Origin of the sequence: Pseudomonas sp. CFBP 13710 (assembly GCF_014842235.1) — a bacterium.
Classification (GTDB): Bacteria; Pseudomonadota; Gammaproteobacteria; order Pseudomonadales; family Pseudomonadaceae; genus Aquipseudomonas; species Aquipseudomonas baltica.
In genome coordinates, this window is the sequence record NZ_JACYVJ010000013.1 from 56,988 (window position 1) to 103,900 (window position 46,913).

A 46,913-nucleotide genomic window follows, 5' to 3' on the forward strand; every position below is an offset into this window, starting at 1 on the left:
AGGTCGGCACCGCAGATCGGCTTGATGCCGGCGCCCATGGCCGCCTTGTAGAACTTCACCAGCGAACACATGTTGTTCTGGTCGGTCACCGCCACCGCCGGCATGTTCATGCCGGCCAGCGCCTTGACCAGCGGCTTGATCCGCACCAGGCCGTCGACCAGCGAGTATTCGGTGTGCAGGCGAAGATGAACGAAGGAAACCGACATGTTGATCCTATGGGTTGCGGTAGAACGACAAGGCCCGGATTGTACCGGGCCTTGATCAAAACATCAGCCTGCTAGACCCAGGCGGGCGCTTGATCGCTGCTTTCACGCGCCTGCCATGCGGCACGAACCGGTGCGAACGATCGCCGGTGAATAGGCGTCGGGCCCAGTCGGGCCAAGGCTTCCAGGTGCACCGGTGTAGGGTAGCCCTTGTGCCCGCCCATGCCATAGCCGGGGTAGATCAATTCGAACGCGGACATTTCCCGGTCGCGGCTGACCTTGGCCAGGATCGAAGCGGCGGCGATCGCCGGGACCTTGGCATCACCCTGGATCACCGGAGCGCTGGGCACGTCCAGTTGCGGACAGCGATTGCCGTCGATCAGTGCAAGCCTTGGCGTGATGCTCAGGCCCTGCACCGCCCGCTGCATGGCGAGCATGGTTGCGTGCAGAATGTTCAGGCGGTCGATCTCTTCGACTTCGGCGCGCGCGATGCACCAGGCCAGGGCTTTCTCGCAGATCTCTTCGTAAAGCAGTTCACGACGCGCTTCGGTGAGCTTTTTCGAATCGTTGAGCCCGAGGATCGGCCGTCGCGGATCGAGAATCACCGCTGCCGTCACCACCGCGCCGCACAGCGGCCCGCGGCCGACTTCGTCGACACCGGCAACCAGCTCTTCGACCAGATCGAAATCCAGCCCCATCTGCAGTTGCCTGCTTGTCTGTGGAGGCTTAGCCATCGTTCCTGCCTATCAGTTGCAACACGGCCTCGGCCGCCTGGTTGGACGCATCACGGCGCAGCGTGCGGTGAATAGCATCGAAGCCGCTGGTCTGTTCTTCACCGCTCGCCAGCAGGGGCAGCAGCCGGTCGGCCAGGGCCTGGGGCGTGGCCTCATCCTGCAGCAGCTCGGGGACCAGCATGCGCTGGGCCAGCAGGTTGGGCAACGACACGTAGGGGCTTTTGACCATACGCTTGAGAATCCAGTACGTCAGGGGCGCCAGCCGGTAGGCGACTACCATCGGGCGCTTGTACAACAAGGCTTCGAGGGTGGCCGTGCCGGAGGCGATGAGTACCGCATCACAGGCGGCCAGCGCGGTGTGCGAGTCACCGTCGAGCAAGGTCACCGGCAACGTCCGCCCGACGAGCATCTGCTCCAGTTGCGCGCGGCGCTGTGGGTTGGCGCAGGGAATGACGAAACGCATCTGCGGGTGCGCCTGCAACAGCAACTGGGCGCTGTCGAGGAACAACTCGCCCAGGCGACCGACTTCGCCGCCGCGGCTGCCCGGCATCAGCGCCACGACCGGAAAATCACCCGCCAGGCCCAGCTGTGCGCGGGCCTGACCGCGATCGGCGTGCAGCGCAATGGTGTCGGCCAAGGGATGGCCAACGAAGCGCACCGGCACGCCCTGCTCCTCGTAGAACCTGGCCTCGAAGGGCAGCAGCGTCAGCATCAGGTCGCAGCCCTGGCGAATCTTCAGCACCCGCTTCTGCCGCCACGCCCACACCGAAGGGCTGACGTAGTGCACGGTCTTGATCCCGGCCTGGCGCAGCTTGAGCTCGATGTTGAGGGTAAAGTCAGGAGCGTCGATGCCGATGAACACGTCCGGCTTGCACGCGATCAGCTCGGCAACCAGCTGCTTGCGCCGGGCCAGCAGTTCGCGCAGGCGACCCAGCACCTCGACCAGGCCCATGACCGACAGACGCTCCATGGGGAAGCGACTGACCAGCCCTTGGGCTTCCATCAGCGGACCCCCGACGCCGATGAACTGGATGTGCGGATGGCGTGCCTTGAGCGCGCGCATCAGCCCCGAACCCAGGATATCGCCGCTGGCTTCACCTGCCACCAATGCCACGGTCAGCGCTGCGGGGTGAGACATCAGCGGGTGATGCCGCGGGTCGAGGACTGGATCGACTTGAGGAAGACGTCGACCTCGGGGTACAGACGCGCTGGCTCGGCCAGATCGAGCAATGCCTGCTCGACGGTCAAGCCTCGGCGATAGACCGTCTTGTAGGCACGGCGCAGGGCGTGGATGGCGTCGTCGCTGAAGCCGCGGCGGCGCATGCCTTCGAAATTCATGCTGCGGGCTTCGGCCGGGTTGCCGAACACCGTGACATAGGCCGGCACGTCCTTGCCGATGGCCGTGCCCATGCCCGAAAAGCTGTGGGCACCGATGTGGCAATACTGGTGCACCAGGGTAAAGCCGGAAAGGATCGCCCAGTCGTGCACGTGCACATGGCCGGCCAGTGCCGTGTTGTTGACCAGGATGCAGTGGTTGCCGATCACGCTGTCGTGCCCGATGTGGGCGTACGCCATGATCAGGTTGGAATCGCCCAGCGTGGTTTCGGCGCGGTCCTGCACGGTGCCACGGTGAATGGTCACGCCTTCGCGGATGACGTTGTGGTCACCGATGACCAGGCGGGTTTCTTCGCCCTTGTACTTGAGGTCCGGCGTGTCTTCCCCGATCGAGGAAAACTGGTAGATGCGGTTGTGCCTGCCGATGCGGGTCGGCCCCTTGAGGATGACATGGGGACCGATCACGGTGCCCTCGCCGATTTCCACGCCCGCACCAACGATCGACCAAGGGCCGACTTCGACGCCATCTGCCAGAACGGCGGACGGGTCGATGATGGCGCGAGGGTCAATCAAACTCATAGCTTGCGTTCCGCACAGATGATCTCGGCCGAGCAGACCGGCTTGCCGTCGACCGAAGCCTTGCAGTCGAACTTCCAGATCTGCCGCTTGCAGCTGATGAACTTGGCTTCCAGGATCAGTTGGTCGCCGGGCAGCACGGGCTGGCGGAAACGCAGCTTGTCCGAACCCACGAAGTAGTAGAGCGTACCGTCGGCCGGTTTGACATCGAGCATCTTGAAACCAAGGATGCCGGCGGCCTGGGCCATGGCTTCGATGATCAACACGCCCGGCATGATCGGGTGCGCGGGAAAGTGACCATTGAAGAACGGCTCGTTGATGCTGACATTCTTGTAGGCGCGAATGCTCTGGCTTTCGACGTCCAGCTCCACTACGCGATCCACCAGCAGAAAGGGATAGCGGTGCGGCAGGTATTCGCGAATCTCGTTGATGTCCATCATTTCGGGGGGAAGCCTGTAGTAAAGATAGGGAGCGCGCGGCTGACGCGCGACACTCCTATTGCAAATCAAGGGGCAGTCTAGCGGCTGGGCACACTTGATATGGAAAGGGTATCAGCCATCAGATGACGCTTTACCGCCTTGGGTCACTGCCTCGACACGCTTTTCCACCTGCTTGAGGCGGCGCGCCATGTCGTCCAACTGCCGCAGTCGCGCGGCGCTCTTGCGCCACTCGGCCGCTGGCTGCATCGCCGTACCCGAGGAATAGGCACCGGGTTCGGTGATCGAATGGGTCACCATGGTCATGCCGGTGATGAATACCCCATCGCAGATCTCGATGTGCCCGACCAGGCCTACACCGCCTGCGAGCATGCAATTCTTGCCGATCTTGCTGCTTCCCGAAATACCGACACAGGCGGCCATGGCGGTGTTGTCGCCAATCTGCACGTTGTGGGCAATCTGGATCTGGTTGTCGAGCTTCACACCGTTGCCGATCAGGGTATCGGCCAACGCGCCGCGGTCCACGGCAGTGTTCACGCCGATCTCGCAGTCGTCACCGATGCTGACCCCGCCGATCTGGGCGATCTTCTGCCAGACGCCCTTCTCGTTGGCGAAACCAAAGCCCTCGCCACCCAGCACCGCACCGGACTGTATGACCACGCGCTTGCCGATGCGCACGTCGTGATAGAGGGTCACGCGCGGCGCCAACCAGCCACCTTCACCGATCTCGCAGCGCGCACCGATGAAGCAATGCGCGCCGACGGTCACCCCGGCAGCGATCCTGGCACCGCTTTCGATCACGGCGAACGGCCCGACACTGGCGGCGGCATCGACCTGGGCGTCGTCTGCAATGACGGCCGTCGGATGAACACCGGCGCTGGCGCGGGGCTTGGGATCGAACAGGTGGGAGATGCGCGCATAGGCAAGGTAGGGATCGGGGACGATCAGTGCATCGCCCTGAAAGCCTTCGGCATCGGCGGCCTTGAGCAGTACGGCGCCGGCATGGCTGTCGGGGAGAAACTTGCGGTACTGCGGGTTGGCCAGAAAGCTCAGCTGAGCTGGGCCGGCCTCCTGCAAGGTGGCCAGCCCAGTGATGATCTTCTCCGGGTCGCCACTGACCGTGGCCCCCAGGAACTCGGCCAACTGGCCGAGCTTCATGGTCGCTGTCATATCAGCGCGACTGATTCATGCGCTCGATGACCTGGCGCGTGATGTCGAACTGAGGCTTGACATCAATCACCGCACCGCGCTCCAGAACCAGGTCGAAGGCGCCCTTCTTGATGACTTCTTCAACGGCGCCGTCGAGCTTGGGCTTGAGCTGCTTGAGCATTTCGCGGTCGGCAACGGCCTTGGCTTCGTTCAGTTCCTTGGACTGGAACTGGAAGTCACGCGCTTTCTGCTTGAATTCAAGCTCCAGACGCTCGCGCTCGGGCTGGGCCATTTTGTCGCCACCGGCAACCAGACGGTCCTGAATGCTCTTGGCGCTGCTTTCCAGGGTTTTCAGCTTGCTCAACTGCGGGCCGAATTTCTTCTCGGCGTCTACCGCGTATTTCTTGGCGGCGTCGGACTCGAGCAAGGCCATCTGATAGTTCAGAACGGCGATTTTCATGTCGGCGAAGGCCGGAGCAGCACCCAACGAGGCGGCGAGCGTCGCTGCCAGAACAACCATTTGAGTCAACTTGCGCACGATAAACTCCTACAAAATCCGTTGTTGTTGCCAAGGAGCAGACCTTAGAAGGTCTGGCCCAGAGAGAATTGGAAGACTTGGGTTTCGGCATTGTCAGGCTTCTTGACCGGCATCGCCAGGCTGAAGCTCAACGGGCCCAGGGCGGTGATCCAGGTCACGCCCAAGCCTGCGGAAACGGCCATGTTGGCGATGTCGATGTCGTTGCAGCGAACCTTTTCACCAGCTTCCGTGGTCGTGTCATTACAGTTGGTGTCGAACACGTTACCTACGTCAACGAACAAGGAAGTCCGCAGCGAGCGCTGGTCCTTAACGAACGGCAGCGGAAACAGAACTTCTGCACCACCAGTAATCTGCACGTTGCCACCGAATGCCAAAGGATCTTGATCCGGATCCTCAAGAGTGCCTGGACGCTTGCCTCTGCTCGGTGTACTACGCGGACCTAGCGTACTGTCTTTGAAACCGCGTACCGAGTTGAAGCCACCGGCGTAGTAATTCTCGTAGAACGGCAAGCCGTCGGTAGAGCCATAGCCGTCACCGTAACCCAGCTCGGTGTGGAAGCGCATGGTGTAGTTTTCAGTGATCGGCACGAATGCCTGGTTGCGGTAGTCGACCTTGAAGAACGATAGATCGCTGCCCGGAATGGTCACTTCGCCGGTCAAGCTTTGCGAAGCGCCACGGGTTGGCAGCACGCCCTTGTTCAAGGTAGACGAAGACCAACCTGCCGAAGCCTTGAAGTTGGTGAAGTTCTCGCCTTCCTTCTCGATGAAATCGAAGATCTCTTCAACGGTGTATTTACCAGTCTTGATCTTGTCATTCTGCACGCTCAAGCCGAAGGTCAAACGCGAGGTTTCGCTGATCGGGTAGCCGAAGTTCATACCGGCACCCAGACTGTCCACGGCATAGCTGGCTACGTCGACGTCGAGGTCGTCGTAGTCGGTGGAGCGGTAGAAAGCGTTGTAGCCCAGGCTGACGCCGTCCGGCGTGTAGTAAGGGTCGGTGTAGCTGAAGTTGTAGCGGCTCTGGTACTCGCTGCGGGTCAGGCCGATGGACACACGGTTACCGGTACCCAGGAAGTTGTTCTGGCTGATCGAACCACCGAGGATCAGGCCGGCGCTCTGGGCAAAGCCGACGCTGGCGGTGATCGAACCGGAGGCCTGCTCTTCCACGGCGTAGTTGACGTCGACCTGGTCGTCGGTGCCTGGCACGGCCGGCGTCTCGACGTTCACTTCCTTGAAGAAGCCAAGGCGCTCGAGGCGGGTCTTGGATTGGTCGATCAGGTAGGTCGAGGCCCAGCCGCCTTCCATCTGGCGCATTTCGCGACGCAGCACTTCGTCTTCCGACTTGGTGTTGCCACGGAAGTTGATGCGGTTGACGTAGGCACGCTTGCCCGGATCGACCACGAAGGTGATATCGACCGTGTGGTCCTCGTCGTGCGGCTGAGGCACGCCGTTGACGTTGGCAAAGGTGTAGCCGTCGTTACCCAGGCGGCGGGTGATCAGCTCGGACGTGGAGGTCATGACCTTGCGCGAGAACACCTGGCCCTTCTTCACCAGCATCAGCTGCTGGACCTGATCTTCGGGGACCTTGAGGTCGCCGCTGAGCTTGACGTCGCGAACCGTGTACTTTTCGCCTTCGTTGACGTTGACGGTGATGTAGACGTGCTTCTTGTCCGGGGTGATCGACACCTGGGTGGACGCGATGTCCATGTTGATGTAGCCGCGGTCCAGGTAGTAGGAACGCAGACGCTCCAGGTCACCGGACAGCTTTTCCCGTGCGTACTTGTCATCGTTGCGGAAGAACGACAGCCAGTTGGACGTCTTGAGTTCGAACAGGTCGGTCAGGTCTTCTTCGGGGAATACCGAGTTGCCCACCACGTTGATGTGCTGGATGGCCGCAACCGTACCTTCGTTGATGTTGATCTTCAGGGCCACGCGGTTGCGTGGCTGGGTGACCACTTCGGTATCGACCGACGCCGAATAGCGACCCTGAGCCACGTACTGGCGCTGCAGTTCGTTGCGCACGCCTTCGAGGGTGGCACGCTGGAAGATCTCGCCTTCGGCCAGGCCGGACTGCTTGAGGCCCTTCATCAGGTCTTCGGTGGAGATGGCCTTGTTGCCTTCGATGTCGATACTGGCCACCGAGGGTCGTTCGACCACGGTGATCACCAGGACGTTACCGTCCCGGCCCAGCTGGATATCCTGGAAGAACCCGGTTTTAAAGAGTGCACGGGTCGATTCCACCAGGCGACCGTCGTCGGCCTGGTCACCTACGTTCAACGGCAACGCGCCAAACACGCTGCCGGCGGAAACCCGCTGCAGCCCGTTGACACGGATATCGGAGATGGTGAAGGACGCGGCGTGAACTTCAGCGATCATCAGTACGGCAAGAACCGCAGTTAGCAGCAGACGTTTCATGAAGTCCTTTCTTATTCCAACTGGCAATAAACAAACTGCCGCAGAAGCGGCAGGTTCGCAAACGAGCGAAGCGTTACAGTCGACCCAGATCGTTTATCAGGGCAAGCAGCATGACCCCAACCACCAGACTGATGCCGATCTGGATTCCCCAACCCTGTACCCGATCGGAGACTGGGCGACCACGCACCCACTCGATCAGGTAGAACAACAGATGCCCCCCATCCAGTACTGGAATGGGCAGCAAATTGAGAACTCCGAGGCTTATGCTCAGGTAGGCGAGGAAATTCAGGAAATCCCCAAAACCCGACTGGGCCGAAGCGCCCGCCACTTTAGCAATGGTTATCGGTCCACTCAAGTTTTTTACCGAGAGCTCGCCGAACAGCATTTTCTTCAGGGAATCAAGGGTCAGCACGCTCATGGTCCAGGTACGCCTGGCGCCCTCGACCACGGCATCGAGCGGCCCGTAGCTGACTTCACGCAGCATCTGCGGTGGCCACTCGACCGGTTTCACCCCGGCGCCGAGGTACCCGGCGGCCTTGCCTTCACCTTTGGAAACCAAGTTGACCGGGACATCCAGTGGCGCGTTGTCGCGCTCCACGCGCAGCACGATTCGGCTGTCCGGACGCTCGCGGACCAGGTCCACGACCTGCTGCCAATCGCCCAGGGGCTGGCCGTCCAGCGCCAGCAGACGGTCCCCGGTACGCAAACCGGCGGCCTGAGCCGGACCGTTGGGATCAAGCTCGGCGAGTATCGGCGCCAGCGCCGGACGCCATGGCCGAATGCCCAGCGAGCGAATCGGATCAGGCTCGTCGGAACCTTGCAACCACTGGTTCAGGGCCAGCGAGCGAGTGGCTTCGTTGCTGGAGCCAGGTTCGCGCACGGTCAATTGCAAGGCACCGGTTTCGCCCAGGCGCCGTACCATTTGCAGGTTCACCGCAGCCCAACCGGCGGTGCTTTCGCCATCCACCGCAACGATTTCCTCACCTGCCATCAGACCGGCGGTTGCCGCGATGCTGCCCGGCTCGACCGAACCGACCACCGGCTTGAGCTGCTGGGTGCCCAGCATCGCCAGCAGCCAGAAGAACACCAGGGCCAGCAGAAAGTTGGCCGCAGGCCCGGCGGCGACGATGGCGATGCGCTGACGCACACTCTTGCGATTGAACGACTGCTCGACCTGATCGGCCGGCACGTCGCCCTCGCGCTCGTCGAGCATCTTGACGTAGCCACCCAGCGGAATCGCCGCCACCACGAACTCCGTGCCCTGACGGTCATGCCAGCGCAACAGGGGCGTGCCGAAGCCCACGGAAAAACGCAGCACCTTGACGCCACAACGCCGTGCGACCCAGAAATGGCCGAACTCGTGAAAGGTAACCAGCACACCCAATGCCACCAGGGTGCCGATAATCATGTAGAGCGCACTCATAACTCTCTCCGAACTACGGCCATGCAGGGGTCAGCACCCGTGCTGGTTCAACCATTGCTGGGCCAGGTCCCGCGCGCGAGTATCCGCGGCGAAGACCGTGTCGAGCGTATCCAGCGCCACCACCGGTTCCCGATTGAGGACGTCCTCGATCATACGCGGGATCTGCGGGTAGCGTATGCGACGCTCGAGGAACGCCGCTACCGCGATTTCGTTCGCCGCGTTGAGCATGGCCGGGGCGCTGTCGCCCGCCTCCGCGGCCTGCCGAGCCAGGCGCAGGCAAGGAAAGCGTTGTTCATCGGGCGCTTCGAAATCGAGCCGCGCAATGGCGAACAGGTCCAGGGGTGCCACACCCGAATCGACACGCTGCGGCCAGGCCATGGCATGGGCGATCGGCGTGCGCATATCGGGGTTGCCCAGCTGAGCCAGCACCGAGCCGTCGACATAGTCGACCAGGGAATGGATCACGCTCTGCGGATGCACGACCACTTCGATCTGCGCGGGTCGCGCGTCGAACAGCCAGCACGCCTCGATCAGCTCCAGGCCCTTGTTCATCATGCTGGCCGAGTCGACGGAAATCTTGCGCCCCATCGACCAGTTGGGATGAGCGCACGCCTGCTCCGGCGTGACCTGTTCCAACGCTTCCAGCGGTGTCTGCCGAAACGGACCACCCGATGCAGTCAGCAATATGCGCCGCACGCCGACATTGCCCAGGCCGCGCTCGAAATCACCGGGCATGCACTGGAAAATCGCGTTGTGTTCGCTGTCGATAGGCAGCACCACGGCCCCGCTGTCGCGCACGGCCTGCATGAACAGTGCCCCGGACATGACCAGCGCTTCCTTGTTGGCCAGCAGCACTTTCTTGCCGGCATGGACCGCGGCCAAGGTAGGGCGCAGCCCGGCTGCGCCGACGATGGCCGCCATCACCGCATCCACTTCCGGCGCAGCGGCCACCTGGCACAGCCCTTCTTCACCCACCAGCACTTCGGTGCGCGAGCCGGCCTGGCGCAATGCCTGCTGCAAGGCGGTGGCACGCTCCTGGCTGGGCACCACGGCAAACACCGGGCGATGCACAAGGCACAGTGCCAACAGCTCGTCCATGCGCGAGAAGCCGCTCAGGGCAAATGCGCTGTAGCGGTCCGGATGCCGGGCGATGACGTCGAGTGTGCTCAGGCCGATAGAGCCGGTCGCGCCCAGCACGGTAATGCGCTGCACGCCGCTCACATCACGCCCCAGCCGGCAGCCCACAGCAGCACGGCAAACACCGGTACCGCCGCGGTCAGACTGTCGATGCGATCGAGCACACCGCCATGGCCCGGCAACAGATTGCTGCTGTCCTTGATGCCGGAGCGACGCTTGAACATGCTTTCGGTCAGGTCACCGACGACCGAGAGGGCCACCACGATCGCCGCGCCGATCAGGCCCGCGAGCATCTGGCCGATTCCCCAGTCGCGCACCAGGCCGATCGCCAGGGTGATCAGCAGGCTGGTCACCAGCCCGCCGTAGAAACCTTCCCAGCTCTTGCCGGGGCTGACCTGGGGCGCCAGCTTGCGCTTGCCCAGGGCCTTGCCGGTGAAGTAGGCGCCGATGTCGGCACCCCATACCAGCACCATGACGGTCATGATCAGCCAGTTGCCCAGCGGCCAGCCCTTGAGCAGCACCAGCCCTTGCCAGGCCGGCAGCAGGATCAGCAGGCCAATGAGCAGCTTGCAGGCAAGGCTGGCCCAATGTTCGCTGGTGCGCGGGTAGGTCAGCACCAGGAACGTGGCCAGGCACCACCACAGCACCGCCGCGCCGAGCACGAACGGCGCCAGGCCCGGCGTCAGGTAGAGGAAGAACAACAGACCCGCTACCACGGCGGCGAAGGCAATGCGCGCCGACTGTTTTTCGAAGCCGGCCAGCCGCGCCCACTCCCACGCGCCCAAGGTAACCACCAAGCCGATGAACAGGGCGAACCCTGCGCCTTCGAGCAGGAAGAAACCGCACAGGGCAATCGGCAGGAGAATCAGCGCAGTGATGATGCGTTGTTTAAGCATTAAGCACGGGCTCCGGCTTCGACCTGCTCGCTCGTTTTACCGAACCGGCGCTGGCGCGAAGCGAAATCGGCCAGCGCCGTGCGCATGGCCTCGTGTTTGAAATCCGGCCAGAACAGGTCGGAAAAATACAGCTCGGCGTAGGCCAGTTGCCACAGCAGGAAGTTGCTGATGCGATGCTCGCCGCCGGTTCGGATGCACAGATCCGGCAAGGGCAGGTCACCGGTGGCCAGGCAGGTCTGCAGCAGATCGGGAGTGATCTCCTCCGGCTTGAGGTGACCGGCCTGGACTTCCCGGGCAAGACGCTGCGCCGCCTGGGCAATGTCCCACTGGCCACCGTAGTTGGCGGCGATTTGCAGCACAAAACGGTCGTTACCGGCGGTGGCCGCTTCGGCTTCGCGCATGGCGGCCTGCAGGTCGGGGTGGAACCGCGAGCGATCACCGATGATCCGCAGGCTGATGCGGTTGTCGTTCAGCCGCCGCGCCTCGCGGCGCAGTGCACTGAAGAACAGCTCCATCAACGCCCCGACCTCGTCGGCCGGGCGCTGCCAGTTCTCGCTGGAAAAGGCGAACAAGGTCAGTACCTCGACCTTGGCCTCGGCACACACCTCGATGACCGCGCGCACAGCATCCACACCGGCCTTGTGCCCAGCGACACCGGGCAGCAAACGTTTCTTGGCCCAGCGATTGTTGCCATCCATGATGATCGCAACATGCCGCGGTACCGTGGAAGGTACAGCCAACTTGGTCTTTTCCATGAGACGGACTAATTCCTTAAACGGCCATCAGGTCCGCTTCTTTCTGCTTCACGGCCGTTTCGATGTCCGCGACGAACTTGTCGGTCAGCTTCTGGATGTCATCGGCGGCGCGACGTTCTTCGTCTTCGCTGATTTCCTTTTCCTTGACCAGGTCCTTGTACTGACTCAGCGCATCACGGCGAATGTTGCGCACGGCCACACGGGCGTCTTCGGCAGCGTCACGCGCCTGCTTGGTGAAGCCCTTGCGGGTTTCTTCGGTCAGCGCAGGCATGGAGATCAGCAGCAACTCGCCCAGGTTGGTCGGGTTGAGGTTGAGGCCGGCGGCACCGATGGCCTTGTCGACCGCGCCGAGCATGTTGCGCTCGAACGCGACAACCTGCAGGGTGCGCGAATCTTTCACGCTGATGCTGGCGACCTGGTTGATAGGGGTGTCGGCACCGTAGTAAGGGACCTGAACGCCTTCCAGAATGCTGGGGTGCGCCTTGCCGGTACGGATACGACCGAACGCGTGCTGCAGCGACTCCAGGGATTTCTGCATGCGCGCCTGCGCATCCTTCTTGATTTCGTTGATCATACTTCGCCTTCCTCGATCAGAGTTCCTTCGGCGCCGCCCACTACGATGTTCAGCAGAGCGCCAGGCTTGTTCATGTTGAATACCCGCAACGGCATCTTGTGATCACGGCACAGGCAGATGGCGGTCAGGTCCATCACGCCCAGCTTGCGATCCAGTACTTCATCGTACGTCAGGCGGTCGAATTTCTCAGCATGGGGATCCTTGAACGGATCGGCCGTGTAGACACCGTCGACCTTGGTCGCCTTGAGCACCACGTCGGCATCGATCTCGATGGCGCGCAGGCAGGCTGCGGAGTCGGTGGTGAAGAACGGGTTGCCGGTGCCGGCGGCGAAAATTACCACATCGCCGGAATTGAGGTGACGAATACCCTTGCGGCGATCGTAATGGTCGGTCACGCCGACCATCGAGATGGCCGACATGACGATGGCGGCGATGTTGGAGCGCTCCAGCGCATCGCGCATGGCCAGGGCGTTCATCACGGTTGCCAGCATGCCCATGTGGTCGCCGGTGACACGGTCCATGCCGGCTGCGCTCAGGGCGGCACCGCGGAACAGGTTGCCACCGCCGATGACCAGGCCCACCTGGACGCCGATGCCTACCAACTGGCCCACTTCGAGGGCCATGCGGTCCAGCACTTTCGGGTCGATCCCGAAATCTTCGGACCCCATCAGGGCCTCGCCGCTAAGTTTGAGCAAAATGCGTTTATAGCGAGGTTGACGACCACTCACCTGCTGAGCCATTGCGTGTCTCTCCTGCGGCGTTTAATAAATTCTGGACGGGCCGGTGTACGGCGCGCCTAACTCTAGCTTGCGGCACTGCGACAGTACCACCGGACCTGCGCCTTGTAAGCGGCTAAATCCGGGCACCAACTTTGAAAAAGAGGCTGCGCGCGTAAGCGGGCAGCCTCTTTGGGGCAACAGGACGAATCCGTCTTATTGCTTGCTGGCAGCGGCCACTTGTGCGGCAACTTCGTCAGCGAAGTTGTCGACAGGCTTCTCGATGCCTTCGCCTACCTTGAAGTAGGTGAACGAAACGATTTCAGCACCGGCTTTCTTGGCCAGGTCACCGACCTTGACTTCAGGGTTCTTGACGAACGCCTGCTCGACCAGGCTGGCTTCGGCAAGGAACTTGCTGATGCGACCGGCAACCATCTTCTCGACGATCTCGGCTGGCTTGCCCTTGATCTTGTCTTCGTTGAGGCTCATGAAGACGCCCTTCTCGCGCTCGATGGCCTCGGCCGAAACCTGCGATGGCAGCAGGAATTCCGGGTTGCTGGCTGCAACGTGCATGGCGATGTCGCGAGCCAGTTCGGCGTTGCCGCCGTTCAGGGCAACGATGACACCGATCTTGTTGCCGTGCAGGTAGGCATCGACAACGTCGCCTTCCACACGCACCAGGCGGCGGATGTTGACGTTTTCGCCAACCTTGCCGACCAGGGCTTCACGCGCTGGCTCTTGAGCGGCGATCAGCGGAGCGGCGTCGGTCAGCTGGTCGGCGAAAGCCTTTTCCACGCTGGCGGCGACGAAGTTCTTGAAGTCGTCCTGCAGAGCCAGGAAGTCGGTCTGCGAGTTGACTTCCAGGATGACTGCGGACTTGTTGTCGGCAGCAACCTTGACGGCGATGGCGCCTTCGGCAGCAACGTTGCCTGCTTTCTTGGCGGCCTTGATGGCGCCGGAAGCACGCATGTCGTCGATGGCTTTTTCGATGTCGCCGCCGGCCTTGGTCAAGGCCTTTTTGCAATCCATCATGCCTTCGCCGGTACGCTCGCGCAGTTCTTTGACCAACGCTGCAGTAATCTCTGCCATTTCAAATTCCTCTTGGATAGGTGTCTAACCATTCCACCCGTTAACGGGCGCTCAATTCTTGACCTTGCCAGCGGCTCTTTACAATTGGAGCGGTGACGATGCCGGCAATGGTTCTCGAGGTGGCAAAAAGGGGGCCTAGCCCCCTTTTTGCGTACCGAGTAAACGCTGGGCGTCTAGACTCAGCCTTCTACCGCTGCGGCAGGTGCGTCCTGAACGTATTCTTCAGTACCGCCAGCCACGTGGTTGCGACCACGGATGACCGCGTCGGCCATCGAACCCATGTACAGCTGGATGGCGCGAATGGCGTCATCGTTGCCTGGGATGATGTAGTCGACGCCTTCAGGGCTGCTGTTGGTGTCGACGACGCCGATGACCGGGATACCCAGCTTGTTGGCTTCGGTGATCGCGATGCGCTCGTGGTCGACGTCGATGACGAACAGTGCGTCAGGCAGGCCGCCCATGTCCTTGATACCACCCAGGCTGCGATCCAGTTTTTCCAGATCACGGGTGCGCATCAGCGCTTCTTTCTTGGTCAGCTTGGTGAACGTGCCATCTTCGGCCTGGGTTTCCAGGTCACGCAGACGCTTGATCGAAGCGCGGATGGTCTTGAAGTTGGTCAGCATGCCGCCCAACCAGCGATGGTCGACGTACGGCGAGCCGCAACGTGCTGCTTCCTCGGCCACGATCTTGCCGGCGGAACGCTTGGTGCCGACGAACAGGATCTTGTTCTTGCCCTGGGCCAGGCGCTCTACGAAGGTCAGTGCTTCGTTGAACATCGGCAGGGTTTTTTCGAGGTTGATGATGTGGATCTTGTTACGCGCGCCGAAAATGTACTTACCCATTTTCGGATTCCAGTAACGGGTTTGGTGACCGAAGTGCACACCGGCCTTCAGCATATCGCGCATGTTGACTTGGGACATGATAGTTCCTTGATAAGTCGGGTTAAGCCTCCACGTATCCCAATGACCAACCGGCGGCATAACCTCCGGCACCCAGGTCATCGTGTCGACACGTGTGTGGGTTTGGTTGCTTCCAGGGCATCCCCGGAAAGCGGCGCATTTTATACCATAGCCGCCCCGATATAGAAACCTGAAATAGCGTCGATGCACAACGGCTTTTGCGCCGCTGCCTGATTCGCGCGACAATGCACGCCATCACCTCTTATATAGAGGCGCCGCCAGCGCCGCGCGGCAGTCCGCGGCGGCTCTGGTAGAATCGCCTCGATTTCCAGCCTGCGAACGCGCGCAAGCGCTCAGAGAGCCCCGAATGACCGTTACCATCAAGACCCCCGAAGACATCGAGAAGATGCGAATTGCCGGCCGCCTGGCGGCCGAGGTGCTGGAGATGATCGCGCCTCACGTCAAGCCCGGTGTCACTACCGAAGAGCTCGACCGCCTGTGCCACGACTACATCGTCAACGAGCAACAGGCCATCCCTGCCCCGCTCAACTACAAGGGTTACCCCAAGTCGATCTGCACCTCGATCAACCATGTGGTCTGCCACGGCATTCCCAACGACAAGCCGCTGAAGAATGGCGACGTGCTGAACATCGACGTCACCGTGATCAAGGACGGCTACCACGGCGACACCAGCCGCATGTTCCACGTCGGCAGCGTGCCGGTGTGGGCCGAGCGCCTGTCGCAGGTGACCCAGGAATGCCTGTACAAGGCCATCGAGCTGGTCAAGCCCGGATGCCGCCTGGGCGACATCGGCGAAGTCATCCAGAAGCACGCCGAGAAGAACGGTTTTTCCGTGGTACGCGAATTCTGCGGCCACGGCATCGGCAAGGTGTTTCACGAAGAACCGCAGGTGCTGCACTACGGGCGTGCCGGCACTGGCATGGAGCTCAAGGAAGGCATGACCTTCACCATCGAGCCGATGATCAACCAGGGCAAGGCCGACACCAAGGTGCTGGGCGATGGCTGGACGGCCATTACCAAGGACCGCAAGCTGTCCGCGCAGTGGGAGCACACCCTGGTGGTGACCGCCAGCGGCTACGAAATCTTCACCTTGCGCAGCGACGACACCATTCCCCGCGTCTCGGCGTGAAGCCACGCGTGCGGGCAACCCGTTCAGGCCACTAATCTCTTCAGGAATACGACATGCCGCAGGTGGATCCGGAGTTGTTCGATCGCGGCCAGTTCCAGGCCGAACTGGCGCTCAAGGCCAGCCCTATCGCAGCCTTCAAGAAGGCGATTCGCCAGGCACACGATGTGCTCGACGAGCGTTTTCGCAACGGCCGTGACATTCGCCGGCTGATCGAAGACCGTGCCTGGTTCGTCGACAACATTCTGGAGCGGGCGTGGAGCCAGTTCGACTGGGACGAGGATGCCGACATCGCCCTGGTCGCCGTGGGCGGCTACGGTCGCGGCGAACTGCACCCCTACTCCGACATCGACCTGATGATCCTGCTCGAGAGCGCCGACTACGAGGTGTTCCGCGATTCGATCGAGCGCTTTCTCACGCTGCTGTGGGACATCGGCCTGGAAGTGGGCCAGAGCGTGCGCTCCATAGATGAATGCGCCGAGCAGGCGCGCGCCGACATCACGGTCATCACCAACCTGATGGAAAGCCGCACCATCGCCGGCCCGGAACGGCTGCGCAAGCGCATGCTCGAGGTCACCAGCACCGAGCGGATGTGGCCAAGCCGCGAGTTCTTCCTGGCCAAGCGCGCCGAGCAGAACGCCCGCCACCACAAGTACAACGACACCGAGTACAACCTGGAACCCAACGTCAAGGGCTCGCCCGGTGGCCTGCGCGATATCCAGACCCTGCTGTGGGTGGCGCGCCGCCAGTTCGGCACGCTGAACCTGCACGCGCTGGCCGGGGAAGGCTTCCTGGTAGAGAGCGAGAACAACCTGCTGGCCTCTTCCCAGGAATTCCTCTGGAAGGTGCGCTATGCCCTGCACATGCTTGCCGGGCGTGCGGAAGATCGCCTGCTGTTCGATCACCAACGCTCCATCGCCGGCTTGCTGGGCTACAAGGACAGCGATGCGAAACTGGCCATCGAGCGGTTCATGCAGAAGTACTACCGCGTGGTGATGAGCATCGCCGAACTCAGCGACCTGATCATCCAGCATTTCGAGGAAGTGATTCTCGGCGACCCCGAAGCCGGCTCCACGGTGCCGATCAATTCGCGCTTCCAGCTGCACGATGGCTACATCGAGGCCACCCACACCCAGGTCTTCAAGCGCACACCGTTCGCCATGCTGGAAATCTTCGTGCTGATGGCGCAGAACCCGGAGATCAAGGGCGTGCGCGCGGACACCATCCGCCTGCTGCGCGAGCATCGCCACCTGATCGACGACAGCTTCCGCAACGATATCCGCAACACCAGCCTGTTCATCGAGCTGTTCAAGTGCGAAGTCGGCATTCACCGCAACCTGCGCCGCATGAATCGCTACGGCATCCTGGGCCGCTACCTGCCCGAGTTCGGCGATATCATCGGCCAGATGCAACACGACCTGTTCCACATCTATACAGTGGATGCGCACACGCTCAACCTGATCAAGCACCTGCGCAAGCTGCAGTACACCCAGGTTTCGGAGAAATTCCCGCTGGCCAGCAAGGTCATGGAGCGCCTGCCCAAGCCGGAGCTGATCTACCTCGCCGGGCTGTACCATGACATCGGCAAAGGCCGCAACGGCGACCATTCCGAGCTTGGCGCAGTGGATGCCGCGCAGTTCTGCCAGCGCCACCAGTTGCCCGCCTGGGACAGCCGCCTGATCGTCTGGCTGGTGCAGAACCATCTGGTGATGTCGACCACCGCGCAGCGCAAGGACCTGTCCGACCCGCAGGTCATCCATGACTTCGCCCAGCAGGTGGGCGACGAGGTGCACCTGGACTACCTCTACGTGCTCACCGTGGCCGACATCAACGCGACCAATCCCAGCCTGTGGAACTCCTGGCGTGCCAGCTTGCTGCGCCAGTTGTACACCGAAACCAAGCGCGCCTTGCGTCGCGGCCTGGAGAACCCGCTGGATCGCGAAGAGCAGATCCGCCGCACGCAGAGCGCGGCGCTGGAGATACTGGTACGCGGCGGCACCGATCAGGACGACATCGAGCAGCTCTGGTCGCAGCTGGGCGACGACTATTTTCTGCGCCACAACGCCGGCGACGTGGCCTGGCATACCGATGCCATCCTGCAGCAGCCCGCCAATGGCGATCCGCTGGTGCTGATCAAGGAAACCACCCAGCGCGACTTCGAGGGCGGCACGCAGATCTTCATCTACGCGCCCGACCAGCACGATTTCTTCGCGGTGACGGTGGCGGCCATGGACCAGCTCAACCTGAACATCCACGACGCCCGCATCATCACCTCCAGCAGCCAGTTCACGCTCGATACCTACATCGTGCTGGACAACGACGGCGGCTCGATCGGCAACGACCCGCGCCGCATCGCGCAGATTCGCCAGGGCCTCAGCGATGCGCTGCGCAACCCCGATGACTACCCCAACATCATTCATCGCCGCGTGCCGCGTCAGCTCAAGCATTTCGCGTTCCCCCCGCAGGTCACCATCCAGAACGATGCCCAGCGTCCGGTCACCATCCTGGAGCTGAGCGCGCCCGACAGGCCCGGCCTGCTGGCACGCATCGGCAAGATCTTCCTGGAGTTCGACCTGTCGTTGCAGAACGCCAAGGTTTCCACGCTGGGCGAACGCGTGGAAGACGTGTTCTTCATTACCGATGCGAACAATCTGCCCCTGTCCGACCCGCAACTGTGCAGTCGGCTGCAGGCCACCATCATCGACCAACTCAGTGTCAGCCAGGCGCCCGGCGTCGAGCTGTCCCGTTTGAGCATTTGATATGAACCACGCGTTGAACCAGCTGCAGCCCTACCCTTTCGAGAAATTGCGCGCCTTGCTGGCGGGCGTCACGGCCGCTGCGGACAAACGTCCGATCGCCCTGTCCATTGGCGAACCCAAGCACGCCTCGCCAGCCTTCGTGAAGCAGGCACTGGCCGACAACCTCGACCAGATGGCGGTGTACCCGACCACCCAGGGCATTCCAGCACTGCGCGAAGCCATCGCCGCGTGGTGCGAACGACGCTTCCAGGTCCCGGCGGGCTGGCTGGATCCGGCGCGCCACGTATTGCCGGTCAACGGCACCCGCGAAGCGCTGTTTGCCTTCACCCAGACCGTTGCACAGCGTGACGTCGACGGGCTGGTGGTCAGCCCCAACCCGTTCTACCAGATCTACGAAGGCGCCGCCCTGCTCGCCGGTACCACACCGCACTACCTGCCTTGCCTGGACCAGAACGGCTTCAACCCGGATTTCGACGCGGTACCGGCCGAGGTCTGGCAGCGCTGCCAGATCCTGTTCCTGTGCTCGCCCGGCAATCCAACCGGTGCCCTGGTACCGATGCCGACCTTGAAGAAACTCATCGCCCTGGCCGACGAGCATGACTTCGTGATCGCTGCGGACGAGTGCTACAGCGAGTTGTACTTCGACGAAGACGCGCCACCGCCCGGCCTGCTGACCGCCTGTGCCGAGCTGGGGCGCAGCGATTTCAAGCGGTGCGTGGTGTTCCACAGCCTGTCCAAGCGCTCCAACCTGCCGGGTTTGCGCTCGGGCTTCGTGGCCGGCGACGCCGACATTCTCAAGGCCTTCCTGCTGTACCGCACCTATCACGGCTGTGCGATGCCCGTGCAGACCCAACTGGCCAGCATCGCCGCCTGGGAAGACGAGGCCCACGTACTGGCCAACCGCGACCTGTACCGGGAGAAATTCGATGCCGTGCTGGATATCCTCACGCCGGTAATGGACGTCAAGCGCCCCGACGGCAGCTTCTACCTGTGGGCCAAGGTGCCCATGGACGACGCGCAGTTCTGCCGCGAGCTGTTCGAGCAGGAGCACGTCACCGTGGTGCCCGGCTCCTACCTGTCGCGCGACGTCGATGGGCTCAACCCAGGCGCCGGCCGCGTGCGCATGGCGCTGGTCGCACCACTGAGCGAGTGTGTCGAAGCCGCCCAGCGCATCCGGCGCTTTCTCGAGCGTCGATAACACATAGCTACGCTTTTGCATGGCGTTTGAACGACATCATCGGTGGCTCTTTTCAAGGAGTCATCGATGATGTGCAATCCCCTGTTCTGCAAGACCCTTCCTGAACTGGATGTCGAGGCATCACGCCGCGTCGCCATGGCCGAACGCCCGACCAATGCGCTGAGTGCCTCGGCGAACGGACGCTCAAAGCGCGCCCTGGGCCAGTTCTCGAAATTCTGGGCGCCCGGCCGCACGCTGACCATTGGTTTCTTCAACGACACCCCTATTGCGCACAAGGCGGCCATCGAGAAAGTGGCGCGGCAGTGGCTGCGGTCGGCCAACCTGAAATTCGATTTCGTCGACGGCATGCTTGCCGATATCCGTATCTATACCGACGGCGACGACAACTACAGTCAGGTCGGCACCGATGCGCTGCTGGCCAGCCCAATGGATGCAACCATGGCCCTGGGCGTCAAACCGGACGATCCGTTGTTCGGGCGTACCGTGTTGCACGAGTTCGGCCACGTGCTGGGGCTGCTGCACGAGCATCAGCACCCCAAGGCAAACATCCCATGGGACATCCCCAAGCTGTATGCGTACTTCGCCGCCAAGGGCGTTGATCAACAGACCGTCGACATCAACCTGCTGGACAAGACCGACAAGGCGCTGGCCAAGGGCACGGCCTATGATCGCGCGTCGATCATGCATTACTCGGTGCTGCAGGAGCAGACGGTGGGCGACTGGGAAGTGGGGATCAACCATACCTTGAGCCGCCGCGACCGGATGTTCGCTCGGCGCATCTACCCCAAGGTCATGGCCTAGCGTGCGTGGCCGAGGCTGGCTTGGTTGATGTCGAACTCGGCCAGCGCCTCATTCATGGCCGCACTGTCCATCAGCCGATGTCGACGCACTACCGGGCGCACCGTATAACGCGGTAGATGCGCGAACTCCTCTTGCGCCCACGCCTGCTGGTGGCCGGTGCGCTGGAAATCGGGCCACTCGCCAATCACCAGAAAAACCACCTGCGGTACCAGCGCGATAGCCAGCAGGGTATTGAAGTCAACCAGGCCCAGCCCGCCCAGCGCCGAGCCAACGACCACGGGTACAGCGCTACCAACGGCAGTCCACAGTTTGGATAATCGGCGCATGGGATGTGACCTCGCATGAGTTACTGTATGCATATACAGTACACAGAACCGGCCGCGTGTTCAATCCCTGAAAGCGCATCGATAACCCGTCCAACGCCTGCATCAGATCAAGCGAACGCCCCAAACATGTCCGCCACCGCCTGCTCGCCCAGAGCCGGTCCGACGCTCATGCCCACTCCGCTGTGCATCAGCGTCGCACTCAAGCCTGGCGCGATGTTCAAGCGGGAAAACGGCTGGGGCCCCTTGGCACCATAGACACCTTGCCAGCGCTCTATTACCTGAATGTTGCAACCCAGGGTGTCCTGTGCCAGCTCCAGCATCCACTGATCGACCTGCTCGGCATTGAACGGCGAAGCGTCCACACCGTATTCATGGGAATCGCCGATGATCAGGTCACCGTAGGGTGTCGGACTGATCAGCAAGTGAATGCCGTGCGTTTCGAGGTGCGGACTGTCGCGCTCGATCTCGCGACGGATGGCAGCCGCTTCGGGCAGATCGGCGAAAGCCCCGTAGTGAACGCAACTCAAACCGGTAAGTACCGAGTGCTGCAGGTTCAGGTTCGACACGGGTCGAGCGCGGAGCATCTGTAGACGGCACACTCGGGGCTTCAGCGCAGCCATGGCTTCGGCGAGCAGCGTCAGGTAATCGTGACCGGAGCACACCACGACCTGCTGGCCACGAAAGGGGCCAGCGGTGCTCTGCAGCTTTCCCGGCTCGACGCCATTGACCAACGTCGAGAAGTGAAACTCCACGCCCAGCTCGCGCTGCAGATAGTCAACCAGCTTGGGTATGGCTTCGCGCGAATACAGTTGCTGGTCGTCGATGCCGTGCAAGGCCGCTCGGTGGTGGCTGAATCGGCCGCCGTACAAGTCGTCCAGCGGCTTGCCGCGCAACAGCTCGACCCGGTAGCCGTGCTCCGTGGCGCGTCCTGTACTGAAGGCGGCCAACAGGTTCTCCTCAGCTTCGGTACGGGCGAACAACAGCGAGCCGTTACGCTTGAGCTCGAAGCCCGCTCGAGCGCTCCAGCTCGCCCAGATACCGCGGCTGGCTTTGGCCAGGTCGAGCATGATGCCCGGTGGCTGACCGGTCACCAGGGCTTGACCGAAGTTGCGCACCGACGCGCCGATCGGGCTCGCCGAACGCTCGAAAACCCGCACTTTCAAGCCACGCCTGGCGGCCGCATAGGCGTGGGAAAGCCCGAGAATACCCGCACCCACCACCAGCAAATCACTTTCATACCGATTCATTTCAACCCACTCCCTACGGCTTGGCCGATTTGCCGTCATAGCGTTTGCGCCATTCGGCCAGAATGTTGTCGCGCTCTTTCGAGGCCCAGGCGAAGTCATTCTTGATCAGGCGTTGCTCGTAGTCGGCAGGCAGCTCGGTGGGAGGCTTGGCCAAGCCTTCCTGGGCCAGTACCGCGAAGTTTTGCTTGTACAGTTCCATGCCCGCCGCGCTGGCGGAGAAATCAGCCAAGCGCTTGGCGGCCTCGGGATGGGCGGTGCCCTTGATCACGGCAGTGGCCTCGATCTCCCAGCCAAGGCCTTCCTTTGGCAGGATGATGTCCAGTGGCGCACCCTGACGTTTGAGCTGTACCGCCGGGTATTCGAATGAAATGCCGATAGGGAACTCACCCGCTGCGGCCATCTTGCAGGGCTTCGAACCGGAGTGGACGTACTGGCCGATGTTCTGGTGCAACGCGTCCATGTAGGTCCAGCCTTGTGCCTCGCCAAAGGTTTGCAGCCAGGCGCTGACGTCCAGAAAGCCCGTACCGGACGAGGCTGGGTTTGGCATCACGATCTTGCCGCGATAGACCGGGTTGGTCAGATCTTGCCAGCTCACGGGGCGCGGCAGGTTCTGCTTCTCGGCTTCGATGGTGTTGAAGCAGATGGTGGCGGCCCAGACATCCATGCCAACCCAAGCCGGCGGATTGGCCGGGTCGCGGTACTTGGCGCCGATCTTGGGCAGATCCTTGGGGGCATAGGCTTCGAGCATGCCTTGCTGATCGAGGATTGCCAGGCTCGAGGCGGCCAGACCCCACACTGCGTCGGCTTGCGGGCGAGCTTTTTCGGCCAGCAGTTTGGCCGTGATGATGCCGGTCGAATCCCTTACCCATTTGATGTCGATATCCGGGTTGGCTTTCTCGAACGCTTTTTCATAGGTCTGCAGCTGCTCGGCTTCCAGTGCGGTGTACACAGTGAGCTCGGTGGCGGCACTGGCGTGAAGGCTGAAGCCTGCGAACACTGCAGCGAAGGCAAGGGGCTTGAACATGGTTTGATCCTGAGTGAAGTAGACAAGGCGGTATCGGTTGGCCGAACAGGTTCTATCAATGGCTGCCGGGGGTTTCACCACGAGCCATGCGTGCGTTGATCCGATCGATGATCGCTGGCAGATCGGCAATGGTGTCGGCCAGGTAATCGGGCCGTACCGGGGCGAACAGGGCATCGATGCGCAGCCTGTGCCGATCGAGCTCGGAGGGCGTGAGCGCCTGGAAGGCCGGGTAATCCAGGCCGAGAAAATTGCCGGAAAAGCGCAGCCCGACCGTCCACATCCCTGCGCTGCGGCCTTCGAGAATGCCCGGCAAGGTGTCGTCGACTTTCACGCAGGCAGCGACGTCACCGATGCTCAGGGCGATGACGTTGGCCAACGCCTGGGCGGGGCCGGGGCGGCCGGTTGGCAGATCGTCGGCAGCCACCACATGATCGGGCTGATAGCCCGCCACTGCGGCCAGTGCCACGACGTGGTCCATGACCTGCCGAGGGTATCCGGAGGTGGTGCCGATCTTGAGCCCGGCCTGACGCATGTGCTCGATGGCCGGCAGCGCACCGGGGATGAGCGCGCTGTGCTTACCGACATTGGCAATCTGCAGCGGCATGAAGCGCTCGTAGATGGCCGTCACGTCCGCGTCGCTCGGTGGCCTGGCAAAACGCTGCTCGAAGCGCGCCGCGATCTGCGGCTGGTCGCACAGGCTGCGAATGTGGTCCCACTTGCCCATGCCCATGGGGCCACGAGCTTCATCCAGGCTCAGTTCGATATCGAACGTGGCGAAGGCTTCGACGAAGATTCGGGTGGGCGCGAAAGAGCCGAAATCGACGACGGTGCCGGCCCAGTCGAGAATGGCCGCTTGCAGTTGGGCAGGGGCTTGATAGTGCATGGTGTTCTCCGAAAATCAGCAGGTAGGCGTGCTCTGGCGCCAGGCTTGTGAACGTCGCAGCAAGCCGCGTGAAACCCAGGCGAGCAAAAGGGAAACGGCTGCCGAGGTGAACAGGATCAGTGTCGACATGGCGGCGGCCCCGCCGACATTGCCCGCGTCGTCCATGTTCAGTACGGCCACCGCCGCGAGGATGCTGTCTGGCGAGTACAAAAAGATGGCGGCGGAAACGGTGGTCATTGCCGAGACGAACAAGTAGCGAATGATGTCCAGCAGCGCGGGCAGGCAAATCGGCAATGTGACGCGCAGGTAGTGCCGATACAGGGGAGCCTTGAGGGATCGCGCGGCCGCCTCGAATTCGCTGTCCAATTGACGCAGAGCGGTAGTTGCCGTCATGTGCGCGGTGGTCAGGTAATGAGCGATGGTGCAGATCACCAGCAGCGCCATGCTTCCATAGAGGCTGTGCAATGGGTTGTCCGGCAGGTTGAAGAAGAAGACGTAGCCCAGGCCAAGCACCAGGCCCGGCACGGCCATGGGTATGAAGGTGAGTATGCGCAGGGCCAGGTTGAGGGCGGGTTGCCCATGGGTTTTCTCCATCAGATAGGCCCCGGTGAAGATCAGCGCGCTCCCCACCACCGCGCTGCAGCTCGCCAGTACCAGGCTGTTGCGATAGGCCAGCCATCCCCCGCCTGCGGTTTCACTGAACAGGTAGTGCTTGAACGACAACGAAAGGTTGTAGGGCCAGAACTTCACCAGGGAAGAAAACACCGCCATGCCCAGCACCGCCAGCAGGCAGCCGCAGATGAGCACCACGATCAACAGGTAGCAACCGTCCCGCCCTCGCGAGGGCTGGGGCGTGAGTACCTGCGCCCGGCCACTCATGGACGAACGTTGGCGGCGGCGCAACCAGGCATCCATCGAAAAGCTGATCAGTGCGGGCACCAGGAGCACCATGCCGATCAGCGCCCCACGGCCGAACTGTTGCTGACCGACCACTGCCTTGTAGGCTTCGATGGCCAGGACCTGATAGTCACCGCCGACGATCACGGGCACGCCGAAGTCAGTGATGGTCAGGGTGAACACCAGGCAGAACGCGGCGAACACTGCTTGTCGCGTCGCGGGCCAGGTGATGCTGTGGAATGACCGCCAGGTGCTGGCGCCCATGCTCGAGGCCGCGTCGAACAGGCGTGCATCGCTCATCGAGAGCGCTGAGAGCAGAATCATCAGGGCGTGGGGAAACGTGTAGATCACCTCGCCGATGACGATGCCCCAGAACCCGTAGATGTTGTCGGTGAACAGGCCGCGCAGCAGCCCCTGGTTACCGAAAAGGTAGATCAGCGCGATGGCGGGCAGCATCGATGGCGCCAGCAGTGGCAGCAGGGATATTCCGCGCCACAAGCCCTTGGCAGGAATCAGGGTGCGTTGCAGCGCGTAGGCGAACAGGTAGGCCAGGGGGACGACGATGAGCGCAACGCTGACCGAAACGCGCAGGCTGTTACCCAGCAACCAGTGAAAATTGTCGCTGCCCAGCAGCTCCCGGGCTGCGATCAGCCCACCGCCCTGCCCTGCATCGTCGCTGAAACCGCGCCAGAAGATCGCCAGCAACGGCAAGAGCAGTGCCATCACCAAGAGCAGCAAGAACAGCACTTTGCCACCGACGACGAATACCTGGTCGTCCCGGTCGGCGCGCTGAGCCCGGCGTGCATGACCTTTGCCGCTCACTGACAGCTTGGCGGTAAGCATCTCAGGCAAACACCTGCAAGCTGTGTGGCGGCAAGGCCACCTGGATATGCCGTGTGCCCGAAGGGGGCAGCTGACGCGCGCTGATTTCGGCGGTCAGCGATTGGCCCGGCAGTTCGTCGAATTCGAAGCTCATTCGGCACCGGTTGCCGAGGAAGGTCACGTCCTGCATCTGCGCCGCGAACAGGTTTTCCTCCGAGTGCCGAGGGTTCACGCAGATCGACTCGGGACGGCAGAACAGGCGCCCGACGCAGCGGGGCGCGACGGCATCGGCCAGTCGCAACTGAAGTGGGCCCACTTGCGCATGACCATTGCCATTGCCTTCGAAAGCCAACCAGTTGCCCTGCCCCACGAAGTTGGCCACAAATGGCGTCTCGGGACTTTCATAGATCGATTGCGGGCTGGCGTATTGCTCGATGCGCCCCTGGTTCATCACCGCAATCCGATCGGCCATCAGCATGGCTTCTTCCTGGTTATGCGTAACCATCAAGGTGGTAATGCCAAGCCGCTGCTGCAGCGTGCGCAGCTCGGTGCACAGGTGTTCGCGCACCTGGGCGTCGAGCGCAGACATCGGTTCGTCCAGCAACAGCAAGGATGGCGCGGGAGCCAGCGCACGGGCCAAGGCGACGCGCTGTTGCTGACCACCGGAGAGCTGGCCCGGATACTTTTTCTCGCTGCCGGTCAGCCCTACCAGCTCGAGCATGGCAGCGACCCGCTGACGAACGATATCGCGCGCGCTGCCGGCGAGGCCGTAGCCGATGTTTTGCTCGACGGTGAGATTGGGGAACAACGCGTACGACTGAAACACGATGCCATAGTCCCTGGCCTGGGGCGGCAGGTTGGAGACATCCCTGGACCCCATGTAGATGGCCCCGCGATTTTGCTGCTCCAGCCCTGCGATGCAGCGCAACAACGTAGTCTTGCCGCACCCCGACGGGCCGAGCAGGCACACCAGTTCGCCCGGCGAGATCTCCAGGGATACGTCGTCCAGCGCCTTGAACGCGCCGAAGTTCTTGCGCAGACCGGCGATCCGTATCGTCACGCCTGGAGAGGCTTCATCAGTAGGGCTGGAACGCAGCATGGGGCACCTCATCAAGTGGAGCACGCGCCGCCTGTGGAGTGCGGCATGCGTGTCGATGAGGCAATGCTAGGGCGTTATTGCGACGACGATGTGGCAGATAGCCAAAAGCTGGCGATAGTCCTATTGGTGAATTTGCCCAGTCTTCAGGACGGCTACAGCTGACGCGCGATGCTGTCGCGAGCGACGTCGAGAAAAGCCGCTGGCAAACGGGCCTGCCTGCGGTCCTTGAGGCAATACAGATACTCGGCGATCTGCGGCGCGCCTTCTATCGCAATGATCCGCAGATCCGGGTTGACGGGCACTTCCTGGCGAGCGATCAGGCTCACGCCGATATTGCGCAGAACGGCTTCGCGGATGGATTCCCGGCTGCCGATTTCCAGCTCGATGCCTGGGCGAACCTGATGGGTGTTCAAAAACTGCTCGGTCAAGGTTCTGGTGGTCGAGCCATGTTCGCGCATCAACAGGCATTGGCCCGCCAACGCACTGGGCGGTACACACTCTTGCACGGCCAGCGGGTGCTGCTTGTGAACGGCCAGTACCAAAGGATCGGTGCCCAGCACCAGGTGCATCAAGCGAGGGTCGTCGAGCCATTGCGAGGAGGCCGCCAGGTCGACCCGGTAGTCTTCGAGCGCCTCGAGTACATCCTGGGAGTTGCCGATCTGCACCGACACATCGATGTGTGGCAGCCGCTCGCGAAATGACTTGATGAGATCGAGGATATAGTAAGGCGCCGTCGCTCCGATCCTCAGTGCGCCAAGGGCCTGGCCGCAGTTTCGCAAATGAAACTCGATATCTGCCTCATGCTGCAACAGCGCCTTGACCTTGGGCAACAGTCGGGCGCCCTCGTCGCTGACAGTCAAACGACGCCCTCCCCGATAGAACAATTCCACGGCGTAGCGGCTCTCCAGTTGCCGAATCTGCGTGGTGACCGTCGGCTGGCTCAAGCCAAGCTTCTTGGCGGCCTGGGTGACGCTGCCCAAAAGCGCGACGGTGTAGAAAGCCTTGAGTTCTGCACTGAGCATGGTCGGGCGGGTTCCTTGCAATACAGCGAGATTGTATTGTCCGCTGGGTGACATGGCGCCGGGTTCTGTCGATGGCCAGGCCCGGGCTTCGAGGTTACACCGCAGCAGTGGCTCGACTCTGCGGCCAACGCTCAGCGTCCACGGCCCAGATTCGCCTCGTTCATGTCCAGTTCGGCCAGCACTTCACGCACGACGTCGTCGCCGATCTTGCGTTGCCGACGCATTTCATACAACGCCAGGCGTTGCGCACGCAGGGCCTTGATGCGCAGGTGGCGTTCCAGTTGGTCCATCTGCCGGGCCAGCGCCTGGGCTTCGGCGGAGTCTTCGAACACCGCCAACTGCTGCCGGTACTCGGACATGATGCGCGCCTTGAGTTCGGTTGCCAGTGCGGCCTGGCTGGCGTCCTGTTCGGTGGCCTTCTGCGCCTGGTCTTCCTCTTCCAGCGAACGGATGGCCGATTCGGCGGTGTAGCGCCAGGCATCGCGCACTTCCTGGCGCGCACTCTGGTCATCGCTGGCGGCGACTCCGCGCAACAACAGCGGCAAAGCGATGCAGGCCACCACCAGCGAGAGCAGGATGACACCGGCGGCGATGAAGATCAGCAGGTCACGCTGGGGAAAGGTCTGGCCGGGCGACATCAGCAAGGGCACCGACATGACACCGGCCAAGGTCACCGCACCACGCACGCCGCCCAGGGTCAGCAAGGCGCAGGAGCGTGCGTCGGGCAGGCGGGTGATGGTGGTCTTGCCGCGCAGGCGGCGTACCCACGATATCGCCCGCCAGGTGCTCTGGACCCAGACGAAGCGCAGCAACAACAGGATGCCGAAGATTGCCAGCACTTCCAGGCAGCGCCACGACAAGGCTGGCCACAGGGTGGGCTCGTGGCTGATCACCGCCTTGACGATGTCTGGCAACTGCAGACCCAGCAGCAAGAAGATCAGACCGTTGAAGGCGAACTCCAGCAAGGCCCAGACGCTGCGGTTGAGGATGCGCGTGCGGGTCTGGCGGGGCAGCAAGTCGAGCCAGCTCTGCATCATGCCGGCGGCCACTGCGCTGAGGATACCCGAAGCTCCCAGGCGCTCGGCCAGCACATAGGCGGCGAACGGCAGCAGCAGCATGAACACCACGTGCGTGGCTGGATCGTCCCAGCCACGGGCGATCATCCACACGCGCAAGCGCCCTACCACCCAGCTCAGCAGCACGCCCAATGCCAGGCCACCGACCGCGACCAGAACGAACGTCACGCTGGCATCGGCCAGGGAGAACACCCCGGTGATCGCCGCGGCCAGGGCAAACTTGAACGTCACCAGGCCCGATGCATCGTTCATCAGTGCCTCGCCCTGAAGGATGCGCATCAAGGGTGTCGGCAAGCGGTCCTGAGCGATGGCCGATACTGCCACCGCATCGGTAGGTGACAACACGGCGGCCAAAGCAAACGCCACCGGCAGCGGAATGTCGGGCAGCAGCCAATGGATGAAGTACCCGGCGCCCAGCACCGTGAACAGCACCAGACCCACCGCCAGCATCAGCACAGGGCCGCGGTAATGCCACAGGTCACGCTTGGGGATGCGCCAACCATCGGAGAACAGCAGCGGCGGCAGGAACAGAAACAGGAACAGCTCGGGCTCCAGCGCCACGTGCAGGCCCAGGGTCGGCCAGGCGAGGATGGCGCCGGCGGCAATCTGCAGCAGGGGCAATGGCAAGGGAATGACGCGGGCGACCAACCGCGAAACGCCGACCAGCATGAGCAGGATCAGCACGGTGTAGGCGGTTTGCATGGGGCAGGATTTCCTTTGAATCGACAGACAGTGGCCATGGTACCGGCTTACGCACGGTTGGCGCATGACATGACACAACACGACTCGTCGGTAGAGCGGGTCGGCAACGTCAGTCGAGTGGCCCGGCGCTGATAACCCTGGATCATCCTAAGCCCGGCGAAAATGTAGATTCTTGCGCCATGGGCTTGTCCGTAGACTGGACACACCCGTCAGGATCAAGCAGCCATGTTGCCAGACACCGCACACTCATCGACGGCAACGTTTCCCGATCCGCCCGCGCCAGTGCTGCAATGGGCGAATCACAAGGTCTGCGTCATTGGCTTTCTGCTGCTCGACGGTTTCTCCCTGCCCTGCTTTACCCAGGCACTGGCGGTTCTGTCGACCGCCAACATGATCAGGCCGGGCGCGGTGAAGACGCGCACGTTCTCGGGCAACGGCACCGAGGTGGTCAGCGACCTGGGCATACCGATCCGACCGGACACACCCCTTACCGACGTGCGAATGGCGGAACTGGATGTGTTGATCGTGTGTGGCGGTCTGCGCACCACCCGAGTCGCTCCACCTTGGCTGACGGTGTTGTTGAAGAAACTGGCGAGGACACCGGTGGCGCTCGGCGGGCTCTGGAACGGCGCCTGGTACCTGGGAAAAGCCGGCCTGCTGGATGGGTATCGCTGTGCCATTCACCCGGAGCAACGCACTGCGCTGTCCGAACGCTCGCCCTACGCCAGCGTGACTACGGAGGTGGCCGTCATCGACCGTGACAGGCTCACGGCCGCCACCCCCACTGGCGCCTATCACGTCATGGTGAACTGGCTCAAGAAACAGTGCGGGCAGGCATTGGCCGAGGCGATCGCCGACCTGCTCAACTACGACCAGCCCCGCTCACGCAAGGTCGATCTGGGTCGGCAGCAGCATCTGAGCCGGCCGCTGCGCGAAATCATCCAGCTGATGCAGACTAACCTGGAAGAATCGTTGGATCCGGAACAGCTGGCCGCTTGTGTCCACCTGTCCAGGCGGCAGGTGCAGCGCCTGTTCCGCGAGCAACTGTCCACCACACCGCAGCGCTACTACTTGCGCCTGCGCATCACCGAAGCACGCCGGCTCATTCAGAACTCGAGCATGCCGATTACCGAAGTGGCGATCGCGTGCGGCTTCGTTTCCGGCCCTCACTTCAGCAAGTGCTATCGAAGCTTCTTCGGCTACCCGCCTTCCAGGGAACAGCGCTATGAAGTGTGACGCCGTCTGTAGCCTGCCCCGGGACGGGCTACCCCCGACCCTGGGATAGGGTCGGGGCGGCCCTCACTGGCAGGGTTACGACGCGTCGATCCAGATGGTCTTGATCTCGGTGTATTGATCATGGGCCCAGATCGATTTATCACGCCCGCCGAAACCGGATTCCTTGTACCCGCCGAATGGCGTCGAGGCATCACCCTCGCCGAAGCAGTTCACGGTGACGATGCCGGCGCGGATGCCTCGGGAGAGTTTCAGCGCATTGCGCAGATTACCGGTGTAGGCCGACGCGGCCAGGCCGTAGGCGGTGTCGTTGGCCAACTCGATCGCCTGCTCGACGGTGTCGAAGGTGGTCACGGTCAACACCGGGCCGAAGATTTCTTCCTGAAAAAGACGATTGTCGCGCCCGACGCCATCGATGATCGTCGGCTCGACGAACATGGGCGCGCCTTCACCTCCGCCGACCAGAAACTCGAGTTTTTCGTCAGAGGCCTGGTCGATGTAGGAGCGTACCTTGTCGAAGTGAGCCTTGCTGATCATCGACCCCAAACGGTTCTCTGGGTCGAGTGGGTCGCCCATCTGCCAGTCGCGCAGGTGCACGACCACGCGTTTGATGAGTGCTTCCTTGATGTCCTTGTGCACGATCAGCCGCGAAGACGCCGAGCAGTTTTCGCCCATGTTCCAGAAGGCGCCGTTGACCACGTGCTGGGCGACCTGATCCACGTCTTCCACATCGTCCATCACCACCGCTGGATTCTTGCCACCGCATTCCAGCACGACCCGCTTCAGGTTGGATTCGCTGGAGTACTTGAGGAAACGACGACCCGTATCCGTCGAACCGGTGAAGCTGATCATGGCCACGTCCGGATGGCGGCCAATCGGTTCGCCTGCCTCCTGGCCACTGCCCGGAACGACGTTGAAGACGCCAGCAGGAATGCCGGCCCGATACGCAAGCTCAGCCACTCGCAGCGCGCTCAGCGTGGTTTCCTCGGCCGGCTTGACCACCACCGAGCAGCCCGCAGCCAGTGCAGGACCGATTTTCCATGCCAGCATGAGCAGCGGGAAATTCCACGGCAGGACCAGGCCGACGACACCTATGGGCTCGCGCACGACCATGGTCACGGCGCCGGAACCGACGGGCGCAGTGGCGTCGTAGATCTTGTCGGCCAGCTCGGCGTGCCAGCGAATGGTGTTGATGGTTTCGGGAATGTCGATGCCTTGGCATTCACGGACAGGCTTGCCGCTGTCCAGGCTTTCCAGAACGGCCAATTCGTGGGCGTTGTCTTCCAGCAACTGGGCGAAACCGAGCAGTACGGCCTTACGCGCGGCGGGAGACAGCGCGCTCCAGCGGCCATCTTCGAAGGCGGCCTTGGCGCTGGCGACTGCCAGGTCGACATCCTGGCTATCGCAGGCAGCCACATTGGCAAGATGCGCACCGGTTGCCGGGTTGCGGGTGGCGAATGTCCTGCCCGACCGTGCGGGGTGGAATGTGCCATCCACGAACGCCTGGGTACGGTATTCAAGCCGGCCGGCCAGTTCCAGATAGCCTTCTTTGCTCAGCAACTCGGTCATTTCATGCCTCCCCAGTGATGTGGGCAACGTTCTGCTTGAGGGTGCTCACGACGGCGGCAAGCTCGGCCTTTTCGGCTTCTTCCAAGCCCTTGAGGGGGGCGCGCACACCGCCTGCGCGAAGACCACTGAGCTCGCTGCCGTACTTGATGGACTGGACGAACTTGCCGGTTTCCAGAAAGTCCATCAGCGGCAACATCGCGGCCATGATGCGCCGTCCCTTGTCGAAGTCCTTGTCGATCACACAGGCTTCATAGAGCGCAACGTGTTCGCGGGGAATGAAGTTGGAACCGGCGCAGACCCAGCTGCGCGCGCCCCAGGCGAAGAACTCGAGCGCCTGGTCGTCCCACCCGCAGGAAATCTGGATGGCTGGGTGAGCGGTAGCCAGCCGGTGCAACCGCGCCATTTCCCCGGAGCTCTCCTTGATCGCGACGATGTTCGGGCAGTGCGCCACGGCCTCGAAGAACTCGTTGCCCATTGCCACACCCATCCGTGCGGGATAGTTGTAGAGCATGATGGGTAGCCCGGCGGCCTGGTCGACGGCCAGCACATGGGCGGCGATTTCATGCTGGGTCGGCAGTGCATAGGGCGGCGACCCCACCAGGATGGCATCGGCCTTGATCTGCCGAGCCTGTTCGGCGAACTGCACCGAGTCTTCGGTGCGGATCGCACCGGTGCCGATCACCAGGGGCAAGCGCGTGCCGATGACGTCCCTGGCCTTTTTGGCCAACTCGATGCGCTCTTGCGGCGAATGCGCGTAGTACTCGCCGGTAGAGCCGCCGATGATCACGCCATGCACTTTCGAATCGATCAGGTATTCGAGCACTTCGGCAAACGCGACAGGGTCGATACTGCCGTCCGCCTTCAATGGCGTAATGGCGGGCGTGAAGATGCCGTCAAAGTTCATGGTGTAGCCTCCAGTAGTTGAATGTCTGAATCTCGAACACTTCGCAACACGTCAGCTCTCGCGTCCGGCGCGGTACTGTCCCCACTTCAAATTCATGTTCACCCCCGCTGACAGAAACGGTTGCGGCGGGTTGGTATTGGGCCGCGGCGCACTGAGCAGGTAGTCGATCAGGGGGTCGTGTTCGCCGGCCAGCCAGTCGGCGAGAAGCTTCCCGGTGATGGTGCCCCGCGTGACGCCCAGGCCATTGCAACCCAGGGCACCGTAGACGTTGCGGGCCAGCTCACCGAAGAAGCCGTTGTGGTTGCGCGACATCGCCAGGGCGCCGCCCCAGGTGTATTCGAAGTTCACGTGCGGCAACATGGGAAAGCGCACATCGAATGACGCCTTGTGACGACGCACGAAGCGGTCGTTGAATTTCTGATTGCTGCGTCCATCGGGATTGAAGCTGAAGCTGTTGCGAATGAGCAGCCGGTTGTCCGGGGTGCGCCTGACCGTGGTGCCGAAGGGATCCGCCGGAATGGCGCCCCAGAACGGCTTGCCACCCAGCGCCGCTTGTTCTTCCTCGGTCAGCTGACGGGTAATGCTGCCGTAGGTGTAGATCGGCAACATTCGCCCCTGGAGAAAACCGAAACGCATGCCGAACGAGTTGTTGGCCAATACCAGCTTGTCGGCGGTGATGCTGCCATGGGCATGCCTGAGGACCGTCTTGGCGCCATACTCGACATCGGTGATCGGCGTGCGCTCGTAGAGCGTGACGTTCGCAGGCAGGCTGTCAGCCAGGCCTTTGACCAAGGCAGACGGTTGGATCAGCACCGCGCCTGGGGTGTACAGGGCCTTTCGGTAGAAACGCGTCCCGAGGTGATCGGGCAGTTCATCGGCGCCGATCATCTGGTAGGGCTGGTCGAGCTTGTCCAGTCCTCGGCGATACGCTTCAAGTACGGCGATGCCGCGCTCCTCGACTGCCGCCTGATACTTGCCGCAGGCCTTGAGCTGGCAATCGATCGCGTGCTGGCTGACCAACTCCTTCAACGACAATTGCCCAGCCAGGTTCAACCTGAGGCTGATCTTGGCCAATTCGATATCGCCGATGTAATCTTCAGCAGCAATATCGTGGGGCAGGTCGATGGCGAAACCGGCATTCCTGCCCGAGGGGCCGAGCCCGACTTCCTGGGCCTCCACCAACACGATCTCTTCGTCGGGAAAGCGCAGCGCCAGCTGCCGTGCAGCCGCCAGACCGGTGAATCCGGCGCCTACCACGACCCAACGCGCAGTCCTGTGCCCCGAGTGAGTGGGCATCGGCGTGCGTGGGTAGCTCAGATGAAACCAACCACAGGTCTTGTCGTCCGCAGGCAGCGAAGTAACTTTCATGATCGTGACCATCGATAGTTGAGTTTGCCTGCCGCCAGCATGAGTTCACGGACAGGTAACAGCGCCAATGAGAAGTACGCGCGCAGCCGGACGCGGTCCGTTGATACGTACGTATCGGCAAGGCAGTGCGGTGACAGGGTGTAGCGGCCCTGACGGCAATCATCGTCAGGCGCCGCCGGGTGCGGGCAGGCACAGGGCCCGGCGCGGCAGCCGGCCCCTGTGTCATGCGTCTATTTCTTCGCCGCCGCGCGGGCGTCCGCCAGCCAGCCGTCGTATTCGGCCTGGTGCGCCTTGATCCATTCGGCGGCATGCCGCTTGATATCGGCCAAGGACTTTTCACCTTTCTGCATGCGCAAGTTCTGCGCACTTTCATCGGCCGTGGTAATACGCACTTCGGACAGGAACTTGGTGGCCACCGGATTCTCTTCCGAGAATTCCTTGTTCATCACCGCGTAGACGGTGTCTACCGGGAAGCCCAGGTTTTTCCCGTTATAGAAAGTGTCCTTGGATTCCTTGCCATCGGGCAGCGAGGTGAAGGGCACCGGCAGCCAGACCACGTCGCGGCCCTCCACCAGTACGCCGGCGATCCACTGCGGCACCCAGGTGAAGAACAGGATGGGCTTGCCTTGTTCGAAGCGCGCAATGGTGTCGGCCATGAGGGCGAAGTACGAGCCGCGGTTGTCAACCACCGTAGGCTCCAGACCATAGGCTTTCATGTGGTACTCGACCATGACTTCGCACCCCCACCCCGGGTTGCATCCGGTCAGGTCGGCCTTGCCATCGCCATTGCTGTCGAACAGCTTGGCGATTTCCGGCTTCTTCAGATCCGACAGGTCCTTGATGTTGTAGGCGTCTGCAGTTTTCTTGTCGATCATGTACCCCTGCAGTACTCCCTTCATCACTTCGCCGACCTTGACCATCGACTCATCGCCGCCAGCCTTGTTGTAGAAGCCTTCATGCAAGGCGCCCCACTCATGCACGGTGAAGTCCGCGTCACCGTACGACAGTGCCAGGAACATCGCCGGGTAATCGACCTCCTTGGGTGGCTTGACGTTGTAGCCCAGGTCTTTCAGGCCGGCTATGGCCACCTCCCCCCTGAAACGCTCTTCGGCGATGGATGGAAAGATGGGGGTGATCGACTTGCCGTCCCCAGGCTTGTTGGCATCGGCGGCGAACGCCCCGAAGCTCAGAACGGTGCCAAGGACTGCCGCGGCGAGGCTGGCAAGCGCGGATTTCTGGAGGGTTACAGGGTTCATGAGTCACCACGTTCAAGGGTTAGATAGGGTGAGCAGGCACGTCAATGAGTGATCGCAGTTTCGACTGGCTTCTTCTTTTTCAACTTCATCAGCAGACCTACAGGGCCGGTTTCGTACCAGCGCTGGCCGGTTGCCAGATCCTTGCTGCGCTCGCCCATGGCCTGGGTGAGTCGATCGAGGAACACGGCAAGCAGCACCAGCCCGGCGCCACCGACACTGGCCAGGCCCATGTCCAGCCTGCCGATACCGCTGAGCACCATCAGGCCCAGGCCACCTACGGAAATCATGGACGCCACCACCACCATCGAAAGCGACAGCATGAGCGTTTGATTGAGGCCGGCCATCATGGTCGGCGCGGCCAGCGGCAGTTGGACCTTCAAGAGCATTTGCGTCGCCGTGCAACCGAACGCCCTGGCGGCCTCGACCTTGTCTTCGGGCACCTGACGGATGCCCAGATTGGTCAGGCGTACCAACGGCGCCACCGAGAAGATGATGGTGACGATCACTCCGGGCACGTTGCCGATGCCGAACAGCATGACCACCGGCACCAGGTAGACGAACGCCGGCAGCGTTTGCATGGCGTCCAGTACCGGACGAATGATCATCTCGAGCCGATCGCTGCGCGCGCTCAATATCCCCAGTGGAATGCCGATGACGGCACAGAAGACCAGCGATGTGAGCACCAGCGCGAGGGTGACCATGGCGTCCTCCCACACACCGATCAGCCCCAGTGCGGTGAGGGTGGCCAGGGTGAACAAAGCGATTCGCTTGCCGCCGATCTGCCAGCTGATCAGCGCGGCAATGATGATGAACACGGTAGGCGGCGCCGAAAGCAAGCCTGCCTGGATGCCATCGAGTACCTGATCCACCGGCCAGCGAATCGAACGGAATACATCACGGAAGTTATGAACGAGATACTTGAGAACGCCCTCGACCCATGTCCCGAGCGGTACGTTTATGGTTTTGAAAGGATCCAGAAGATTAAAGTCGGACATAGCCCACCTCAGAGACGACCCGAAAGCTGATCGTGGATTTATCGGCTGCTCAAGCAGTTCAGCAGGTGACCTTGCGAGATGGTCCCCTTGTACAAACCCCCACGGTCCACGACAGGCATGGGCGTGTGCGAGGCGGCAACGAGCGGAACGATTTCGCGCAGCAGCGCATCTGCATCGATAGGCGTGTGTCGGCCGGGCTCGTAGACGATGCGGGCGTCCAACTGGGCAATATCGCCCGCGCGCAGGATGCGGCTGGTATCGAACCCTTCGAAGAAGTCCTTGACGTACGCGTTGGCTGGATTGCAGAGCAGTTCGCGCGGGGTTCCGATCTGTACCACTCGGCCGCCCTCCATGATCGCAATGCGATGCCCAATCCGAACGGCCTCTTCGATGTCGTGGGAAATGAAGATGATGGTGCGGTTCTGCTCGGCCTGTAGCTTGAGCAGTTCGCCCTGCATTTCGCTGCGAATCATCGGGTCGAGTGCCGAGAACGCTTCGTCCATCAGCAGGATGGCCGGGTCGTTGGCCAGCGCCCGTGCCAGCCCGACGCGCTGCTGCATGCCGCCGGACAATTGATGCGGGTAGCTGTGTTCTTGCCCGGCCAGCCCTACTTGCCGCAAGGCCACCACTGAACGGCTGTAGCGTTCCTTTTCACTGACGCCGCTGATCTCGAGGCCGAAGCTGACGTTATCGATCACGCTCATGTGGGGCATGAGGGCAAACGACTGGAAGACCATGCCCATGTCCTTGCGGCGCACTTGCAGCAGATCTTTGTCGGCCAGGCCGGTGATTTCCTTGCCATTGAGGAATATCGAGCCGGAAGTGGGCTCTATCAGCCGGTTGAAGAGGCGCACCATGGTGGATTTGCCCGAACCGGAAAGCCCCATGATCACGAAGATTTCGCCACGCTTCACAGAGAAGTTCGCATCGAACACACCGATGACCTGGCCCGTCTTTTCGAACACTTCGGCCTTGGAAGCGCCCTCGCGCAACATATTCATGGCCACTTTGGGTTGTGCCCCGAAGACCTTGTATACATTGTGTACGGATATTATATCGTCGGCGTTATTCATACCTTGCCTCCTTCGCGGCAGCACTCATTGCAGTAGGCAAATCATGGCAACGCGAAACATGTTGTAAGGGGCAGTGGTACGGGTAATTGTTCATCGCAACGATTTCCTTGTTTTTTATTCTTACCCCCAGGAATTAGGGTGTTTTTTCAATCTATGCCCAATGTGTATTCAGATCCAACAACATTTACAGCCCTTATTCGATAACGTTGGGTTATAGGTTCTGCATGGGTTGTGCAGCAGGCCTCGGGCATGCCAGCAAGCGACCGAGGCGCATCGAAAACGACACCGAACCGACACGGCGAAGCCAGGGTGCTATACCCTCGCCGCCGACCGAGCACAGCGGTACTGACAGGAGGTTGAGCATGTCGAAGCACGTTGACCCGGATACGATTCTGCTCAAGATGCCTTCGCTGCGTGCAGTCAAGGCCTTCGTGGCCGCCGCCAAGTACGAAAGCTTCACACGGGCTGCAGAGGCGCTGTGTGTATCCCAGGCGGCGATCAGTCGCCAGATCAAGGAACTCGAAGTTCACCTGGGCGCGGCACTGTTCACCCGTGTAGGTCGCGCGGTGGAACTGACCCCGGCAGGGACGCTGTTTTTCGACGCGGCCCACCTGTCGTTCGTCAATATTGCCCAGGCCGCCGAGCGTATTCGTAGCGCGCAATCCGAAAAGCGGGTGCTGACCATCTGTTGCTCACCGGCGTTTTCCGCGCTATGGCTGTCGAGCAACCTGCCGGAATTCTTTGCCCAGAGCGAAGGCATCGAGCTCAACCTGATTACCACGCAGAATTTCCTGACCATGGAACCAGGCGTCCAGCCGGACGCGTTCATCACCAAGATTGCGCGCATACGCGACGGCTACAAGAACTATCACCTGTGCCACGACCTGATCTATCCGGTGTGCACGCCGGCGTATCTGCAGCAGCATCCCGAGATCGCCTCCCTGGACGGTATTCGCGACTCGGCGTTGCTCAACCTGAGTCCCTATGGCCGTTCCCAGGTCGCGGAGCATGTCGACTGGGGGGTATGGTTCGCCTTCCAGGCCATCGACCTGGACGATCGCCCCGCCGCCAGCCCGGCCATTTTCAATGCCAATGACTACAACTTGATCATCAGTATGGTGCTGACCCATCAGGGCATCGCATTGGGCTGGAACCATCTGGTCAGTGGACTCATCGGCAAAGGCCTGCTGGTCAGGCCGATTGCGGATCAAGTGCAGTTGCGCAATAGCTGCCACTACCTGGCGTGCAAGGAAAACTCGGACAACGAAGATGCGTTGCGCAGATTTCGTGAATGGATGCTCGGCAAATTTCCCAGACGGTGACATTCAAGCGCCGTTCAGCATTACTGGACGTTATGCATAGCCCTGCGAAAAAGTTGCTCGCGCCTTGGCGGCGATGCGCTCATCGTTGAATCACGTCGGTCAGCACTGACCTGCAGGATCATTCGAAGGAGCCATTGGATGTCGCTTTTCCTGTTCTGCCGAGATTTCGATTTTCACCAGGCACCTGCCAAGACCCGACAGATCCTCATGAACAGCCTGCTCGATATTCTCGGGGTCATGGCCGGAGCGACGGGCAACGACACCAGCAAAGCTGTTCGACGATACGCCCGAGCGCATTACCCTGGGGGCGAGTTCACCAGCCGCATGATCTTCGACGGCCAGCGGGTCAATGTGCTCGGTGCCGGCTGGGCGGGTGGATTCACTGCCGACAGCCTCGACGCCCACGAGGGTCACTTCACCTCCAAGGGCCACGCAGGCGCCACCGTAGTGCCCGCCCTGCTCGCCCTGGCAGATGCGCTGGCCCACCAAGGCAAGCCAGTGAGCGGTCGTGAACTGTTGACGGCGCTGTGTATCGGCTACGAAACCGCCCTGCGCGCAGGCGTCGCATTGATGGCCACCTCGCCGACCTACCATGCCTCTGGCGGCTTCTCGGGCATTGGTGTGGTGTGTGCCGGGGCGAGGATGCTGGGCTTCGACGAATCGACATTCCGGCACGCGCTGGGCATCGCCGAATACTTCAGTGCACGCTGCCCGATGATGCGCGTGGTGCAGTCACCGACCATGCTGCGCGACGGTCACGGTGCCGGCGCCTTCGCGGGGCTCAACGCATTGCTGATGGCACGTGAAGGCATGACCGGCGCACCGGCGGAAACCATAGAGGACGAATCCGTCGCGGCGTTCTGGCAGGATCTGGGCCATCGCTGGGAAATCGACAGCCAATACTTCAAGCCATGGCCCGTCTGCCGTTGGGCGCAGCCTGCGCTTACGGCAATGGTGGCACTGCAGCAGGTATCGGGCGGCATCGACGTCAATCGGATCGATAAGATCCGCGTCGAGACGTTCTTCGAATCGGTCTGCCTGCAGGGGCACACCCCTGCCAACGCCGACGAGGCGCAATACGCCCTTGCATTCCCTCTGGCCGCGCTTATCGTCCGGGGCAAGGTCGGGCCCGAAGAAGTCACGGGCGCATCGATCTGCGCCCCGGACATTCTCGCCGTGAGCGCCAGGATCGAGATCGTGGAAGCGCCGGATCTTTCGGCGCGCTTCCCCGAAGAGATCCTGTCGCGGGTCATCGTTACCCTGGACAACGGTGACGTGCTGCGTAGCCAGACCACCGCTGCCAAAGGTGACCCGGAAACCGCGATGACCATCGCGGAACTCGAGAGCAAGTACGACATGTTCGCTTCGGTGTCGCTGGATGAAAAAACCCGTGAAGCGATCAAGGCAGCGGTCAAGAATCTGGCTTCATCGTCATCGGCGGTAGAAGCGCTCTCGGGAATCTTTCAGCCGCCGCCCGAACACCTGGGCCAACCCGCCTGAAGTGCGTTGCAGACGGCTCGAAGAAGGGCACGAGGACGCGATCCATTCATAACCTGCCCGCATTGATTGCACGCCTTAAATGTCGTTTGATCCGCCTCGATTGACGGGTATAGGCTGCGATCAATAGCCAGTCGGCAATGCCGAGCTGCATCTAACCTGGCCCCCAAGGTCTGCATCCTGGAGGAAATATGGATTTCAAGAAAACCGTTTTTGATCTGGTTTCCCAACGCAAGCCCAACCACTCGCTACCGGGCGCGCTATATAGCAGTGATGAAGTCTATCGCCAGGACCTCGAGCAGATCTGGCACAAGGACTGGATCTTTGCAGGCCATACTTTCGAAGTCGCCAAACCCGGTCAGTACATGACGCTTCAAGTAGGCGATTACCCCGTGGTCATCGTGCGCAGCAAGGACGGCGAAGTCAGAGCGTTCCACAACGCCTGCCGCCACCGTGGGGCCAAGGTCTGCGAAGCCGCGCAGGGCAAGGTCGCCAAGCTGGTCTGCCCGTACCACAAGTGGACGTTCGAGCTCGATGGCAAGCTGCTGTTCGCCGGCAACATGGGCCAGGACTTCGACAAGAGCCAATACAACCTCAAACCGGTGCACTGCGAAGTGGTGAACACTTACATCTACGTGTGCGTAGGTGTAGTCAAACCTGACTTCGAATCGTTCCGAAAGGCTGTGGATCCGTTCGTGGCACCGCACAACCTTGAAGAATGCAAAGTTGCCTTCGAGTCGAACATCATCGAGAAAGGCAACTGGAAACTGGTGTTCGAGAACAATCGCGAGTGCTACCACTGCGACGGCTCGCACCCTGAACTCTTGAACTCGTTCGTGGATAATCTTTCAGTGGGTGGCACCAGTGGGGAAGACGATCCGGAACTGGCGGCATACTGGAACAAGTGTGAAAAGGCCGGCCTGCCCAGTCGCCTGGTCATGGATATCCACGGACGCTTCCGCATGACCCGGATACCGCTGTCGGCGGGCGCTGTCAGCTACACCATGGACGGCAAACCTGCCGTCAACGGTCGCCTGGACAAGTCCGGCGAGCCCGACATCGGCGCCTTGCTGTACTTCAACTATCCGTCGACCTGGAACCACTTTCTGGGCGACCACGCGTTGAGCTTCCGCGTGCTGCCCATCAGCGCCACTGAAACCCTGGTGACCACCAAGTGGCTGGTGCACAACACTGCCATGGAAGGTGTGGACTACGATCTGGATCGCCTCACCAAAGTCTGGATTGCCACCAACAACCAGGACAGGACACTGGTAGAGGGCACTCAGCGTGGGGTCACTTCCCCGTCGTTCGAACCGGGCCCGTTTTCCGAAACGGCCGAAACCGGCGTTTGCCAGTTCGATGACTGGTACTGCAATACCATGCTCGATCGCCTTCAGGGGCCGATCCCTTTGAAGTCGGTTGGCTAGGTTCGAAGCCGGGGGGGCATTTGCACCCCCGCGCCCTGTCTGCACAGCGACCGCGTGGCCGAATCACGCGCACCGCCTTCCCTCCTCGCCACGCAAGCATGGCGCTGTCACAGTCGATGCCGCATAATTCCCCGATTCGTTTTCGGGAGGCAGTGGGGCGCATTCGCAGCCCCTCCTAGATCAATGGCTCATATTCTCTACGGCATCAAAGCCTGCGACACCATGAAAAAGGCCCGTACCTGGCTCGACGAGCACCAGGTGGAGTACGCCTTTCATGACTACAAGAGCGCCGGTATCGACCGCGAGCACCTGTCCCGCTGGTGCGACGAGCACGGCTGGCAAATGGTGCTCAACAGGGCCGGTACCACCTTCCGCAAGCTCGGCGACGAACAGAAGGCCGATATCGACCAGGCCAGGGCCATCGAGCTGATGCTCGCCCAGCCGTCGATGATCAAGCGCCCGGTGTTGCAGCTTGGCGACAAGACCGTGATCGGCTTCAAGCCTGATATCTACGCAGCGGCCCTTGCCTGACGCGGGCCCGCACTTATTCTGCACGAGGTAATTCCATGTCCAATTCCCTGTTCAGCCTGGCCTTCGGTGTCGGCACGCAAAACCGTCAAGGCACCTGGCTGGAAGTGTTCTATGCACAGCCGTTGACCAACCCGTCCACTGCACTGGTCGATGCCATCGCTCCGCTGCTGGGTTACACCGGTGGCAACCAGGCCGTTGCCTTCAGCAACACCCAGGCCTCGCAGCTGGCCGAGGCGCTCAAGCACGTCGACCCGGCGCAAGCCGCCCTGTTGACCCGCCTGGCCGAAAGCCACAAGCCGCTGGTCGCGACGCTGCTGGCCGAAGACGCCGCGCTGACCTCCACGCCCGAGGCGTACCTGAAGCTGCACCTGCTGTCCCATCGCCTGGCGCAGCCACACGGCCTGAACCTGGCCGGCATCTTCCCGCTGCTGCCCAATGTCGCCTGGACCAGCCAGGGCGCGGTCGACCTGGCCGAACTGGGTGAGCGTCAGCTGGAAGCCCGCCTGAAGGGCGAACTGCTGGAAGTGTTCTCGGTGGACAAGTTCCCCAAGATGACCGACTACGTGGTACCGGCCGGCGTGCGTATCGCCGACAGCGCGCGCGTGCGCCTGGGCGCCTACATCGGCGAAGGCACCACCGTCATGCACGAGGGCTTCGTCAACTTCAACGCCGGCACCCAAGGCCCAGGCATGATCGAAGGCCGTGTCTCGGCGGGCGTGTTCGTCGGCAAGGGCTCGGACCTGGGCGGCGGTTGCTCGACCATGGGTACCCTGTCCGGTGGCGGCAATATCGTGATCAAGGTCGGTGAAGGCTGCCTGATCGGCGCCAATGCCGGTATCGGCATTCCATTGGGCGACCGCAACACCGTGGAAGCCGGCCTGTACATCACGGCGGGCACCAAGGTGGCGCTGCTCGATGAACAGAACCAGTTGGTCAAGACCTTGAAGGCACGGGACCTGGCTGGCCAGCCCGACCTGCTGTTCCGTCGCAATTCGGTCACCGGCGCCGTGGAGTGCAAGAGCCACAAGTCGGCCATCGAACTCAACGAAGCGCTGCACGCTCACAACTAAGTGGCGATATCGGGCCCGGCATCCCTGCCGGGCCTTTTGCCTGGGGTCTTCGACCATGTTCCACGCCTCCCCCTGGCGCTCTGACTTTCCAGCCATCGCCGCCTTGCACCAGCAGCAGCAGACCTACCTGGACAGCGCTGCAACCACCCAGAAACCGCAAGCCCTGATCGACGCCATCGGCCACTACTATGGCCACGGCGCGGCCAACGTACATCGCGCCCAGCATCTGCCGGGATCCTTGGCGACCCGTGCATTCGAAGCCAGCCGCGAGAAGGTCGCGCGATGGCTGAATGCAGGCAGTTCCGAGCAGATCATCTTCACCCACGGCGCGACCAGTGCGCTGAATCTGCTCGCCTATGGCCTGGCCGAGCAACTGCAGCCCGGGGACGAACTGGTGATCAGCGCCGCCGAACACCATGCCAACCTGCTGCCGTGGCAACAGCTGGCCAAACGTCGTGGCCTGCCACTGCGGGTGCTGCCGCTGGATGCCAGTGGCGTGGTCGACCTGCAGGCGGCTGCGCAGATCATCGGGCCACGCACCCGGCTGCTGGCAGTGACCCAACTGTCCAACGTCTTCGGCGCGTGGCAACCGCTGCCGGAACTGCTGGCGCTGGCGCGTGCACAAGGGGCGATCACGGTGGTGGATGGCGCTCAGGGCGTCGTCCACGGACGCCATGATGTCGAGCGCCTGCAGTGCGATTTCTATGTGTTTTCCAGCCACAAGCTGTATGGCCCGGACGGTGTCGGCGTGCTGTATGGCCGGCGCGAGGCCTTGCAGAAGCTTGCGCACTGGCAGTTCGGCGGCGAAATGGTGCACCAGGCCGATTACCAGAGTGCGAGCTTTCACCCGGCGCCCTTGGGCCATGAAGCGGGCACTCCGGCCATTGCCGGAGTGATAGGACTGGGCGCGACCCTGGATTACCTCAGCGGTCTGGACGCCCAGGCCGTGGCCGCACACGAAGCGTGCCTGCATGCGCAATTGCTGGCGGGGCTGCACGCGCGCAGCGGCGTGCGCTTGCTCGGCACGCCGCAGATTGCGCTGGCCAGTTTCGTCGTGGACGGCGTACACAACGCCGATCTGGCGCACTTGCTGACCGATCAAGGTATCGCCGTACGCGCCGGGCATCACTGCGCCATGCCATTGATGAAGCACCTTGGCCTGTCCGGCGCCATTCGTGTGTCCTTGGGCCTGTACAACGACTCTGGCGACCTGCAACGGTTTTTCGAGGCACTGGACAAGGCGTTGGAGATACTCACATGACCTTGAACCCACAGGCTGAAGACGCACTTCAGGCTTTCAAGCAGGCCGCCGGTTGGGAACAACGGGCGCGGCTGTTGATGCAGTGGGGCGAACGCCTGGAGCCGCTGGGCGAAGGGCAGAAAGTGGACGCCAATCGTGTGCACGGGTGTGAAAGCGTGGTGTGGTTGGTGGCTGAGCGGCAGGATGAGCGCTGGCACTTCAAGGCCGCCAGTGATGCACGGATGATCCGCGGCTTGCTGGCGCTGCTGCTGGTGCGGGTCGAGGGCCTGGATTCGCAGGCGCTGCGCGAGCTGAACCTGGGCGATTGGTTCGAACAGCTGGGCTTGGGCCGCCAGCTGTCGCCTTCGCGCAGCAATGGGCTGAATGCGGTGTTGAAGCGGATGGCCGAGCTGGTGTGAACCTTGTAGGTCCGGTGGGCAGCGCTTCGCGGGCAGAGGGCTCGCCGCGCCCCGCTCTCACAAAAGGCGCATGCATCATACTACCCCTGTGGGAGCGGGGCGGGCGGCGAGCCCTCTGCCCGCGAAGAAGCCGCCGCGGCGTTATGGCTACCTCTCCCTCAGACTTCCGCCTTGACCCTATCCGCCGGACGCCGCACCCCGGCCACGATCTTGTCGACCGCCTTGGTCGCCGCCACCATGCCAAAGGTCGCCGTCACCATCATCACCGCCCCGAACCCCCCGGCGCAGTCCAGCTTCACCCCGTCACCGACGAAACTCTTCTGCAGGCAAATGCTGCCATCGGGCTTGGGGTACCGCAGCTGTTCGGTGGAGAACACGCAGGGCACGCTGTAGTGGCGCGTGACCGTGCGTGAAAACCCATAGTCGCGACGCAAGGTCGAGCGCACCTTGGAGGCCAGTGGATCGTTGAACGTACGGTTCAGGTCGCAGACCTGGATCAAGGTCGGGTCGATCTGCCCGCCGGCGCCCCCGGTGGTGATGATCTGGATCTTGCGCCGCTTGCACCAGGCGATCAGCGCGGCCTTGGCATTCACGCTGTCGATGCAGTCGATCACGCAGTCGATGTTCGGCGTGATGTATTCGGCCATGGTGTCGCGAGTGACGAAATCCGCCACCGCGTGCACCGTGCAGTCGGGATTGATACCGCGCAGCCGCTCGGCCATCACCTCGACCTTGGGCTTGCCCACGGTGCTGTCCAGCGCATGCAACTGCCGGTTGGCATTGCTGACGCAGACGTCGTCCAGGTCGAACAGCGAAATCTCCCCAACCCCGGTGCGGGCGATCGCTTCCGCCGCCCACGAGCCGACGCCACCCACACCGACGATGGCCACGTGGGCGTCACGCAGGCGCTGCATGCCCTCCAGGCCATAAAGGCGGGCAATGCCGGCGAAACGGGGATCTTCTGTACTCATCACACGGCACCTCAAAAAACCGGCGCGCAGTATACACCACCGCCCAATGTAGGAGCGGTCATCGGCCGCGAAGGGCGCCCCGCGGTTCGCCTGATACACGCACCGCCCTTTTCGCGGCCACGGACCGCTCCTACGGACGAACGCTGCACCATGCCCACCG

At 62.1% G+C, this 46,913-nt stretch carries 43 protein-coding genes (1 of these 43 only partly in view); 12 read left to right on the plus strand and 31 right to left on the minus strand.

Features of this window, described 5'->3' with window-relative positions; genetic code table 11:
• The 16 genes from dnaE to rpsB form a co-directional block, all read right to left on the minus strand.
• Positions 1-206, minus strand: the beginning of a protein-coding gene (gene dnaE / locus IFT44_RS19565) for a DNA polymerase III subunit alpha (RefSeq protein ID WP_192176448.1). The gene continues 3,316 nt to the left of window position 1, outside the view; the window shows 206 of its 3,522 coding nt (coding positions 1-206); it begins with the start codon at positions 204-206; its stop codon lies off the left edge, out of view.
• Positions 207-277: 71 nt separating this feature from the next.
• Entirely contained in the window at positions 278-907 is a 630-nt protein-coding gene (gene rnhB / locus IFT44_RS19570; RefSeq protein WP_163007437.1) for a ribonuclease HII, read from the minus strand.
• A 22-nt stretch (positions 908-929) separates the two neighbouring features.
• Positions 930-2,075: a lipid-A-disaccharide synthase gene (gene lpxB / locus IFT44_RS19575; RefSeq protein ID WP_185794265.1), complete on the minus strand. Its 1,146-nt coding sequence runs from the start codon at positions 2,073-2,075 to the stop codon at positions 930-932.
• The gene (lpxA, locus tag IFT44_RS19580) at positions 2,075-2,851 is read right to left on the minus strand and encodes an acyl-ACP--UDP-N-acetylglucosamine O-acyltransferase (protein ID WP_192176449.1); all 777 of its coding nucleotides are present in this window, start codon (positions 2,849-2,851) and stop codon (positions 2,075-2,077) included. Before lpxA ends, lpxB begins: the two co-directional genes overlap by 1 nt.
• Complete coding sequence (gene fabZ, locus IFT44_RS19585) at positions 2,848-3,288, minus strand: 3-hydroxyacyl-ACP dehydratase FabZ (protein ID WP_043185101.1); 441 nt, start codon at positions 3,286-3,288, stop codon at positions 2,848-2,850. Before fabZ ends, lpxA begins: the two co-directional genes overlap by 4 nt.
• 111 nt (positions 3,289-3,399) lie before the next feature.
• A complete protein-coding gene (gene lpxD / locus IFT44_RS19590) occupies positions 3,400-4,455 on the minus strand; it encodes a UDP-3-O-(3-hydroxymyristoyl)glucosamine N-acyltransferase (RefSeq protein ID WP_122476563.1) in 1,056 nt (351 codons plus the stop codon).
• A gap of 1 nt (position 4,456) precedes the next feature.
• The gene (locus IFT44_RS19595; RefSeq protein WP_043185097.1) at positions 4,457-4,972 is read right to left on the minus strand and encodes an OmpH family outer membrane protein; all 516 of its coding nucleotides are present in this window, start codon (positions 4,970-4,972) and stop codon (positions 4,457-4,459) included.
• A gap of 44 nt (positions 4,973-5,016) precedes the next feature.
• On the minus strand, positions 5,017-7,386 hold the full coding sequence (gene bamA / locus IFT44_RS19600) for an outer membrane protein assembly factor BamA (RefSeq protein ID WP_192057851.1): 2,370 nt from the start codon (positions 7,384-7,386) through the stop codon (positions 5,017-5,019).
• 73 nt (positions 7,387-7,459) lie between these two features.
• Positions 7,460-8,809, minus strand: a complete 1,350-nt coding sequence (gene rseP, locus IFT44_RS19605; protein WP_122476566.1) for a sigma E protease regulator RseP — start codon at positions 8,807-8,809, stop codon at positions 7,460-7,462.
• 30 nt (positions 8,810-8,839) lie between these two features.
• Positions 8,840-10,030, minus strand: coding sequence for a 1-deoxy-D-xylulose-5-phosphate reductoisomerase (ispC, locus tag IFT44_RS19610; RefSeq protein ID WP_192176450.1), 1,191 nt, complete (start codon positions 10,028-10,030; stop codon positions 8,840-8,842).
• A complete protein-coding gene (locus IFT44_RS19615) occupies positions 10,027-10,842 on the minus strand; it encodes a phosphatidate cytidylyltransferase (protein ID WP_192052794.1) in 816 nt (271 codons plus the stop codon). Before IFT44_RS19615 ends, ispC begins: the two co-directional genes overlap by 4 nt.
• The gene (uppS, locus tag IFT44_RS19620) at positions 10,842-11,597 is read right to left on the minus strand and encodes a polyprenyl diphosphate synthase (protein WP_122476571.1); all 756 of its coding nucleotides are present in this window, start codon (positions 11,595-11,597) and stop codon (positions 10,842-10,844) included. Before uppS ends, IFT44_RS19615 begins: the two co-directional genes overlap by 1 nt.
• A gap of 16 nt (positions 11,598-11,613) precedes the next feature.
• On the minus strand, positions 11,614-12,171 hold the full coding sequence (gene frr / locus IFT44_RS19625) for a ribosome recycling factor (RefSeq protein ID WP_122476572.1): 558 nt from the start codon (positions 12,169-12,171) through the stop codon (positions 11,614-11,616).
• Complete coding sequence (pyrH, locus tag IFT44_RS19630; protein WP_049862287.1) at positions 12,168-12,911, minus strand: UMP kinase; 744 nt, start codon at positions 12,909-12,911, stop codon at positions 12,168-12,170. The genes frr and pyrH overlap by 4 nt, the downstream gene beginning before the upstream one ends.
• A 192-nt stretch (positions 12,912-13,103) precedes the next feature.
• A complete protein-coding gene (tsf, locus tag IFT44_RS19635; RefSeq protein WP_122476588.1) occupies positions 13,104-13,976 on the minus strand; it encodes a translation elongation factor Ts in 873 nt (290 codons plus the stop codon).
• A 179-nt stretch (positions 13,977-14,155) separates the two neighbouring features.
• Positions 14,156-14,896 (minus strand): 30S ribosomal protein S2, encoded by a 741-nt coding sequence (gene rpsB / locus IFT44_RS19640; protein ID WP_049862289.1) that lies wholly within the window; start codon positions 14,894-14,896, stop codon positions 14,156-14,158.
• Positions 14,897-15,242: 346 nt separating this feature from the next.
• Between rpsB and map the strand changes: the two genes are divergently transcribed.
• The 4 genes from map to IFT44_RS19660 all read left to right on the plus strand — a co-directional run bounded on the left by map (position 15,243) and on the right by IFT44_RS19660 (position 20,780).
• Positions 15,243-16,025 (plus strand): type I methionyl aminopeptidase, encoded by a 783-nt coding sequence (gene map, locus IFT44_RS19645; RefSeq protein WP_192176451.1) that lies wholly within the window; start codon positions 15,243-15,245, stop codon positions 16,023-16,025.
• Between the two features lie 53 nt (positions 16,026-16,078).
• Positions 16,079-18,781, plus strand: coding sequence for a [protein-PII] uridylyltransferase (locus tag IFT44_RS19650; RefSeq protein ID WP_122476591.1), 2,703 nt, complete (start codon positions 16,079-16,081; stop codon positions 18,779-18,781).
• A 1-nt stretch (position 18,782) separates the two neighbouring features.
• A complete protein-coding gene (gene dapC, locus IFT44_RS19655; RefSeq protein WP_192057848.1) occupies positions 18,783-19,979 on the plus strand; it encodes a succinyldiaminopimelate transaminase in 1,197 nt (398 codons plus the stop codon).
• A 66-nt stretch (positions 19,980-20,045) separates the two neighbouring features.
• Entirely contained in the window at positions 20,046-20,780 is a 735-nt protein-coding gene (locus IFT44_RS19660; protein ID WP_192176452.1) for a M12 family metallopeptidase, read from the plus strand.
• Here the strand turns inward: IFT44_RS19660 and IFT44_RS19665 are convergent.
• The 8 genes from IFT44_RS19665 to IFT44_RS19700 form a co-directional block, all read right to left on the minus strand.
• Complete coding sequence (locus IFT44_RS19665; RefSeq protein WP_185794259.1) at positions 20,777-21,106, minus strand: hypothetical protein; 330 nt, start codon at positions 21,104-21,106, stop codon at positions 20,777-20,779. The two genes, IFT44_RS19660 and IFT44_RS19665, sit on opposite strands and share 4 nt — an antisense overlap.
• Before the next feature lie 107 nt (positions 21,107-21,213).
• A complete protein-coding gene (locus IFT44_RS19670; RefSeq protein WP_192176453.1) occupies positions 21,214-22,353 on the minus strand; it encodes a TIGR03364 family FAD-dependent oxidoreductase in 1,140 nt (379 codons plus the stop codon).
• Positions 22,354-22,366: 13 nt separating this feature from the next.
• Entirely contained in the window at positions 22,367-23,377 is a 1,011-nt protein-coding gene (locus IFT44_RS19675; RefSeq protein ID WP_122476599.1) for a putative 2-aminoethylphosphonate ABC transporter substrate-binding protein, read from the minus strand.
• A gap of 55 nt (positions 23,378-23,432) precedes the next feature.
• A complete protein-coding gene (gene phnX / locus IFT44_RS19680) occupies positions 23,433-24,260 on the minus strand; it encodes a phosphonoacetaldehyde hydrolase (RefSeq protein WP_185794257.1) in 828 nt (275 codons plus the stop codon).
• A gap of 15 nt (positions 24,261-24,275) precedes the next feature.
• The gene (locus tag IFT44_RS19685) at positions 24,276-26,000 is read right to left on the minus strand and encodes a putative 2-aminoethylphosphonate ABC transporter permease subunit (RefSeq protein ID WP_192057843.1); all 1,725 of its coding nucleotides are present in this window, start codon (positions 25,998-26,000) and stop codon (positions 24,276-24,278) included.
• A gap of 1 nt (position 26,001) precedes the next feature.
• Positions 26,002-27,078, minus strand: a complete 1,077-nt coding sequence (locus IFT44_RS19690; RefSeq protein ID WP_192057842.1) for a putative 2-aminoethylphosphonate ABC transporter ATP-binding protein — start codon at positions 27,076-27,078, stop codon at positions 26,002-26,004.
• A gap of 152 nt (positions 27,079-27,230) precedes the next feature.
• Positions 27,231-28,100: a LysR substrate-binding domain-containing protein gene (locus tag IFT44_RS19695; RefSeq protein ID WP_192057841.1), complete on the minus strand. Its 870-nt coding sequence runs from the start codon at positions 28,098-28,100 to the stop codon at positions 27,231-27,233.
• A gap of 131 nt (positions 28,101-28,231) precedes the next feature.
• Positions 28,232-29,878: a Na+/H+ antiporter gene (locus tag IFT44_RS19700; RefSeq protein ID WP_192176454.1), complete on the minus strand. Its 1,647-nt coding sequence runs from the start codon at positions 29,876-29,878 to the stop codon at positions 28,232-28,234.
• 225 nt (positions 29,879-30,103) lie between these two features.
• On the opposite strand from IFT44_RS19700, the gene IFT44_RS19705 reads away from it, so the two are divergent.
• A complete protein-coding gene (locus tag IFT44_RS19705; protein WP_192102503.1) occupies positions 30,104-31,114 on the plus strand; it encodes a GlxA family transcriptional regulator in 1,011 nt (336 codons plus the stop codon).
• Between the two features lie 75 nt (positions 31,115-31,189).
• On the opposite strand, the gene IFT44_RS19710 is transcribed toward IFT44_RS19705, so the two are convergent.
• The 6 genes from IFT44_RS19710 to IFT44_RS19735 form a co-directional block, all read right to left on the minus strand.
• The gene (locus IFT44_RS19710) at positions 31,190-32,680 is read right to left on the minus strand and encodes an aldehyde dehydrogenase (protein WP_192176455.1); all 1,491 of its coding nucleotides are present in this window, start codon (positions 32,678-32,680) and stop codon (positions 31,190-31,192) included.
• Between the two features lies 1 nt (position 32,681).
• On the minus strand, positions 32,682-33,584 hold the full coding sequence (locus tag IFT44_RS19715; protein WP_192057837.1) for a dihydrodipicolinate synthase family protein: 903 nt from the start codon (positions 33,582-33,584) through the stop codon (positions 32,682-32,684).
• A 51-nt stretch (positions 33,585-33,635) separates the two neighbouring features.
• Positions 33,636-34,955 (minus strand): NAD(P)/FAD-dependent oxidoreductase, encoded by a 1,320-nt coding sequence (locus IFT44_RS19720; protein WP_122476785.1) that lies wholly within the window; start codon positions 34,953-34,955, stop codon positions 33,636-33,638.
• Between the two features lie 227 nt (positions 34,956-35,182).
• The gene (gene proX, locus IFT44_RS19725) at positions 35,183-36,208 is read right to left on the minus strand and encodes a glycine betaine/L-proline ABC transporter substrate-binding protein ProX (protein ID WP_122476614.1); all 1,026 of its coding nucleotides are present in this window, start codon (positions 36,206-36,208) and stop codon (positions 35,183-35,185) included.
• Between the two features lie 41 nt (positions 36,209-36,249).
• A complete protein-coding gene (proW, locus tag IFT44_RS19730; protein ID WP_122476616.1) occupies positions 36,250-37,203 on the minus strand; it encodes a glycine betaine/L-proline ABC transporter permease ProW in 954 nt (317 codons plus the stop codon).
• A 38-nt stretch (positions 37,204-37,241) separates the two neighbouring features.
• Positions 37,242-38,276 (minus strand): quaternary amine ABC transporter ATP-binding protein, encoded by a 1,035-nt coding sequence (locus IFT44_RS19735; protein ID WP_192176456.1) that lies wholly within the window; start codon positions 38,274-38,276, stop codon positions 37,242-37,244.
• Between the two features lie 362 nt (positions 38,277-38,638).
• Between IFT44_RS19735 and IFT44_RS19740 the strand changes: the two genes are divergently transcribed.
• The 7 genes from IFT44_RS19740 (at position 38,639) to IFT44_RS19770 (ending at position 45,782) form a co-directional block, all read left to right on the plus strand.
• The gene (locus IFT44_RS19740) at positions 38,639-39,598 is read left to right on the plus strand and encodes a LysR family transcriptional regulator (protein WP_122476619.1); all 960 of its coding nucleotides are present in this window, start codon (positions 38,639-38,641) and stop codon (positions 39,596-39,598) included.
• A 138-nt stretch (positions 39,599-39,736) separates the two neighbouring features.
• Entirely contained in the window at positions 39,737-41,098 is a 1,362-nt protein-coding gene (locus IFT44_RS19745; protein ID WP_192176457.1) for an MmgE/PrpD family protein, read from the plus strand.
• A 188-nt stretch (positions 41,099-41,286) separates the two neighbouring features.
• Positions 41,287-42,522: an aromatic ring-hydroxylating oxygenase subunit alpha gene (locus IFT44_RS19750; protein ID WP_192102507.1), complete on the plus strand. Its 1,236-nt coding sequence runs from the start codon at positions 41,287-41,289 to the stop codon at positions 42,520-42,522.
• Between the two features lie 183 nt (positions 42,523-42,705).
• Positions 42,706-43,053, plus strand: coding sequence for an ArsC family reductase (locus tag IFT44_RS19755; protein WP_185794249.1), 348 nt, complete (start codon positions 42,706-42,708; stop codon positions 43,051-43,053).
• Positions 43,054-43,088: 35 nt separating this feature from the next.
• Complete coding sequence (gene dapD / locus IFT44_RS19760; RefSeq protein WP_122476625.1) at positions 43,089-44,123, plus strand: 2,3,4,5-tetrahydropyridine-2,6-dicarboxylate N-succinyltransferase; 1,035 nt, start codon at positions 43,089-43,091, stop codon at positions 44,121-44,123.
• Positions 44,124-44,178: 55 nt separating this feature from the next.
• The gene (locus IFT44_RS19765) at positions 44,179-45,384 is read left to right on the plus strand and encodes an aminotransferase class V-fold PLP-dependent enzyme (protein WP_192102508.1); all 1,206 of its coding nucleotides are present in this window, start codon (positions 44,179-44,181) and stop codon (positions 45,382-45,384) included.
• Complete coding sequence (locus IFT44_RS19770; RefSeq protein WP_192052759.1) at positions 45,381-45,782, plus strand: SufE family protein; 402 nt, start codon at positions 45,381-45,383, stop codon at positions 45,780-45,782. Before IFT44_RS19765 ends, IFT44_RS19770 begins: the two co-directional genes overlap by 4 nt.
• Positions 45,783-45,940: 158 nt before the next feature.
• Here the strand turns inward: IFT44_RS19770 and tcdA are convergent, their stop codons facing one another.
• Complete coding sequence (gene tcdA / locus IFT44_RS19775; protein WP_122714058.1) at positions 45,941-46,753, minus strand: tRNA cyclic N6-threonylcarbamoyladenosine(37) synthase TcdA; 813 nt, start codon at positions 46,751-46,753, stop codon at positions 45,941-45,943.
• Between the last annotated feature and the right edge of the window lie 160 nt (positions 46,754-46,913).

Excerpts from the sequence above, each read along its gene's own strand:
- IFT44_RS19695 (WP_192057841.1), bottom strand. The coding sequence starts at position 28,100 with ATGCTCAGTGCAGAACTCAAGGCTTTCTACACCGTCGCGCTTTTGGGC.
- tsf (WP_122476588.1), bottom strand. The coding sequence starts at position 13,976 with ATGGCAGAGATTACTGCAGCGTTGGTCAAAGAACTGCGCGAGCGTACC.
- tcdA (WP_122714058.1), bottom strand. The coding sequence starts at position 46,753 with ATGAGTACAGAAGATCCCCGTTTCGCCGGCATTGCCCGCCTTTATGGC.
- frr (WP_122476572.1), bottom strand. The coding sequence starts at position 12,171 with ATGATCAACGAAATCAAGAAGGATGCGCAGGCGCGCATGCAGAAATCC.
- IFT44_RS19670 (WP_192176453.1), bottom strand. The coding sequence starts at position 22,353 with ATGAATCGGTATGAAAGTGATTTGCTGGTGGTGGGTGCGGGTATTCTC.
- IFT44_RS19745 (WP_192176457.1), top strand. The coding sequence starts at position 39,737 with ATGTCGCTTTTCCTGTTCTGCCGAGATTTCGATTTTCACCAGGCACCT.
- IFT44_RS19715 (WP_192057837.1), bottom strand. The coding sequence starts at position 33,584 with ATGAACTTTGACGGCATCTTCACGCCCGCCATTACGCCATTGAAGGCG.
- pyrH (WP_049862287.1), bottom strand. The coding sequence starts at position 12,911 with ATGGCTCAGCAGGTGAGTGGTCGTCAACCTCGCTATAAACGCATTTTG.
- lpxD (WP_122476563.1), bottom strand. The coding sequence starts at position 4,455 with ATGACAGCGACCATGAAGCTCGGCCAGTTGGCCGAGTTCCTGGGGGCC.
- IFT44_RS19660 (WP_192176452.1), top strand. The coding sequence starts at position 20,046 with ATGATGTGCAATCCCCTGTTCTGCAAGACCCTTCCTGAACTGGATGTC.
- IFT44_RS19710 (WP_192176455.1), bottom strand. The coding sequence starts at position 32,680 with ATGACCGAGTTGCTGAGCAAAGAAGGCTATCTGGAACTGGCCGGCCGG.
- dapD (WP_122476625.1), top strand. The coding sequence starts at position 43,089 with ATGTCCAATTCCCTGTTCAGCCTGGCCTTCGGTGTCGGCACGCAAAAC.
- proW (WP_122476616.1), bottom strand. The coding sequence starts at position 37,203 with ATGTCCGACTTTAATCTTCTGGATCCTTTCAAAACCATAAACGTACCG.
- IFT44_RS19675 (WP_122476599.1), bottom strand. The coding sequence starts at position 23,377 with ATGTTCAAGCCCCTTGCCTTCGCTGCAGTGTTCGCAGGCTTCAGCCTT.
- proX (WP_122476614.1), bottom strand. The coding sequence starts at position 36,208 with ATGAACCCTGTAACCCTCCAGAAATCCGCGCTTGCCAGCCTCGCCGCG.
- bamA (WP_192057851.1), bottom strand. The coding sequence starts at position 7,386 with ATGAAACGTCTGCTGCTAACTGCGGTTCTTGCCGTACTGATGATCGCT.
- IFT44_RS19665 (WP_185794259.1), bottom strand. The coding sequence starts at position 21,106 with ATGCGCCGATTATCCAAACTGTGGACTGCCGTTGGTAGCGCTGTACCC.
- IFT44_RS19770 (WP_192052759.1), top strand. The coding sequence starts at position 45,381 with ATGACCTTGAACCCACAGGCTGAAGACGCACTTCAGGCTTTCAAGCAG.
- rseP (WP_122476566.1), bottom strand. The coding sequence starts at position 8,809 with ATGAGTGCGCTCTACATGATTATCGGCACCCTGGTGGCATTGGGTGTG.
- fabZ (WP_043185101.1), bottom strand. The coding sequence starts at position 3,288 with ATGATGGACATCAACGAGATTCGCGAATACCTGCCGCACCGCTATCCC.
- lpxA (WP_192176449.1), bottom strand. The coding sequence starts at position 2,851 with ATGAGTTTGATTGACCCTCGCGCCATCATCGACCCGTCCGCCGTTCTG.
- IFT44_RS19735 (WP_192176456.1), bottom strand. The coding sequence starts at position 38,276 with ATGAATAACGCCGACGATATAATATCCGTACACAATGTATACAAGGTC.
- IFT44_RS19765 (WP_192102508.1), top strand. The coding sequence starts at position 44,179 with ATGTTCCACGCCTCCCCCTGGCGCTCTGACTTTCCAGCCATCGCCGCC.
- IFT44_RS19615 (WP_192052794.1), bottom strand. The coding sequence starts at position 10,842 with ATGCTTAAACAACGCATCATCACTGCGCTGATTCTCCTGCCGATTGCC.
- IFT44_RS19755 (WP_185794249.1), top strand. The coding sequence starts at position 42,706 with ATGGCTCATATTCTCTACGGCATCAAAGCCTGCGACACCATGAAAAAG.
- lpxB (WP_185794265.1), bottom strand. The coding sequence starts at position 2,075 with ATGTCTCACCCCGCAGCGCTGACCGTGGCATTGGTGGCAGGTGAAGCC.
- map (WP_192176451.1), top strand. The coding sequence starts at position 15,243 with ATGACCGTTACCATCAAGACCCCCGAAGACATCGAGAAGATGCGAATT.
- IFT44_RS19740 (WP_122476619.1), top strand. The coding sequence starts at position 38,639 with ATGTCGAAGCACGTTGACCCGGATACGATTCTGCTCAAGATGCCTTCG.
- IFT44_RS19690 (WP_192057842.1), bottom strand. The coding sequence starts at position 27,078 with ATGCTGCGTTCCAGCCCTACTGATGAAGCCTCTCCAGGCGTGACGATA.
- uppS (WP_122476571.1), bottom strand. The coding sequence starts at position 11,597 with ATGGAAAAGACCAAGTTGGCTGTACCTTCCACGGTACCGCGGCATGTT.
- IFT44_RS19685 (WP_192057843.1), bottom strand. The coding sequence starts at position 26,000 with ATGCTTACCGCCAAGCTGTCAGTGAGCGGCAAAGGTCATGCACGCCGG.
- IFT44_RS19700 (WP_192176454.1), bottom strand. The coding sequence starts at position 29,878 with ATGCAAACCGCCTACACCGTGCTGATCCTGCTCATGCTGGTCGGCGTT.
- rpsB (WP_049862289.1), bottom strand. The coding sequence starts at position 14,896 with ATGTCCCAAGTCAACATGCGCGATATGCTGAAGGCCGGTGTGCACTTC.
- IFT44_RS19750 (WP_192102507.1), top strand. The coding sequence starts at position 41,287 with ATGGATTTCAAGAAAACCGTTTTTGATCTGGTTTCCCAACGCAAGCCC.
- IFT44_RS19705 (WP_192102503.1), top strand. The coding sequence starts at position 30,104 with ATGTTGCCAGACACCGCACACTCATCGACGGCAACGTTTCCCGATCCG.
- dapC (WP_192057848.1), top strand. The coding sequence starts at position 18,783 with ATGAACCACGCGTTGAACCAGCTGCAGCCCTACCCTTTCGAGAAATTG.
- IFT44_RS19650 (WP_122476591.1), top strand. The coding sequence starts at position 16,079 with ATGCCGCAGGTGGATCCGGAGTTGTTCGATCGCGGCCAGTTCCAGGCC.
- phnX (WP_185794257.1), bottom strand. The coding sequence starts at position 24,260 with ATGCACTATCAAGCCCCTGCCCAACTGCAAGCGGCCATTCTCGACTGG.